36 protein-coding genes and 1 pseudogene are annotated in these 48,189 nt (G+C 64.4%); 27 read left to right on the top strand and 10 right to left on the bottom strand.

Features of this window, described 5'->3' with window-relative positions:
* Positions 1 to 353 precede the first annotated feature (353 nt).
* The 6 genes from FQP90_RS22045 to FQP90_RS22020 all read left to right on the top strand — a co-directional run bounded on the left by FQP90_RS22045 (position 354) and on the right by FQP90_RS22020 (position 8,448).
* Positions 354 to 1,787: a dicarboxylate/amino acid:cation symporter gene (locus tag FQP90_RS22045; RefSeq protein WP_144653206.1), complete on the top strand. Its 1,434-nt coding sequence runs from the start codon at positions 354 to 356 to the stop codon at positions 1,785 to 1,787.
* Between the two features lie 93 nt (positions 1,788 to 1,880).
* Positions 1,881 to 2,330 (top strand): YbjQ family protein, encoded by a 450-nt coding sequence (locus tag FQP90_RS22040; protein WP_144653205.1) that lies wholly within the window; start codon positions 1,881 to 1,883, stop codon positions 2,328 to 2,330.
* 134 nt (positions 2,331 to 2,464) lie between these two features.
* Positions 2,465 to 3,172 (top strand): TetR family transcriptional regulator, encoded by a 708-nt coding sequence (locus tag FQP90_RS22035; RefSeq protein ID WP_144653204.1) that lies wholly within the window; start codon positions 2,465 to 2,467, stop codon positions 3,170 to 3,172.
* 1 nt (position 3,173) lies between these two features.
* Complete coding sequence (locus FQP90_RS22030) at positions 3,174 to 5,699, top strand: MMPL family transporter (RefSeq protein ID WP_144653203.1); 2,526 nt, start codon at positions 3,174 to 3,176, stop codon at positions 5,697 to 5,699.
* 148 nt (positions 5,700 to 5,847) lie between these two features.
* Positions 5,848 to 6,516 (top strand): Maf family protein, encoded by a 669-nt coding sequence (locus FQP90_RS22025; protein ID WP_144653202.1) that lies wholly within the window; start codon positions 5,848 to 5,850, stop codon positions 6,514 to 6,516.
* A gap of 60 nt (positions 6,517 to 6,576) precedes the next feature.
* The gene (locus tag FQP90_RS22020; RefSeq protein ID WP_144653201.1) at positions 6,577 to 8,448 is read left to right on the top strand and encodes an acetyl/propionyl/methylcrotonyl-CoA carboxylase subunit alpha; all 1,872 of its coding nucleotides are present in this window, start codon (positions 6,577 to 6,579) and stop codon (positions 8,446 to 8,448) included.
* A 69-nt stretch (positions 8,449 to 8,517) separates the two neighbouring features.
* Here FQP90_RS22020 and FQP90_RS22015 read toward each other — a convergent pair whose 3' ends face one another.
* Positions 8,518 to 9,927, bottom strand: coding sequence for an MFS transporter (locus tag FQP90_RS22015; protein ID WP_144653200.1), 1,410 nt, complete (start codon positions 9,925 to 9,927; stop codon positions 8,518 to 8,520).
* 294 nt (positions 9,928 to 10,221) lie between these two features.
* Here FQP90_RS22015 and FQP90_RS22010 point away from each other — a divergent pair, with 294 nt between their 5' ends.
* From FQP90_RS22010 to FQP90_RS21995, 4 genes are read left to right on the top strand one after another with little or no spacing between them, the layout of a single operon-like run.
* Positions 10,222 to 11,634 (top strand): MFS transporter, encoded by a 1,413-nt coding sequence (locus FQP90_RS22010; protein ID WP_144653199.1) that lies wholly within the window; start codon positions 10,222 to 10,224, stop codon positions 11,632 to 11,634.
* Complete coding sequence (locus FQP90_RS22005; RefSeq protein WP_144653198.1) at positions 11,635 to 13,836, top strand: molybdopterin oxidoreductase family protein; 2,202 nt, start codon at positions 11,635 to 11,637, stop codon at positions 13,834 to 13,836.
* The gene (locus tag FQP90_RS22000) at positions 13,833 to 15,398 is read left to right on the top strand and encodes an FAD-dependent oxidoreductase (RefSeq protein ID WP_144653197.1); all 1,566 of its coding nucleotides are present in this window, start codon (positions 13,833 to 13,835) and stop codon (positions 15,396 to 15,398) included. The genes FQP90_RS22005 and FQP90_RS22000 overlap by 4 nt, the downstream gene beginning before the upstream one ends.
* A gap of 27 nt (positions 15,399 to 15,425) precedes the next feature.
* A complete protein-coding gene (locus tag FQP90_RS21995; protein ID WP_144653196.1) occupies positions 15,426 to 16,157 on the top strand; it encodes an MBL fold metallo-hydrolase in 732 nt (243 codons plus the stop codon).
* A gap of 96 nt (positions 16,158 to 16,253) precedes the next feature.
* Here the strand turns inward: FQP90_RS21995 and FQP90_RS21990 are convergent, their stop codons facing one another.
* Positions 16,254 to 17,663 (bottom strand): NAD(P)H-quinone dehydrogenase, encoded by a 1,410-nt coding sequence (locus tag FQP90_RS21990; RefSeq protein ID WP_144653195.1) that lies wholly within the window; start codon positions 17,661 to 17,663, stop codon positions 16,254 to 16,256.
* A 116-nt stretch (positions 17,664 to 17,779) separates the two neighbouring features.
* Here FQP90_RS21990 and FQP90_RS21985 point away from each other — a divergent pair, with 116 nt between their 5' ends.
* The gene (locus tag FQP90_RS21985) at positions 17,780 to 18,580 is read left to right on the top strand and encodes a purine-nucleoside phosphorylase (protein ID WP_208760058.1); all 801 of its coding nucleotides are present in this window, start codon (positions 17,780 to 17,782) and stop codon (positions 18,578 to 18,580) included.
* Here the strand turns inward: FQP90_RS21985 and FQP90_RS21980 are convergent, their stop codons facing one another.
* Positions 18,581 to 19,873: an Ig-like domain-containing protein gene (locus tag FQP90_RS21980; RefSeq protein ID WP_144653193.1), complete on the bottom strand. Its 1,293-nt coding sequence runs from the start codon at positions 19,871 to 19,873 to the stop codon at positions 18,581 to 18,583.
* Positions 19,870 to 20,430, bottom strand: coding sequence for a hypothetical protein (locus FQP90_RS21975; protein WP_144653192.1), 561 nt, complete (start codon positions 20,428 to 20,430; stop codon positions 19,870 to 19,872). Before FQP90_RS21975 ends, FQP90_RS21980 begins: the two co-directional genes overlap by 4 nt.
* 625 nt (positions 20,431 to 21,055) lie before the next feature.
* Here FQP90_RS21975 and FQP90_RS21970 point away from each other — a divergent pair.
* The 3 genes from FQP90_RS21970 to FQP90_RS21960 all read left to right on the top strand — a co-directional run bounded on the left by FQP90_RS21970 (position 21,056) and on the right by FQP90_RS21960 (position 26,214).
* A complete protein-coding gene (locus FQP90_RS21970; RefSeq protein WP_144653191.1) occupies positions 21,056 to 22,657 on the top strand; it encodes a glycoside hydrolase family 68 protein in 1,602 nt (533 codons plus the stop codon).
* 92 nt (positions 22,658 to 22,749) lie between these two features.
* On the top strand, positions 22,750 to 24,366 hold the full coding sequence (locus FQP90_RS21965) for a glycoside hydrolase family 32 protein (protein ID WP_144653190.1): 1,617 nt from the start codon (positions 22,750 to 22,752) through the stop codon (positions 24,364 to 24,366).
* Positions 24,367 to 24,468: 102 nt separating this feature from the next.
* Complete coding sequence (locus FQP90_RS21960) at positions 24,469 to 26,214, top strand: phospho-sugar mutase (RefSeq protein ID WP_144653189.1); 1,746 nt, start codon at positions 24,469 to 24,471, stop codon at positions 26,212 to 26,214.
* Between the two features lie 3 nt (positions 26,215 to 26,217).
* On the opposite strand, the gene nirD is transcribed toward FQP90_RS21960, so the two are convergent.
* Positions 26,218 to 26,580, bottom strand: coding sequence for a nitrite reductase small subunit NirD (gene nirD, locus FQP90_RS21955; protein WP_144653188.1), 363 nt, complete (start codon positions 26,578 to 26,580; stop codon positions 26,218 to 26,220).
* A gap of 282 nt (positions 26,581 to 26,862) precedes the next feature.
* Here nirD and nirB point away from each other — a divergent pair, with 282 nt between their 5' ends.
* The 3 genes from nirB to FQP90_RS21940 are packed head-to-tail and all read left to right on the top strand — an operon-like array spanning position 26,863 to position 31,692.
* Complete coding sequence (nirB, locus tag FQP90_RS21950) at positions 26,863 to 29,475, top strand: nitrite reductase large subunit NirB (RefSeq protein ID WP_144653187.1); 2,613 nt, start codon at positions 26,863 to 26,865, stop codon at positions 29,473 to 29,475.
* A 12-nt stretch (positions 29,476 to 29,487) separates the two neighbouring features.
* Positions 29,488 to 30,522, top strand: a complete 1,035-nt coding sequence (cobA, locus tag FQP90_RS21945) for a uroporphyrinogen-III C-methyltransferase (RefSeq protein WP_144653186.1) — start codon at positions 29,488 to 29,490, stop codon at positions 30,520 to 30,522.
* Positions 30,523 to 30,534: 12 nt separating this feature from the next.
* On the top strand, positions 30,535 to 31,692 hold the full coding sequence (locus tag FQP90_RS21940) for a uroporphyrinogen-III synthase (protein WP_144653185.1): 1,158 nt from the start codon (positions 30,535 to 30,537) through the stop codon (positions 31,690 to 31,692).
* A gap of 28 nt (positions 31,693 to 31,720) precedes the next feature.
* Here FQP90_RS21940 and FQP90_RS21935 read toward each other — a convergent pair whose 3' ends face one another.
* Complete coding sequence (locus tag FQP90_RS21935; RefSeq protein ID WP_144653208.1) at positions 31,721 to 33,019, bottom strand: Y-family DNA polymerase; 1,299 nt, start codon at positions 33,017 to 33,019, stop codon at positions 31,721 to 31,723.
* A gap of 179 nt (positions 33,020 to 33,198) precedes the next feature.
* On the bottom strand, positions 33,199 to 34,665 hold the full coding sequence (locus FQP90_RS21930) for a sugar porter family MFS transporter (RefSeq protein ID WP_144653184.1): 1,467 nt from the start codon (positions 34,663 to 34,665) through the stop codon (positions 33,199 to 33,201).
* Positions 34,666 to 34,801: 136 nt separating this feature from the next.
* Between FQP90_RS21930 and FQP90_RS21925 the strand changes: the two genes are divergently transcribed.
* Entirely contained in the window at positions 34,802 to 35,812 is a 1,011-nt protein-coding gene (locus FQP90_RS21925) for a LacI family DNA-binding transcriptional regulator (protein WP_144653183.1), read from the top strand.
* On the opposite strand, the gene FQP90_RS21920 is transcribed toward FQP90_RS21925, so the two are convergent.
* Both FQP90_RS21920 and FQP90_RS21915 read right to left on the bottom strand, forming a co-directional pair.
* Complete coding sequence (locus tag FQP90_RS21920) at positions 35,809 to 36,240, bottom strand: LexA family protein (RefSeq protein ID WP_144653182.1); 432 nt, start codon at positions 36,238 to 36,240, stop codon at positions 35,809 to 35,811. The two genes, FQP90_RS21925 and FQP90_RS21920, sit on opposite strands and share 4 nt — an antisense overlap.
* A 204-nt stretch (positions 36,241 to 36,444) precedes the next feature.
* Complete coding sequence (locus FQP90_RS21915) at positions 36,445 to 37,041, bottom strand: dihydrofolate reductase family protein (RefSeq protein WP_144653181.1); 597 nt, start codon at positions 37,039 to 37,041, stop codon at positions 36,445 to 36,447.
* A gap of 176 nt (positions 37,042 to 37,217) precedes the next feature.
* Between FQP90_RS21915 and FQP90_RS21910 the strand changes: the two genes are divergently transcribed.
* The 9 genes from FQP90_RS21910 to FQP90_RS21870 all read left to right on the top strand — a co-directional run bounded on the left by FQP90_RS21910 (position 37,218) and on the right by FQP90_RS21870 (position 47,826).
* Positions 37,218 to 37,655: a hypothetical protein gene (locus FQP90_RS21910; RefSeq protein ID WP_144653180.1), complete on the top strand. Its 438-nt coding sequence runs from the start codon at positions 37,218 to 37,220 to the stop codon at positions 37,653 to 37,655.
* Positions 37,656 to 37,799: 144 nt separating this feature from the next.
* Positions 37,800 to 40,475: a GMC oxidoreductase gene (locus FQP90_RS21905; RefSeq protein WP_144653179.1), complete on the top strand. Its 2,676-nt coding sequence runs from the start codon at positions 37,800 to 37,802 to the stop codon at positions 40,473 to 40,475.
* The gene (locus FQP90_RS21900) at positions 40,472 to 42,418 is read left to right on the top strand and encodes a hypothetical protein (protein WP_144653178.1); all 1,947 of its coding nucleotides are present in this window, start codon (positions 40,472 to 40,474) and stop codon (positions 42,416 to 42,418) included. Before FQP90_RS21905 ends, FQP90_RS21900 begins: the two co-directional genes overlap by 4 nt.
* Positions 42,415 to 43,488, top strand: coding sequence for an alpha/beta hydrolase (locus FQP90_RS21895; RefSeq protein WP_144653177.1), 1,074 nt, complete (start codon positions 42,415 to 42,417; stop codon positions 43,486 to 43,488). The genes FQP90_RS21900 and FQP90_RS21895 overlap by 4 nt, the downstream gene beginning before the upstream one ends.
* Positions 43,485 to 44,459, top strand: a complete 975-nt coding sequence (locus tag FQP90_RS21890) for an acetoacetate decarboxylase family protein (RefSeq protein WP_144653176.1) — start codon at positions 43,485 to 43,487, stop codon at positions 44,457 to 44,459. The genes FQP90_RS21895 and FQP90_RS21890 overlap by 4 nt, the downstream gene beginning before the upstream one ends.
* Positions 44,456 to 44,938: a DUF1772 domain-containing protein gene (locus tag FQP90_RS21885; RefSeq protein WP_144653175.1), complete on the top strand. Its 483-nt coding sequence runs from the start codon at positions 44,456 to 44,458 to the stop codon at positions 44,936 to 44,938. Before FQP90_RS21890 ends, FQP90_RS21885 begins: the two co-directional genes overlap by 4 nt.
* Positions 44,935 to 45,429: a hypothetical protein gene (locus tag FQP90_RS21880; protein WP_244296934.1), complete on the top strand. Its 495-nt coding sequence runs from the start codon at positions 44,935 to 44,937 to the stop codon at positions 45,427 to 45,429. The genes FQP90_RS21885 and FQP90_RS21880 overlap by 4 nt, the downstream gene beginning before the upstream one ends.
* Complete coding sequence (locus FQP90_RS21875) at positions 45,426 to 46,769, top strand: patatin-like phospholipase family protein (protein WP_144653174.1); 1,344 nt, start codon at positions 45,426 to 45,428, stop codon at positions 46,767 to 46,769. The genes FQP90_RS21880 and FQP90_RS21875 overlap by 4 nt, the downstream gene beginning before the upstream one ends.
* Positions 46,770 to 46,941: 172 nt before the next feature.
* A complete protein-coding gene (locus FQP90_RS21870) occupies positions 46,942 to 47,826 on the top strand; it encodes an FAD-dependent oxidoreductase (RefSeq protein WP_144653173.1) in 885 nt (294 codons plus the stop codon).
* Positions 47,827 to 47,882: 56 nt separating this feature from the next.
* Here the strand turns inward: FQP90_RS21870 and FQP90_RS23705 are convergent.
* Positions 47,883 to 48,189: pseudogene (locus FQP90_RS23705) on the bottom strand (hypothetical protein); the annotation flags it as partial.

Genomic DNA, 48,189 nt, shown 5'->3' with positions numbered 1-48,189 from the left:
CAAACCAAAACCAGCCCAGGCGACCAGACGATGCCTAAACTACCAACACCACCCAATAAATCCAACAAACGGACAAACACCTATGGACAACGCCAAAGCAGTCCTATTACGGCTTCGAATTACTGTTTTGCAGGGGTAAGGCGAAATCGACCACGGTCGCTATCAAAAAAGCAGCTTTTGCCGTGCCCGGCCCAACTCAGCGTGACCCCTCGGCAGTAGCAGGCATACTCAGGCCGCAGATAGCCGCGCTCCTGTGAGAGCAACGTCACAAAGGCTTGGGAATAACTTTTGCGCACGTAACATTTCTCAACGTCCGTTCGCTATGTTATTGACGAGACACCTAACGTATTCCGGTGAGCACCTCAACCAACACTTCCCCAGCAGCTGGCAAGACCGGCTTCCGGCTCCCCAAGTGGGCCGGTTCCTTCGGCGTCCAGATCATCGCAGCCCTCATCATCGGCCTCGTCCTCGGCCTCATCGCCAAGTACACGGGCAGCACCAAAACAGCCCCCAACGGCCTCGGCGCAACTCTCCAGACGGTCGGCTCCAGCTACGTCTCGTTGCTGCAGACCGCCGTCGTTCCTTTGATTTTCACCGCCGTGGTGAGCTCCATCGCGAACCTGCGTCAGGTGTCCAACGCAGCGCGCCTGGCCTGGAACACGCTGCTCTGGTTTGCCATCACGTCACTGGTCTCGGTACTGATCGGCATCGGCCTGGGCGTGCTCCTGCAGCCGGGGGCCGCTACCGGCATCACAGAGGAAGCCAAGTACGCCGGCAAGACCGGTGACTGGTGGGCCTTCCTCATCGGCCTGTTCCCCAAGAACTTCCTCGGCCTCGGCGCCAGCTCCACTGTCACCGAAAGCGCCAACGCTGCCACGACGGTCAGCACCTCCGTCAGCTTCAACGTGCTCCAGATCCTGGTAGTGGCGATCGCCATCGGCGTTGCCGCCCTCAAGGTGGGCAAGCAGGCCGAAGCCTTCCTGACGTTCAACGCTTCCGCGCTTGCCGTCATCCAGAAGGTCCTGTGGTGGATCATCCGCCTAGCACCTCTGGGCACCATTGGCTTGATCGGCAACGCTGTTGCCATCTACGGCTGGGACACCATCGGCGCCCTGGGCAAGTTCACCGCTGCCATTTACATCGGCCTGGCACTGGTGCTCTTCGTCCTGTATCCAATCCTGGTCCGCGTCCACGGCCTCTCTGTGAAGCAGTACTTCTCCGGCGTGTGGCCGGCCGTGCAGCTGGCGTTTGTGTCCCGCTCTTCCATCGGCACGCTGCCGCTCACGCAGCGCGTCACTGAGCGGAACCTGGGTGTCCCCTCCGGCTACGCCTCCTTCGCAGTGCCGCTGGGTGCCACCACCAAGATGGACGGTTGCGCGGCAATCTACCCGGCCATCGCGGCGATCTTCGTAGCCCAGTTCTTCGGCATCAACCTTGACTTCAGCCAGTACCTGCTCATCGTGCTGGTCTCCGTCCTCGGTTCCGCAGCCACGGCCGGTACCACTGGCGCCGTCGTCATGCTGACCCTGACCCTCTCCACGCTGGGACTGCCGCTTGCCGGCGTCGGCCTCCTGCTGGCGATCGACCCGATCCTGGACATGGGCCGCACCGCCGTCAACGTGGCGGGTCAGGCACTGGTCCCGGCCATCGTGGCCAAGCGTCAGGGCATCCTGGACGAGTCGCTGTACAACGCACCCCGCAACGGTGCCGTTTTCGCCGATGAGTATGCCGCCGACAAGGCAGCAGCTGAAGCCGACGAGCGCGAGCTGGCCGACTCGAAGGCTTAGCGGCCACCTGCTGTCATGAGGTGTTGATCCCCCGGGGAGTTCTCCCCGGGGGATTTCCCTGTTTAAGAGGCCAAGACTGGATAGGCTCGGACCATGTTGATCGTCACTTCCAATGAAATCCCGGGCCACCGGATCGATGCCGTCTTCGGCGAAGTCATGGGCCTTACGGTCCGCTCACGGGATATCGGCTCGCAAATGCTTGCCGGCTTCCGTTCCCTCGGCGGCGGCGAGCTGCCCGAAATGACCAAGGCACTGTACGAAAGCCGCCAGGAAGTCATGGCGCGCATGGTCAACGAAGCACAGCAGCGCGGTGCCAATGCCATCGTCGCCATGCGTTTCGACACCTCCGAGATGGGCACCAACTGGACCGAAGTCTGCGCGTACGGCACCGCCGTCTACGTACTTCCCCTGGGTGAAGGTGAGCCCGGGGCTACGGGTCAGTCGGTCTACCTCACCAAGACGGCCGCCCAGCAGACGGCTCAGCCTGCGGCCGCGGCTCAACCCCGGCAGCCCACCCCACCGGCTCCCCCCACACAGTTCTAAATCAAGCCGTCCACTGATCCCGTTCTTGATCGACCACCTCCCGGCAACGCGAGTGAAGCGAACAGGGACGGGATTTCTTTGCCTCGAGCAGACCCAAATTGCGCAGAGTGCAAACTTGCACTTAGTGTAAGTATGTGACCCAAACCAGCAGCCACGATGCCGCTGCGGAGTCGTCCCTGTCCGAGCCCGCCGCACCGTCACGGCGTGAGCTCAATAAGGCGGCCACCCGCAACTCCATCGCCACAGCAGCCCTGGACCTCTTGCGCAGCAACGGGGCAGGCAACTTCACCGTGGAGGACATCGCCGCCAGCGCCGGCGTTTCCCGCCGCACGTTCTTTAACTACTTCCCCAGCCTCGAGGCGGCCCTGGCATCGGTGGCCGACGGGTTCATGGACCACGCGTTGGAGCAGTTCCGCCTCCGCCCGGCTGACGAGTCAATCCTCGAATCCGCACAGGCCGCATTGATGGCCCTGGCCGACCCGATGTCGGTAGCGCCCATGGCCGAGCTCTTCAGCCTCACGCAGGACAACCGCTCGCTCGCCCGCTCCGAACTCGAAGCTTGGGAACACTGCACCGGACAAATCATCGACGCCGCCCGCAGCCGCTTGGGCGAAGGCATCAGTGAGCTCTACCTCCATGCGCTGGCCGGCTCGGTCATCTCCTGCGGCAAAGCTGCCATGACTGTTTGGTTCGCCGAACATGGTCCGGACCTCTCCCCGGCATCCTTGGCCGCACTGCGCCAGCACCTCATCGATGCCATGGGCCTCCTGGGCGCCGGCTTCGCGCCGCCGTCGGACGCTTCAGCCTCCCCTTCCGTTACAACCACCACAGATCGGTTCTGACATGGCCTCGTTCCTTTACCGTCTCGGCAAATTCTCGTATCGGCGCCGCTGGCTGGTCATCTCGATCTGGCTGGCGGTCATGGTGGCCGTGGGCGGCTCCGCCGCAGCGTTCCACGGCACCATGTCCAACAACTTCACCATCCCGGGCACCGAAACCCAGCGGATGGCCGACAAGCTCAAGGAAGCCTTGCCGGATTCCTCGGGCGGCTCCGCCAGCGTGGTGTTCGACGCCGGGGATGCCGGTTTTGACCAGGCCAAGAAGGACGCCGTGACTGCGGCGCTCGAGAAGCTCCAGACGCTCCCGGACGTGCAGGGCACCGTAAACCCCTTCACCACGCAAGAGCAGCTGGACAATTCCGCTGCTGAGATCGCTGCCGGCGAAGCGACGGCCGCCGAGGGCCAGGCCCAGCTTGATGCTTCCCGCGCGCAGTTGGAAGCGGGCGAGGCCCAACTCGCCGGGTTGGAACAGCAACTCGCTGCCTCTGGCCTTACACCCGCCCAGATTGAAGCCCAGTTGGCGCCGCAGCGCGCGGAATTTGCTGCCAACAAGGAAAAGCTCGACGCCGGAGCCAAGGAAGCTGCCGACGGCGCCGCCGCATTGGCTCTGGGCAAGCGACAGCTCGAAGCATCTGAAGGCCTCCGCTTTGTTTCCAGTGACAACAAAGCCGCCGTAGCGCAGGTTCAGTTCAAGACCTCCATCAACGCCGTCGATCCTGCCGTCCGCGAGGAAGTCCAGGAGATCGTCCACGGCGTCTCGTCCGCAGGGGTCACTGCTTATGCCAGCAAGGAAATCACCGAGGACGTCTCGGAGATCTTCGGCATCGCTGAAATCGTCGGCGTCGCAGTTGCTGCCCTGGTCCTGATCCTCATGCTCGGCACGCTCATCGCCGCGGGCCTGCCGCTCCTCATGGCCCTCATCGGTGTTGCCGTTGGCGTCGGCGGAACCTTCGCCCTCACCAGCGTGATCGACATGAGCTCCATCTCCCCCATGCTCGCCCTGATGCTCGGCCTCGCGGTGGGCATCGACTACTCGCTGTTTATCGTCAACCGCCACCGGACGCAGCTCCTGGCGGGCATGGACGCTGAAGAGTCTGCGGCGTTGGCCACGGGCACGTCCGGAAACGCTGTGCTGTTCGCCGGTCTCACCGTCATCATCGCCCTCGCAGCTTTGGTGGTTCCTGGACTGCCCTTCCTCGCCGTGATGGGTGTTGCTGCCGCAGCGACAGTTGCTGTCGCCGTCGTCGTGGCTTTGACCCTGACGCCCGCCGTTCTTGCGCTGATCGGCCGCAGGCTCATCTCAAAGCGCGCCTGGGCCAAGGCCGCCAAGCACAACGCCGAGCCCGGTCACGAAGCCGCCGACCGCGAACTCGAAGAGAAGCGCAGCAGCGGCGGCTGGGGCGGCATGGTGACGCGCCACCCTTGGGTTGCCTTGATCCTCAGCGTGGTCCTGCTCGGCGCCGTTGCACTGCCGGCTTCCCAGCTGCGGCTGGCACTGCCCGACGGCGGCTCCGAGCCGGTGGATTCGCAAGCCTTCAAGGCTTACGACCTCACCCGCAGCAGCTTCGGCGAAGGCGTGACGGGACCGATCATCGTGGTTGGCGAATTCCCCGAAGGCCTCAGCGAGAACGACGCCAAGAATAAGCAGTTCGACGTGGCGGACCAGCTTCGCAGCGTTGAGAACGTCGTCGCAGCCGTGCCCATTGCCCTGAGCGAAGACCGCCGCACCACCGTCTTCCAGGTCATTCCCAAGGAAGGTCCAGCCAGCGCCGGCACCGTGCAGGTGGTATCCGATCTTCGTGCCAAGGGCTCAGCAATTCAGGACGACCTGGACGTGACCATAGGCTTGACCGGTCAAACCGCGGGCAACATTGACGTTTCCAACAAGCTCGGGGCTGCCTTGCCGCCGTACTTGGCAATCGTCGTCGGGCTTTCCCTGCTCCTGTTGCTCCTGGTGTTCCGCTCGATCGTTGTGCCGTTGCTGGCCACGGGTGGATTCCTGCTCTCGCTGGCCGCTGCCTTCGGCGCCGTGGTTGCTGTGTACCAGTGGGGCTGGCTGGGAGGGATCTTCGACGTCGCCAACCCCGGCGCTGTGCTGAGCTTCCTGCCCATCATCCTGATCGGTGTGCTGTTCGGCCTCGCCATGGACTACCAGGTGTTCATCACCTCCGGCATGCGTGAATCCTTCATGCACGGTGAGTCCGCCAAGCATGCCGTCCGCTCCGGATTCAGCCACGCTGCTGCTGTGGTCACCGCGGCCGCGATCATCATGGTCAGCGTGTTCTCCGGCTTCATCTTCAGCCACCTCACCATGGTCCGGCCGCTCGGCTTCGCGATGGCCTTCGGTGTGCTGATCGATGCCTTCGTGGTCCGTATGACCATCGTCCCGGCTGTCATGTACCTCTTGGGCGAGAAAGCCTGGTGGTTGCCGAAATGGCTGGAGCGCATCCTCCCGGATGTGGACGTTGAAGGCGCCAAGCTGAACCGTACCGACCGTTCCAAGGCAGAATCCGAGGAACTGGTCCACTAACCCTCTCTCACAAACCAACGCATTTGCCCGACGCTCTATCACTTGCCTGACGCAAGTGAGCGAGCGTTCGGTTTAAGCACGCGGGATGTGGATGAGCGTCGGGGATTTGGGGGCGGGATGTGAGTGAGCGTCGTATTAGGCTGGGGGCGTGACCCGATTGATCCTTGCCTCCCAGTCCCCTGCCCGCACCAAGCTGCTCACCGAGGCTGGGATCCAGCACGAAGTCCTCGTCTCGGATGTCGATGAGAACGCGGTCCAGGCCAAGTACGGTGTGACGGACCCGCACGATACCGCCCTCCTGCTGGCACGGGCCAAGGCCGAGGCCGTAGCCGCACTCCCCGAGTCCGAAGGCGCCTTGGTCATCGGCTGCGATTCGGTATTTGAGTTCGACGGCGAATCCCACGGCAAGCCCTACACCGCGGAGGTCGCCAGGGAACGGATGCTGCGGATGAGCGGCTCGCAGGGAGTGCTTCATACCGGGCACTGGCTTGTCGATTGCCGGGACACCGCCGCGGACGTTGAAGACGGCGAGGACGCCGATACCCCCGAAGGCACAGGGGCCACGGTGGGTGCCGTTTCGAGTGCCGAAGTCCACTTCGCCGACATGACCTCGAGCGACATTGACGCCTACATCGCCACCGGCGAACCCCTGCACTGCGCCGGGTCCTTCACCATCGACGGCTTGGGTGGGGCTTTCATCCGCAAGGTGGACGGTGACCCGCACGCCGTCGTCGGGCTTTCCATCTCCACCCTCCGCGATTTGCTGGTGCACGCGAACGTGGGCATCACGGAGCTGTGGGACACGGACGTCCAGTAGAAGCGATTTGTAGCAACCCTACAAAGGAACATCCCCTCACACACGGAATCCCCCATCAATATGGGCGGAACCCTCACAATCACGCTAGGCTCCTCAAGGACAGAAGGAGTCAACAACTTGTCAGCTAACCCGGCGCAGCCCATTTCCAGCCCTCTTACCAAGGTCTTGATTGCCAACCGCGGCGAAATCGCGGTCCGCATCATCCGAGCTGCCCGGGACGAGGGCATTGCCTCCGTCGCCGTCTACGCAGATCCTGACCGCGACGCCCTGCATGTCCGCCTCGCTGACGAAGCTTATGCACTGGGTGGCAACACCGCAGCCGAGTCGTACCTGGTGATGGACAAGATCATCGAGGTCGCCAAGCAGTCCGGCGCCGACGCGATCCACCCCGGCTACGGTTTCCTGGCGGAGAACGCCGAGTTCGCTGCCAAGGTCATCGACGCCGGCATCACCTGGATTGGCCCCTCCCCTGAGGCGATCTCGGCCTTGGGCGACAAGGTCCAGGCCCGCCACATCGCCGAAAAGGTTGGCGCCCCCTTGGTCCCCGGCACGGCTGACCCGGTGGAATCGGCCGACGAGATCCTGAAGTTTGCCGAGGAATTCGGTCTGCCCATCGCCATCAAGGCCGCCTTCGGTGGCGGCGGACGCGGCATCAAGGTTGCCCGCACCATGGACGAAATCCCGGAACTGTACGAATCGGCAGTCCGCGAAGCCACCGCAGCTTTTGGCCGTGGCGAATGCTTCATTGAGCGCTTCCTCGATGCCCCCCGCCACGTCGAAACCCAGTGCTTGGCCGACGCTTACGGCAATGTGGTGGTGGTCTCCACCCGCGACTGCTCGCTGCAGCGCCGCAACCAGAAGCTGGTTGAGGAAGCCCCCGCTCCGTACCTGAGCGAAGAGCAGAACAAGCGACTTTACGAGTCCTCCAAGGCCATCCTGAAGGAAGCCAACTACCTGGGCGCCGGAACCTGCGAATTCCTGGTGGGCCAGGACGGCACCATCTCCTTCCTTGAGGTCAACACCCGCCTCCAGGTGGAGCATTGCGTCTCCGAGGAAGTCACGGGAATCGACCTCGTCCGCGAACAGTTCCGCATCGCCCGCGGTGAAGCACTCGGCTACGACGACCCCGAGGTCCGCGGCCACTCCTTCGAGTTCCGCATCACCGGCGAAGATCCGGGCCGCAACTTCATGCCCGCCCCCGGCACCATCACCACCCTGAAGAACCCTACGGGTCCCGGCATCCGGATCGATTCCGGCGTCGAGCAGGGTGACGTCATCAGCGGCAACTTCGACTCCATGCTGTCCAAGCTGATCGTTACCGGCGCTTCCCGCCAGCAGGCCCTTCAGCGTTCACGCCGGGCGCTGGAGGAGATGGTGGTAGAGGGCATCCCCACGGTCATCCCGTTCGACCTCGCAGTGGTCACCGACCCCGATTTCGCTCCAACTGAAGGACCGTTCAAGGTTCACACACGCTGGATCGAGACCGAGTTCGTCAACAGCATTCCCGCTTGGTCGGCCAGCGGTGCCGGTGCTGAAGCGCCCGACGCCGGTGAGCGGCAGCGCGTCGTCGTCGAGGTTGGTGGCAAGCGCCTTGAGGTCGTTCTGCCGTCAGGCCTGGGCGGCACCGTGGCCGCGGTGTCCAGCGGTTCGGGCGCCAAGGGCGGCAAGTCCAAGAAGCGCTCACGTTCGGCCGGCGCCACCGCGGCCGCAGCCGGCGGCAATGCATTGACCTCTCCCATGCAGGGCACCATCGTCAAGGTGGCGGCTGCAGAGGGCGACGTCGTGGCAGAAGGCGACCTGATCGTGGTGCTGGAAGCCATGAAGATGGAACAGCCGCTCACCGCCCACAAGGCCGGCACCGTGCGTGGCCTCGCCGCCACCGCTGGTGAGACGGTCGCCGCCGGCGCTGTCATCGCCACCATTGAGGACTAACACCAAGAACCCCTTGACGACGCCGGCCCCGCACCGTTTGGTGCGGGGCCGGCGTCGTAAGTGAGCTAATCAGGCGACGTTGTTCTCGTAATCCATGTCCTTGGTTTCCCGGGTCAGCCACAGGGCAATGAACGTGACCACGGCGGCGGCGGCCATGTACGCACCGACGAGCCAGGTGCTGCCGTTCGCCGCCGACCAGAGGGCGATGGCGACGAAGGACGCCGGGGCCGCACCGATCATGGAGGACAGGTTGTAGGCCACCGCGGAACCGGTGTAGCGGACGTTGGCCGGGAACAGTTCGGGCAGGATGGCCGCCATGGGTCCGAAGGTCAGGCCCATGAGTGTGAAGCCAACGATCAGGCCCACCATCGCAGCTGCCTGGCCCGGACCGAACATGGTGAACCAGAGCGCGCCGAACACGAAGATGCCGGCCGTGACGCCCAGCAGGAACTTGCGGCGGCCCCACTTCTCAGCCAGCGGTCCGGAGACCACGGTGAAGATACCGAAGAACACAACACCGATGATGAGCATCCAGAGGAAGTCTGATCGGGTGATTCCCAGGCCAGGAACAAACGCGGCGATCTGGTCTGCCGTCATGGGCTTGCCGGCCTTTTCGGCAGCAGCCTGGGCGCCTTCCAGCGTGGGCTTGGTGCCGTAGGACAGGGTGAACGTGGTCATGATGTAGAAGAGCACGTAGGTGGCGAACATGATGAAGGTACCGGCAACAACGGGGCGCCAGTGGCTCTTGAGGGTAGCGGCGAGGGGCAGCTTCTGCACCTTCTCCTGCTCGATCACCTTGGTGAAGGACACACTCTCCACCAGCTTCAGGCGAACATAGAGTCCCACGATGACCAGAACCGCGCTGAGGATGAACGGTACGCGCCAGCCCCACGAGAGGAACTCTTCGGCGCTGAGGGACACGTTCATCCAAATGAAGATCACGTTGGCGATGATGAAGCCGATGGGTGCGCCCAACTGCGGGAACGTACCGTAGATGGCGCGCTTGCCCTCGGGCGCGTTTTCGGTGGCGAGCAGGGCTGCGCCGGACCATTCACCACCCAGGGCCAGGCCCTGGAAGAAGCGCAGAATCACCAGCATGATCGGGGCGAGGATCGCCCATCCCGCCATGGAGGCCGTGGGCAGGAGGCCGATGAGGAAGGTTGCGATACCCATGGTCAGCAGGGAGGCAACCAGGGTGCCCTTGCGGCCGATCTTGTCACCAAAGTGACCGAAGACCACGGCACCGATCGGGCGTGCGAAGAAGGCGACACCAAAGATGGCGAACGCACTGAGCAGAGCATTGATGTCAGTGGCGTCGGGGAAGAAGAGCTTGGGGAAGACGAGTACCGACGCGGTGGCATAGGCATAGAAGTCGTAGAACTCGATCGTCGTGCCGATCAGGCTTGCGAAGATCACCTTGCCCCGTGAGTTCACTGGCTTAGTGGACTCACCTTCCTTGGATGGTGCAGTGGAAGACATGTGTTTGCAGCTTTCTTTTACGCCGGCCGATGCCCCAGGAGCGGACCCGGCGAGGGATTATTCGAGAGTTCAATAATAGTTCCCGCTGTCCATTGACTGGACAACTAAGTCCAACATGCGGACACACAAGAAAATCTCACCTTGTGGTCCGCGCCACATTACCTCACCATCGCCTCACGCGCTGGTGACCCCGCCGATAGGGAAATGTCACAGCACGTTTACAAACGGCGCCCGTCCACGAAATGCGCGAAACCTACCTTGGAAGAACAACGTCCCCCACCAAGGAGGCACTCCGTGACTGTTGACCGCTCCGCAGATGAACTGGCCCCTGCCCAGTCCACTGCCACCGCCGCCCCCGTCCTTGACCACCGCCCCGGCCGCTGGATTGCCAACTGGGATGCCGAAGACAAGGGCCAGTGGGAAGCCGAAGGCCGGTCCATCGCCAAGCGAAACCTCTACTGGTCGATCTTCGCCGAATTCCTCGGCTTCGTCGTCTGGCAGCTGTGGTCCATTGTGGTGGTCCAGCTCCCCGCAGCAGGCTTTACCTTCGACACCAACCAGATCTTCTGGCTCATCTCCATCCCCAGCCTTGTAGGCGCAACGCTCCGCATTCCCTATACATTCATGGTTCCCAAGTTCGGTGGCCGGAACTGGACCATCGTCTCGGCGTTGCTCCTGCTGATCCCCACCACAGGCCTGGCCATCTGTGTCTCCAACCCGGAGACACCCTTCGGCATCATGCTCCTCATGGCCGGTCTGGCCGGCTTCGGTGGCGGCAACTTCGCCAGCTCGATGGCCAACATCACCTTCTTCTACCCCGCACGCGAAAAGGGTTGGGCGCTGGGCCTGAACGCTGCCGGCGGCAACCTCGGTGCCGCCGTCGCACAGCTTGTTGTCCCCATCGCCATCACCCTGCTGGCCGCCGGAACCGTCAACCTGCCCATGGCGGGAATCATCTGGATTCCGCTGATCATCATCGCCGCCTTCGGCGCCTTCAAGTACATGAACAACCTCACCAGCGCCAAGGGTGACGTGGCCGGCTCCCTGGCCGCCCTCAAGGAACCGCATCTGTGGATCATGGCGTTCCTGTACATCGGAACTTTCGGCTCCTTCATCGGCTTCGCAGGTGTCTTCCCCAAACTGATCAAGGACTACTTCCCGGACTTCTCGTCCATCCATGTTGGCGCGGTAGCGCTCTCATTGGCCTTCCTCGGCCCGCTGGTCGGCTCCCTGGCCCGTCCCTACGGTGGCCGCATGGCCGACCGCATGGGCGGGGCACGCATGACCATCGCCTCGTTCGCTTCCATGGCCGTCATCACGCTGACCATGATCTGGACACTGCCCCTGAAGAACTTCTGGCTCTTCCTCACCTTGTTCCTGCTGCTCTTCCTGGCCAGCGGCTTCGGGAACGGCGCCACGTACCGCATGATCCCGGTGATCTTCGCAACCTCCAGCCGGGCGGCACGCTCAGGCGCCCCCAGCGCCACCACGGCTCGGCTTGCCTCGTCCTCCCTGGGCCTGATCTCCGCGATCGGCGCCTACGGCGGCTTCGTCATCCCGCAGGTACTCAACGCTTCCAACTCGGCCAGCGGCTCCTACACCCCGGCGTTCTACGGCTTCGTCGGAGCCTATGTCCTGATGCTCGCCGTCTGCTGGGCCTGCTACATCCGCCCTGCCCGGAAGCGCAACACGATCGGACACATCTAGATGCCCAACGGCGCCGATACCCACTGCCCCTACTGCGCGCTCCAGTGCGCCATGACGCTGACCCCGGCTGCCTCTGCAGCCGGGACAGCGGCAGCGCCCACCGCAGAACCGGCCACCCCCGCCGTCCCGCTCGAGGTTTCAGGGCGCGACTTCCCCACCAACCGGGGCGGGCTGTGCCGCAAAGGCTGGACATCGGCGTCGTTGTTGCGCCACAACGGCCGCGTCACTGAGCCGATGCTCAAAGGCTCCGACGGCGTCCATCAGCCCATCTCCTGGGACCAGGCCCTCATGCTGATCACCGCAGCCGTTAAAGACACCCAGCAGCAGTATGGGAACGACGCTGTTGGAGTCTTCGGCAGCGGCGGCCTCACCAACGAGAAGGCTTACCTGCTGGGCAAATTCGCCCGGTTGGCACTCCGGACCTCACGCATCGACTACAACGGCCGGTTCTGCATGTCATCCGCAGCAGCCGCCGGCAACCGCGCCTTCGGTGTGGACCGCGGGCTCCCCTTCCCGGTCTCCGACCTCGACACCGCGTCCGTGATCCTCATGCTCGGTTCAAACGTGGCCGAGACCATGCCGCCCTTCGTCCAGCACCTCCAGGGCGCGCGCGACGCCGGCGGGCTGATAGTGGTGGACCCGCGCCGCTCGGCTACTGCAGCATTCACGGGCGACGGCGGCGGCCTCCACTTGCAGCCGACGCCCGGCACCGATTTGGCCCTCCTGTTGGGCATTTCACACGTCGTGGTCCACGAAGGCCTGGCAGACTCTGAGTACATCGCCGCCAACACCAGTGGATACGCGGCCGTGGTGCGCAGCCTCAACGCCTTCTGGCCGGAGCGCGTCCAGTCCATCACCGGCGTGCCCGCCACCCTCATCCGTGAGACGGCCCGACGTTTGGCCCAAGGTGCCCGTGACGGCGGCAGCTACATCCTCAGCGGCCGTGGCGTGGAGCAGCACGTGGACGGCACCGACACCGCCACCGCAGCCATCAATCTGAGCCTCATCCTCGGGCTACCGGGCTCGGCCCGCAGCGGCTACGGCACCCTCACCGGCCAAGGTAACGGCCAGGGTGGCCGTGAGCATGGCCAGAAGGCGGACCAGCTCCCGGGCTACCGCAAGATCACCGACCCCGCGGCGCGCGCCCACGTCGCCGGTGTGTGGGGCGTCGACGAGTCACTCATCCCCGGGCCCGGCCTGCCCGCCGTCGAACTTCTCACGTCGCTGGGACAGCCCGACGGCGTCCGCTGCCTTTTCGTGCACGGCGCCAACGTGGTGGTGTCGGCTCCGGACACAAACGCAGTGACCCGGGGTCTCCGCAGCCTGGACTTCCTGGTGGTGTGCGACTTCTTCATGTCCGAGACCGCCGCCGAGGCTGACCTGGTCCTACCCGTCACCCAGTGGGCCGAGGAAGAGGGCACGCTGACCAACCTCGAGGGCCGGGTGATCCGTCGCCGGCGCGCGCTGACGCCACCCCCGGGTGTCCGCAGCGAGCTGTGGCTCATGGCCCGGCTTGCCGGGATGCTTGACGCTCCTTCAACGTTCAGCGATGACCCCGAGACCGTGTTTGAAGAGCTTCGATTGGCCTCTGCCGGCGGTCTGGCCGATTACTCGGGCATCGACTACGCCCTGCTGGACCGCGGCGAAGCTGCCTATTGGCCCTACCCCGTGGGCAGTACGGGCACTCCACGGCTCTTCGGCGATGGGTTCGCCCACGCCGATGGCCGCGCGGTGATGGTTCCGGTCACTCCGTCCAGGCGGGCCGTACGTTCATTCGCCGATGACTCCCTTGCACTTGCCACCGGCCGCCTCCTGGAGCATTACCAGTCCGGCGCCCAGACCCGTCGTGTCAGCGAGCTCCTGGCGTCCCAGCCGCAAGCCCGACTGCTCATCCACCCCGGGACGGCGGCAGCGCGGGGCCTGGCCGACGGCGACTACGCCACCGTCACCAACGAGCGGGGCGAGGTCCTCTGCCGCGCCGAACTCAGCAATACCGTCCGCCCGGACACTGTTTTCCTGCCGTTCCACTTCCCTGGGCAGGAAAACGCCAACCGCCTCACGGAGGCGGCCACAGATCCTATTTCCGGTATGCCGGAGTTCAAGACCAGCCGGGTTTGGGTCCGGAAGGCGGCCGCTACGCAGGACGCTTCTTCCGTTCCCGGACGGTTCGGGATGCCATTGCACGTCAAGGAGGCTTCATGAGCGAGCGCATTGTTGTTGTTGGATTCGGGCCAGTGGCTGCCCGGCTCGTGGACGAACTGCTCCCCGCTGTCCGGACGGGTCTGGTCCAGTTGCTCGTAGTAGGTCAGGAAGCCGAAGCCGCGTACAACCGCGTGATGGTGGCTGAACTGGCCGTCGGCCGTACCACCGCCGACGCTTTGGCGATGGCAGACGCTTCCGATTTGGAGTCCGACGGCGTGCAGGTGCGGCTGGGCGTCAAGGTCAAAAGGATCGACCGCGCCCGCCAACACGTAGTCCTCTCCGATGGCACCACCGAACACTACGACCGCTTGGTGTTCGCCACGGGGTCCCGGCCCGTAATTCCCAACCTCACCGGACTGAACCCGGATCCTTCCGGTCCCGTACTTCCGGCCGGGGTCACTGCGCTGCGTGATCTGAAGGACGCGGCCGTCCTCCGTGCGGCCGTGGCTGGCGGCAAGCGCGTGGTGGTGCTGGGTGGCGGCGTTCTTGGCCTTGAGACTGCGCTCGCGGCCGCGGAGGAAGGCGCCCAAGCAACCGTGGTCCACAACGGCCCCTTCCCCCTGGGTCGCAGCATCGACCGCGGAAGCGGGTCCGTGCTGACCAACAGTTTGCGGGCAGGCGGTGTCCGGATGGCAGGCAACGCGCGTTCCACCGGCGTGGAAACGGCTGGTCCCGGCGGCAGCTTCTCCGCGTTGCTGCTGGATGACGGCTCCGCGATCGACGGCGACCTGCTGGTGTTGTCCTGTGGTGTCCGCCCGCGGATCGAACTGGCCGAGGGCTGCGGACTTCCTGTGGCGTCCGGCATCCTGGTGGACCACCATCTCCGGACCTATCACGAGCCCCACATGTTCGCGATCGGCGACTGCGCCGAGGTCCGCTGCCCCGATGCTGCGTGCGTGGACTGCAGGACGGCCGGCGGCCCCTCAGGGTTGGTGGGGCCCGGGTGGCGGCAGGCTGAGTGGCTGGCCGAATACTTGACGGTGTTGGCGCGGGACGGTCAATCCGTTGCCGACGCCCTGGAGCCCCTTCCCAAGGAAAAGCCCGGAGTGGTGGTCCTGAAGGCCCGCGGCATCAACCTTGCAGTGGCTGGCGACAACCACGCTGACATGTGGGACGAAGAATTGTTGGAAGCAGGCGCTACGTCCGGGCGTGCCCGCCGACAGATTTCACAGTGGGCCGACCCCGAGCATGGCCGCTACGTCAAGATGACCACCCGCGGCGGAGTCCTGGAGGGCTTGGTGGCAGTGGGCATGCCCCGGACTGCTGCGGAGCTCGTAGTCCTCTTCGAGCGCTCCTCTGAGCTGCCGGCGGACCGCTCCTTGCTGCTCCGACTCGACGGGCCCGACCAGCTCGATGCCGGTGGCGCCACGAGCAACGATCCCCAGCGGACCGTGTGCCGTTGCGCCGGCGTGAATGCGGCCAGCATTGAGGATTCCGTGCTGGCGGGCTGCAGCACGGTTGGCGAGGTCTCCAAGGCCACTCGCGCCGGTACAGGCTGCGGAGGATGCCGTGAAGACATCAAAGGGATCATCGAAAAACATTTCCAAGCGGCTGCCGCCTGAAGCCGCGTAACTCCCTAGAATGCTCTGGTGAACGTTTCCGAGCAAGCACCTGGTGTGTTCTTTGTCGAAGGGCCTGCCTCCAACTGGCTCATTGTCCGTGACGACTCCGGCTTCATCCTGATCGACGGCGGATATCCGGCGGACCGCGGCCTGGTGCTGCAGTCGATCCGGGGGCTCGGCCTGGAGCCTGCCGATGCGGAGGGCATGCTCATCACGCACGGGCACGTGGACCACACAGGATCCGCGGCCTACTTCTCACGGACCTTTGGCACGCCCATCCTGTGCTCCCTCGAAGAACTCCCTCATGTCCAAGGCAGGGAGAAACACCAAGTCACCTTCGGTCAGGTCCTGGTCCGGGCCTGGCGTCCCAAGGTATTCCGCTGGATGCTGCACGTCATCAAAGCCAAGGCCCTTCAGGCGGAACCGGCCACACGCGCTGAGGCCTGGACGGCGGAGAAGCTCCAGAGCCTGCCCGGCAAGCCCGAAGCGATCTTGCTTCCCGGGCACACCCCCGGCAACGTAGCTTTGCTGCTGCCCAGTGCCCAGGCGATCGCCGTGGGTGACTCTTTCGTCAGCGGGCACCCGATCAGCCCGACATCGGGGCCTCAGATGCTGCACAGGATGTACCACTCGGACCCAGTGGCGGCGTTGGCCTCTGCCCGGCTCCTGGAGAGCGTCCAAGCCAAGGTAATCCTGCCAGGCCACGGCCCCGCGCTGCACCTGCCCCTGGCCGAAGCGGTGAACCAGCTGCACTCCTAGGAACGCAATGAGCCCGTTTCGATGGCTCGCTGCGGATCATGCCGGTCGAACGGCATGGCGCGCAGCGAAGCCCCGAAACGGGCGTCTGCGCTGGAACTACATGTGCACGTGCAAGCGGCGTGCCGCTTCGGAAATGGAGCCGGTCAGCGACGGGTAGACAGTGAACGCGCTGGCAACGTCGTCCACGTGGAGCTTCTGGGTCACAGCCACGGAGATCGGGAAGATCAGTTCCGAAGCGTTCGGACCAACCACCACGCCACCGATGACGGTGCCGGATCCCTTGCGGGCGATGATCTTGACGAAGCCGTCCTTGGTGTTGCGCATCTTGGCTCGGGCATTGCTGAGCAGGGACAGCATCACGACGTCGCCCTGGTACTTCCCGGAGGCGAGATCGGCCTCGGAAACGCCTACGGAGGCGATCTCCGGGGACGTGAAGATGTTGGACGCCACCTGGTTGAGCTTGAGCGGCTTCACGCCGTCGCCCATGAAGTGCGCAATCGCGATGCGACCCTGCATGGCTGCGACGGACGCGAGGGCGAAGACACCCGTGCAGTCGCCGGCAGCATAGATGTTGGGAGCCGTGGTACGGGAAACACCGTCAACCTTGATGTGGCCGGACTCCGTCAGCGTCACTCCGGCTTCCTCGAGGCCGATGCCCGCGGTGTTGGGAATGGAACCGACACACACCAAACAGTGCGACCCAGTCACCACCGATCCGTCACCCAGGGTGACCTTCACGCCGTCGTCCGTTCGCTCCACCGCGTTGGCGCGGGACTTGGACAAGACTCGAACGCCGCGACGCTCAAAAACGCCTTCCAGCAGTTTGGCTGCATCCGTGTCCTCGCCGGGGAGGACTTGGTCGCGGCTGGAGATCAGCGTGACGTTGGAGCCCAGTCCGTTGTAGGCGGACGCGAATTCGGCGCCGGTCACACCGGAACCCACCACGATCAGGTCTTCGGGGAGTTCGTCCAGGTTGTAGATCTGGGCCCAGTTCAGGATGCGTTCGCCATCGGGCTTGGCCGTGGGGAGTTCGCGGGGGTGGGCACCAACAGCCAGCAAGATGGCGTCCGCGTCGATGGTGCGGGTGCCGTCGATGGTCAGGACCTCGATGGTGTTGTTGTCCAACAGTTTGCCGGAACCAATGACGATCTCCACACCCAAACGCTCGAGGCCCGCACGGATGTCCTCGGACTGTCCGTGCGCCAGGTTCAGGACGCGATCGTTGATGTGTTTGAGGTCGGCCCGCGGCTTTGAGGCCGTGCCGTCGCCGTCGAACTTCACGCCCAGCTCGTCCGCCTCACCCACGCGGGTCATGAGGTCGGCGGTGGCGATCAGGGTCTTGGAAGGCACGACGTCGGTCAGCACGGCTGAGCCACCGAGGCCTGCGCGCTCGACGATGGTGACGTGGGCGCCGAGTGAGGCGGCCACCATGGCAGCTTCGTAACCACCGGGACCACCTCCAAGGATCGCGATACGGGGGGCACTGAAGTCAACTTGGGTGGTCACAATCCTCAATTCTCGCTCATTGCACCGGCGGCTGCCAGTCAGCCCACCCTCACCTGTGCCCCTACCTGATTTGGGCAGGTGCACGGTAGCTTGTACCAGTGAGTAACACTGAGCTGATGAACACAGACCCCTTCGAAGCCGCACAGGCCGCCGCAGACTTCATTGCCGCGGAGACCGGCGTCGAGTCCCACGACGTAGCCCTGGTGCTCGGATCCGGCTGGGCCGAAGCCGCCGATCTGATCGGCGAAACCACGGCCACCCTGAACGCTTCGGAAGTCCCCGGGTTCCACAAACCAGCAGTGGTGGGCCACGTAGGCACTATCCGCTCCGTCCTCACCAAAGAGGGCAAGCGCGCCCTCGTCCTGGGAGCAAGGACCCACTACTACGAAGGTCGCGGCGTCCGCTCCGTCGTCCACGGCGTACGCACCGCAGCAGCTGCCGGGTGCAAAACCCTGGTGCTCACCAACGGGTGTGGGGGCCTCAACGAGAATTGGACCCCGGGTACTCCGGTACTTATCAGCGACCACATCAATCTGACCGCTACGTCACCGCTTGAGGGCGCCACCTTCGTGGACCTCACGGACCTGTACTCGTCGCGCATCCGCCAGTTGGCCCGTGAGGTCGATTCCTCGCTGCAGGAAGGCGTGTACGCCCAGTTCACCGGCCCGCACTACGAGACGCCAGCTGAGGTGCAGTACGCCAAGCGGATCGGCGCAGACCTGGTGGGCATGTCTACGGCCTTGGAAGCCATCGCGGGCCGCCACGCGGGCATGGAAGTTTTCGGTATCTCCTTGGTCACCAACCTCGCCGCCGGCATCAGCCCGGTTCCGTTGAGCCACGCTGAAGTCCTGGAAGCCGGTCACGCTGCGGGCAAGCGCATCTCCAAGCTCCTGGCGGAGATCATCGCAAAGCTCTAGCTACTCCAAGGGCCCGGGCGTGGGTGCGTTCTGCCCAACGTTGACGGTGACGCCGTTGCTGGACACCCCGTCAACGCTGGCGGTAATGGTCACGGTTCCCTGCACGGCACCACCGCGGACCAGCCCGTCATTGACCGTGGCGATGATCGCGCGGCTCGACGCCCACGTGACCACCGGGTCGCCGGGGCGGCCATCGGTGTAGGTCACGGTGGCCTTCAGCTGGACTGTACCGCCCGGCTGAAGGACGAATGGACCGGCCGGACCCACGACGACGGTTCGCACCGCATGCTCCACGCTCACCTTCGATTCCGCCCGCCACTGCGTGCCGTCATCGGTGACATGGACCGCCGAGATGAGGACCTGTCCGAGGCCTTGGGCTGTCACTAATCCGGCGGCGGAAATTGTGGCCCGTTTCGGATCGCCGCTGGACCACTCCACGTCGGTGAGGTTTGCCGTGGAGCCGTCCGAGTATCCGGCCACTGCCCGGAACTGCAGCGCCTGGCCCTGCTTGAGGGTGATCTCGGCGGGGTCGATGCTGAGCCCGGTGATCCGCGCCGGCGGTTTGGCCGTGACGGTGATGGACGATGCTCCTTGCAGGCCCGCCTCGGAGGCCGTGATCGTGGCGGTCCCGATGGCCGCAGCGGTGACCAGGCCGTCTCCGTCCACCCGGGCCACAGCCGGCCGGTCGGAAGCCCACACAGCCGTCTGGTTGAGTTTCCCGAGCGAACCGTCACCGTAACTGCCTTCGGCGGTCAATTGCACTTTGCCGCCAAGTTCCACGGTTGATTGATCCGGGGTGACGCGGAGGGCCGTCAGCGGAGCAGTCCCGGGTGCGGTGACCGTGAGCGCCAAACGCCCGGAGACGCCGTCGAACGTTGCCGTCACTCCGGTGACGCCGGCACTCAGCGCCGTCGCCTCCCCTGTCCCCGCGACCTCCGCCACGGACGGGTCTTCGGACGCCCACGCGACGCCGTCCACCAGGGCGCGCCGGGATCCGTCGCTGTACATACCCTCAGCGGATAACCGGACAGTCGCCTCCGGGCGGAGCGACGCAGCCGGGGCCGTCACGCCGATGGATTCCAGGGTGACCGGTCCTTGTGTCAGGAAAGCCCGGGCGGCCACCAGGGCGGCGGTCAACACCAGCGCAGCGACGATCGCCACCAGCCACGTACGCAGCACGCGGTTGCGGACCCGGTCCGTGCCCGCCTCCAAGGCGCGTTCCATGTCCGCCGGATGCGTCCGGATATGGGCGGCGGCCTCGGCCAGCAGGACTTCGCGGAGTTCCGTTTTCATTTCTTGCCGCCTTCCAAGGCAAGGTGCTTGGTCTTGGCTTCTGCGGCCGCCAAGGACTTCGCCACATCAGCCACCGGGTGTTCCGTGATACCCGCGATCTCGGCGACGGTCAGCTTGGCGAAGTCATGGAGTACGACGGCGACCCGCTGGTCATGCGTCAATCCCGCCAGGAGGCTGCGGTCCGGTTTGGGCGGCTTCTTGCCGCTCCGAAGCCAGATTTGGTGCTTCCGGAGCAGGTCGACGTAGAGGCACAGCGTGTAAACACGCAGTTGCGGAGTGACTGGCCCCTTCCACGCACCTGACGCCTGGGACCAGGCTGCCTCGAGCATCCGACGCGCTTCCTCGGGATCCCCGCAGAGCAGGTGTGCACAGTATTCAAGGTCGCCCTTTTGCTGCTCGAACACGCTCCGAAGTTCGGCTTGGCGGTCCCTGAGGGCCGGACCCAGTTTGACGCTCGGGGTCAGGCCAAGCTCCACTTCCCGCACAATGGGCATGAACACGGCAACGGCCAGTGCCAGGAAGCCGACTCCCATCACGACCCCTGCCTGGACGATCACTGGAAAACCCCAGGGAAACGCCGGTGCCAGCCAACCGAAAGCTATGGCTCCGAGAGCCAGGACCCCGATGAGAAACCGCAGAGGAGTAACAGAGGAGCGCCAACGCCGCTTCGGTAACTCACACATAGTGCACCAGCTCACAAATGGGTGTAGCACACACAGTTTACGTCCATCGATTGGACGTTTGAAGCACCCAATCCAGAGGGGTTGCTACGGGTTTGGTTGCGCACCGTCAAGTCACAGGGAGCCAAGGTAAACGCACAGTAAATTCTCAGAATAAATCTGATTTTCTGCGCAACATTTGATTCCGGCACCTTGGATATGTCACGCGCGCCCGTTGGCAATGTAAACGCTTGCGCATCTACCCGGCGGTAGCCTCCAAGGCCTGTGAAATGCCCTTTGATTTGCGGCCTAACACGTGTCTAGCGTGGAAGCGTTCCGGTAAGTCGACGTACCGGAACAAAGCGGTGGGTGCCTTACGGGGCCTCGCCGACACCTCGAAACGATGGCGTCCCTCGAAGACGCCACCAGCGGATCGAGCGGACGCCGGAGCAAAGAACCCCATCCGGGGATCAGGGCATGCGCCCCACTCCACGAAGTCCAACACTCCGCGAGAAGAGCAAGCATGAACACGCACTCAAACCCCCAACGGCCACGCCGCCGTCTGCGACGGGCAGTAGCCGTCGCAGCGGCAGCCAGCGTGGCGGGCAGCATCCTGCTGGTCACGCCCGCTGCCCAGGCGAACCTGCCGGCCGACCCGCCGTCGAGCACCATGCCGGCGCCCACACCCGGTTTCCCGCTCCCGAGCCTGCACACCCAGCAGGCCTATGACCCCGCCGCAAACTTCACGTCCAAATGGACGCGAGCGGACGCCAAACAGATCATGGCGCAGAGCAACCCCAACGTCGCCCCCGGCCAGAACTCCATGAGTCCCAACGTCACCATGCCGGAAATCCCCAAGGACTTCCCTGCCATGAACGACGACGTCTGGGTCTGGGACACCTGGTCCCTGACGGACGAGAATGCCAACCAGATCAGCTACAAGGGCTGGGACGTGATCTTCGCGCTGGTCGCCGACCGCCACGCTGGCTACGGCTTCGACCAGCGCCACTGGAACGCCCGGATCGGTTACTTCTTCCGGAAGACCAACGCCGATCCCGCCAAGGACAAATGGAACTACGGCGGACACCTGTTCCTGGACAACACCTCCATCGGCAACACGGAATGGTCCGGCTCCACGCGCCTCATGCAGGGCAACAAAATCAACGTGTTCTACACGGCCACCACGTTCTACGACGTCGCCGAACGCAACGCCGGCGGCGGTGGAATCGCCCCGGATGCGGCCATCGCCAAGGCCCTCGGCAATATCCATGCCAACCAGAACGGCGTGACCTTCGACGGCTTCCAGCACACCAAGCTGCTGGAACCGGACGGAAAGCTGTACCAGAACAAGGCCCAGAACCCGGGCTTCGCGTTCCGTGACCCCTACACGTTCGCCGACCCCGCGCACCCGGGCAAAACTTTCATGGTCTTCGAAGGCAACACCGGCGGCACCCGCGGCTCCTACAAGTGCAAGCAGGAAGACCTTGGCTACCGCCCGGGAGATCCGAACGCCGAGACCGTGGACCAGGTCAACAGCACCACCGGTGCCTGGTACCAGACCGCCAACGTGGGCCTGGCCGTGGCCGACAACAAGGACCTCACCAAGTGGAGCTTCCTGCCGCCCATCCTGTCCGCCAACTGCGTCAACGACCAGACCGAGCGTCCGCAGATCTACATCCAGAACGAGAACGGCAAGAACAAGTACTACCTGTTCACCATCAGCCACCAGTTCACCTACGCGGACGGCATGCGCGGCCCTGACGGCGTGTACGGCTTCGTCGGCAACGGCGTCCGTTCCGACTACCAGCCGGTCAACAACAGCGGACTGGCCTTGGGCTCCCCCACGGACCTGAACATGCCGGCCAACGCGCCGGAGGGTCCGGACCCGAGGCAGAACGGCCGCCAGTTCCAGGCCTACTCGCACTACGTACAGCCCGGCGGACTGGTCCAATCGTTCATCGACAACGTGGACGGCGTCCGCGGCGGCTCCCTGTCCCCCACCGTGAAAATGAACTTCAAAGGTGGCGTGACCCAGGTTGACCGCAGTTTCGGCCAGAACGGCCTCGGCCCGTTCGGCTACCTGCCCACCAACGTCCGTGTTGGCGGCGAAGGCCACTACAAGTAGGCCGAAACACCCTGGCCGTGAGGCCGCGGCAGGGGTGTTGGCTCCAGAGCAGCCAGCACCCCTGCCACCCCGACCCCTTCAGGATTCTTCCCATGACTTACCCCAACCCCCACCTGTCCCGCCGCCAACTTCTGGCCGCAAGTGCCGCCGTCGTGGTCGCCTTTTCCGCCGCTTCCTGCACAGCCAGCCCGACGCCGGCCCCCACACCGGCGGGTCCGGCACCCAGCGCGACGGATCCTTGGCGGCCCGTGGCACACCTGACGGCAGACAAGAACTGGCTCAACGACCCCAACGGGTTGGTCCATCACGACGGGACCTACCACGCGTTCTACCAGTACAACCCGCGCGGAAACTCGTGGGGCAACATGTCCTGGGGCCACTCCACCAGCACAGACCTGGTGCACTGGGAACAGCAGCCAGTCGCCCTGGAAGCAAGCCCCGAGGAAGAGATCTTCTCCGGCTGCATCGTGATGGACCAGAACAACGCCTCAGGACTCGGTTCAGCGGAGAACCCGCCCATGGTTGCCCTGTACACCAGCGCCTACGGCAGGAACGGCGCGCTCTCTGAAGGCGCCCAGGCCCAGTCGGTGGCGTTCAGCCTGGACAATGGAACCACGTGGCAGAAGTACCAGGGCAACCCCGTCCTGAACCTGGCACCCACCAACAACAACTTCCGCGACCCCAAGATCACCTGGTACGAGCCCGGCCGGTACTGGGTGATGACCACGGTGGTGGCCGACGCCCAGGTGGTCAAACTCTTCAAGTCCACCGACCTGCTGCACTGGGACTACCTGAGTGACTTCTCCGGAGTGGGGGCCCAAGGAGGGCTCTGGGAAGTACCGGAACTGGTGCTCATGGATGTGGAGGACTCCACCGCGAAGAAGTGGGTGATGCTGCTGAGCATCAACCCCGGAGGGATCGCGGGCGGCTCCGGAATGCAGTATTTTGTGGGCGAATTCGACGGGACCCGCTTCACGGCCGAGAACGCAGCGGCTCCCGATGCGCCCCTCAGCGAGTCCCAATGGCTGGATCATGGCGCCGACTACTACGCGGCGAACTCCATCTCCGGAGCGCCCGGGGACAAGCCCGTGCTGCTCGGATGGATGGGCAACTGGGACTACGCCGAACACGTTCCCACCACACCGTGGCGCGGCTCCATGGCAATCCCCCGCGAGCTCACTCTGGTCCGCGGGGAGCGCCGCTTTGAAGTGCGATCAGCCATTTCGGCTGCGGCACGGCAGACCTTGGAGCGCGGTGACGTGAAGAGCAAAAACCTCACCGTCGGCTCTTCCGATCAGGACCTCGGTGAGGACTTTACGGGGCGCGCGCAGCTGATCGAGTTGGAAATGGACCTGACGTCATCCCGTGAAGCCGGCGTTATCCTCCGCCAATCCGCCGATGCCAACACCGGCCTGCGCATCTCCTATGACAAGGAAACACGCACCGTGAAGGTTGATCGTTCGCGAGCCGGAACCACCAACTTTTCCGAGAAGTTCAGCCCATACCACGCCGTGTCGCTGCCCCCATCCGGTTCCGATGGCTCGGTCCGTCTGGAAATCCTCCTGGATTCCTCCTCCGTGGAAGTCTTCGCCCAGGACGGGGCGGCGGTCATCTCGGACACGTTCTTCCCGGACTGGGACGCCACGGGATCTTCGGTGTTCAGTGTGGACGGCGACACGGAGTTCACAGTGCGGATGCGCGCCCTTTAGGGCTGCCGAGGGGCGGGATCCCACCCTGTAAGACAACGTTCAGGGTGGGGAGCTCGCCCCTCGTTGCCCCTCACTCCTCCATTTGAGGATAGTTTTGTCCCTATGACATCCAGCGATGCCGCCTTTGAACAGCTGATCACCGACGCCCGCCTGTGGGCCTCCCAAGACCCGGACCCGGTGACGTCGGCCGCTCTGGTTGAGCTCGCCGACCTCGCCAGCGGCGGTGACGCCGGTGCAGCGCAGGAGTTGGGCGACAGCTTCAGCGGCACACTGCAGTTCGGCACGGCGGGGCTCCGAGCAGCCCTGGGACCCGGCCCCAACCGAATGAACCGCGTGGTGGTCCGCCGGGCAGCGGCAGGACTGGCGGCCTTCCTCACCGAAGCCGTAGCCGCAGCTGCGCCGGGGACCCGGCCACGCGCCGTCGTCGGCTTTGATGCCCGGTACAACTCGGACATTTTCGCTGAGGAGACCGCGGCCATCTTCACCGCAGCCGGCATCGAAACGTTCCTCATGCCTGCTGCGCTCCCCACACCGTTGCTCGCCTACGCGGTCAGGAACCTCGATTGCGACGGCGGCGTGATGGTCACAGCCAGCCACAACCCGCCGCAGGACAACGGTTACAAGGTCTACCTGGGGCGGCACGCCGTGTCCGAGAGCGGCCGCGGTTCGCAGATCGTGGCACCCTACGACGCCGAGATCGCGGCCAAGATCGGGGCCGTGGGCGCGTTAACGTCGATTGAGTTGGCTGACAGCGGCTGGACCGTGCTGCCGATGTCCATCGCTTCCGACTATGAATCCGCCATGGCAGGGCTGGTGGATCGGGAGCACTTCCCCGCGCGGGACCTCAAGATCGTCCTGACCCCCATGCACGGCGTGGGCGGAGAAACAGCAGTTTCCGTTCTGAACGCTGCCGGTTTCACGGACGTGACGCTCGTGGCCGAACAGGCTGAGCCGGACCCGGACTTCCCTACCGTTGCGTTCCCCAACCCGGAGGAGCCCGGCGCGCTGGACCTGGCACTCGCCGCTGCCGCGGACTCGGGTGCGGACATAGTTTTGGCCAATGATCCCGACGCCGATAGGGCTGCGGTTGCTGCGTTGGACCCCGCCACGGGCGCGTGGCGCATGCTGCGGGGCGACGAAGTGGGGGCGCTTTTGGGCGCCCACATCGTGGCACGCCTGGCTGCCGGCGCCGAGGACGAGCCGCAGACCGGCGTTTTCGCCAATTCGATTGTTTCGTCGCGGCTGCTCTCGCGAATCGCTGCTGCGGCAAGCTACGCCCACGAGGAAACGCTGACAGGCTTCAAATGGATTTCACGCGTTCCCGGCCTCACCTATGGCTACGAGGAAGCGTTGGGCTACTGCGTGGCGCCGGACCTGGTCCGCGACAAGGACGGCATCTCAGCGGCCGTGCTGATCGCCGAGTTGGCGGCGGCCGCCAAGGCTGACGGCAAGACCATTTTCGACACACTGGATGATCTGTACCTGGTCCACGGGCTGCACGCCAGCGACCAGCTCAGCATTCGGGTGGCTGACCTGGGTCTTCTCGATGCCATGATGAACCGCTTGCGGGTCAACCCGCCCGAGGCGTTCGGCGGGTCCGCAGTCGAGGTCTTCACGGACCTGGCGGAAGGAAGCGAAGCCCTGCCGCCCACCGACGGCTTGCTGTACCTCACGCGGGACCAGAGCCGGGTGATCATCCGGCCCAGCGGCACGGAGCCCAAGCTGAAGTGTTACCTGGAAGTCATCCAAGCCGTGGAATCCGCGGCTGAACTGCCGGCCGCACGCCAAGCGGCGCGGACATCCCTGGACGATGTCCTCAAGGATGTCCGCGAAGCATTGGGCTTGTAGCTCTTAGAGCTCAACCTCGATGAAGCCGTCCACCAAACGGGTGGCATAGGCCGCAAGCTTGAGCCCGGGGTTGGTGAAGCACTCACCGGTCTCGAGGTCGTAGACCTCTTTGTGCAGCGGCGAGGCGATGGTCGGCCGGCTGCCGCGGGACCCGATGATCCCCCTGGCCATGACGTTGGCGAGTGTTGCCGGGTCCTGTTGGGCAACGGCGAACACTTCGGTGGGCGCGGTGCGGAACAGCGCAACCTGGCGGCCGGCGATCAGTGCCGCCTCGCCCCAGGCCAGTTCAAGCTCGTCCACCGGGCACACCCGGTGCCATGTGGCGGTGGCGGTCAGGTCCTCGGCACGGTCCAGAATTACGGTCATTTCAGCCCCTCTCACTGTGTCCGGGCGCTGGCATCTTCCACCGTCACTCCCCCGGACCGGGCCACGCTTGCGGCCACCCCTCCACGCTAGGACGGCGGTGTTTCATGGGGGGTGCGCGTTTGTGTCCAACGGGTAAAAGAGACCTCACGCCCCCGGAAATGCGTTCGTGATGCAGAAGTTAAGATCACGAAACAAAAGGGAAACTGAAGCGAAACTGCCCGTCCCTAGTCTGGAAGCACAAGTTGCGGAGATCCGTCTGCAGCATCTGCGAAAGGCCCACCAGTGACCGGACACACTTCAAGTACAGAGAACCCGCGCCGCATCGTCGTCGTAGGCGGCGGCCCCGCTGCCCACCGTTTCGCCGATGCCATGGTCAATCGGGGACTTGAAGGTTGGCAGGTTACGGTGCTGACCGAAGAGGCCCACCTCCCCTACGACCGCGTAGCGCTCAGCAAGGCACTCACCCAGACGGATGTGGACCTCACCTTGGGCGACGTGTCCATGTGGGATCACGAAGCCCTGACCCTTAAGACCGGCGAGCGCGCCGTCAAGATCGACGCCGAGTCCAAGAGCGTCCTCACGGCCGCCGGCAACAAGTATGAATATGACCACCTGGTAGTGGCCTCGGGCTCGGATGCAGCCCGCCTCCCCATCCCCGGCTCGGAACACACCCACGTTTATCGCACCCTTGAGGACGTCTGGGCCATCAACAAGGCAATCGCCGAGCTCCGCGGGAAACTGGGCCGCAAGGTCAACGCCGTCACCATCGGCGGTGGCCTGCTGGGGCTTGAGTCCGCGGCCGGCACCGAGCAGCTGGGTGCCACCCCGATCGTCATCAACGGCGCACCCTGGCTCATGAACACGCAGCTGGATGAGGGCGCCGGCCAGGCGCTTGGCCGCCTGATTGAAGCCAAGGGTTTCGAAGTCCACGGTGGCGTCTTCCCGTCCGAAGTAGTGACGGACGACGACGGTAATGTCACCGGCGTCTTGATGGCTGACGGCCGCACCGTTGACGCCGACCTCGTGATCGTGGCCATCGGCGTCAAGCCCCGTGATGACCTGTTCCGCGCGGCTGAAGGCGAAGAGCAACTTTTCAGTCTGGGCCAGCGTGGCGGTGTAGTCATCAACGATTTCTGCGCCACCGAGGTGGAGGGCATCTGGGCCATCGGCGAAGTGGCCAACTTTGAGGGCATGTGCCTGGGCCTTGTTGCACCGGCGAATACGATGGCCGAGATCGTTGCCGACCGCTTGCACGGTGGAGAGGCCACGTTCCCTGGCTTCGACACGGCCACCAAGCTCAAGTTGTCCGGCGTCGACGTGGCCAGCTTCGGTGACGCGTTCGCCAGGACCGAGCACTCCCTTGAAATCGTGTACGCCGACCCCGCCCGTGGCGTCTACCAGAAGATCGTCACCACGGACGATGCCAAGACCCTCCTGGGCGGAATTTTCGTGGGCGATGCCTCGCCTTACATGAGCCTCCGTCCGCTCCTGGGCCGCGAGCTGGCCGCCGAACCGGGCGCGTACCTGAGCGCAGCCGGTGGTGGCGAGGCACCGGAGACCGAACTCCCGGATGATGCGATCCTGTGCTCCTGCAACAACGTGGCGGCCGGCTCCATCCGCGACGCCATCAACGGTTGCGGTGCCTGCGAGGGCAATGCACCGGTGCAGGAACTGGGCGAGCTCAAGGGCTGCACTCGTGCGGGCACCCAGTGTGGATCCTGTGTTCCGATGCTGAAGAAGCTCCTCGAAGGCGAACTCACCAAGTCCGGCATCGAGGTCTCCAAAGCTCTCTGCGAACACATCAGTCTCTCCCGTCAGGAACTCTTCGATGCCATCCGCGTCCTGGAGCTCACGTCCTTCGAAGACATTATGGCCAAGTACGGCACCGGCGCCGGTTGCGACATCTGCAAGCCGACCATCGCTTCCATCTTGGCCAGCCAGCATTCCGCCTACGTCCTGGACGCCGGGCGTGGTTCCCTGCAGGACACCAACGACCGCGCCCTGGCGAACATGCAGAAGGACGGCACATACTCCGTGGTTCCCCGCATCGCCGGCGGCGAGATTACGCCCAAGGGGCTCGGTGTCATTGCTGCGGTGGCTGAGAAGTACAACCTGTACACCAAGATCACTGGCGGCCAGCGCATCGATATGTTCGGTGCCCGACTCGAGCAACTGCCGGACATCTGGAAGGAACTGGTGGACGCCGGCTTCGAATCGGGCCAGGCGTACGGCAAGAGCCTCCGTACCGTGAAGTCCTGTGTTGGATCCACGTGGTGCCGCTTCGGTGTGCAGGATTCCGTGGCCATGGCCATCGCCCTGGAGCTGCGATACCGCGGCCTCCGCAGCCCGCACAAGCTGAAGATGGGCGTTTCGGGTTGCGCCCGTGAATGTGCCGAGGCCCGCGGCAAGGACGTCGGCGTGATTGCGACGGCAGATGGTTGGAACCTCTACGTGGGCGGTAACGGCGGCGCCACCCCGGCGCACGCCAAGCTCCTCGCCAAGGACCTGGACGACGAAACGCTGCTGAAGTACATCGACCGCTACCTGATGTACTACATCCGGACCGCCGACCGCCTGCAGCGCACCGCACGCTGGCAGGAAGAACTCGACGGCGACATCAAGCACGTCGAGGACGTGGTGGTCCATGATTCCCTGGGCATCGCCGAAGAGCTTGAGGCCGCCATGGCCAAGCACATCGACACCTATGAGGACGAGTGGGCCGAGACCCTGAAGGACCCGGAACGCCTCCGCCGTTTCCGTTCCTTCGTCAACGCCCCCAACCAGAAGGACGAGTCCATCTCCTTCGTTCCGGAGCGCGGCCAGATCCGCCCTGCCACGAACGAAGAAAAGGGCGGCGTACTCATCGCCTCCACCATCCCGGTCCGCAGCGAATAACAAGGGGTCCCCATGCAGCTCACCATTGATCTCACCGGCCGCGATGTCCTGGTCACAGGATCCGAAAAGGCCGCACGCCAAGCGGTACGCCGTTACCAGACCGCCGGCGCCAACGTCTACCGGCTGAGTGCCCCTGCCGGCATGCCTGGTGACGGCCAGCTTCCCGAGCGCCCGTTCCTGGTTGCGATAGTGGACGACGGCGACGCCGGTTGGGTTCCGTTGGTGGAACGCTGCCGCGACGCCGGGATACCGGTAGCATTCGAGCCCGCGCCGGGAACAGAAGGCCATGTCACCCTGGTGGGTGGCGGCCCCGGCGCCCTGGACCTGCTCACGGTCGGTGCCGTGGATGCCCTGCGGGACGCCGATGTGGTGTTTTACGATCGTTTGGCCCCGTACCAGGAGCTGGCCGATCTGACATCCGCGGAACTGGTGGATGTTGGAAAGCAACCAGGCCTGCATAAGGTAACGCAACGGGACATCGAGAAGCTCATGGTGGAAGCTGCGCTGCTGGGCAAGAACGTGGTCCGACTCAAGGGCGGCGATCCCTATGTTTTCGGCCGCGGTGGCGAAGAAGTAGCCGCCTGCGTTGCTGCCGGGCTTCCTGTGCGCGTCATTTCCGGTGTCACCAGTGCCATCTCGGTTCCGGCCGCTGCGGGCATTCCGGTGACGCACCGCGAGGTGAGCCACATGTTCACCGTGGTGTCCGGGCACGCGCCCTTGACGGAGAAGGAACACACCCACCTCGCCGGCCTTGGCGGGACGATTGTGGTCCTCATGGGCATCGGCACTCTTCCCCAACTGGCGGCGGGCTTGCGGCGGGCAGGAATGAACTCCGAGATGCCGATGGCAGTCGTCGAACGAGGCTACCGTCCCGGACAGCGCACCACCATCGCTGACCTCGGTAGCATTGAAACGGCAGCATCCAGCTGCAGCAACCCGGCCGTCCTGGTTATCGGCGAGGTGGTCAGGGTGGCTGAAGCCAACCGGAATCATGCCGAAGCATCCGCTGAACTGAGCCGACTCGCGGCTTCGCTCCTTGAAGCCTGAGGGTATAAACACATGACTGTTGCACGCGCCATCGAAGTCCAGGACGCTACTGCCGCCCCGGAAGTCACCGAAGCTGCCGAGGCCCCGCTGGACGGATTCCGCATCGGCGTCACCTCGCACCGCCGTTCCCGTGACCTCATTGAGGCCCTGGAGCGTCGCGGTGCGAGCGTGTTGCACGCCCCTGCACTGAAGATTGCCCCGGTGCAGGAGGACATGGTCCTCATTGAGGACACCCGCACCATCATTGCTGCCACACCGGATATCTGCATCGCGACCACCGCTTACGGTATGCGGCGCTGGTGTGAGGCTGCCGATTCCTTCGGTATCGGCGAGCAACTCCTGGAGACCTTGTCCGCCTGCCGCATGTTTGTTCGCGGCCCCAAAGCCCGAGGCGCCGTGCGTGCGGCCGGACTTGCCGACGTCGGAATCAGCAGCGATGAAACCACAGCCACACTCGTGGACATGCTCCTGGCAGAGGGGGTGCGCGGCAAGACAGTGGCCGTTCAGCTGCATGGCTACACGGACGTTCGGCAGCTGGAACGGCTCCGCATGTCCGGGGCCACCGTGCTGACCGTGACGCCCTATCGCTGGGTGAAGCCGGATGGCGAGGACAAGCTGCCGCGCCTGATTGAGGCCGTGGTCAGCGAGAACCTGGATGTACTGACTTTCACCAGCGCTCCGGCCGTGGACGCAATGTGGAGCACCGCACATGAAATGGGTCTCTACCGGCAGCTCATCGAGGCCCTCAAGGGGCCGGTCACGGTCGCCGCCGTAGGGCCGGTCACCGCACAGCCACTGGTCGACGCTGGTCTGACGCCGCTCATCCCCGACCGCTACCGCATGGGTGCGCTGATTCGCCTGGTGACCGAACACCTTTCGCTGAACCACGTGCGCCGATTGGAGACCAAGAGCGCCACCATCGAATTGCGTGGGCGCTGCTTGCGGATTAATGGCGAAGTGGTGGAGTTGGCTCCTGCTCCCCTGCTGTTGCTGCGAGCGCTGCTCGGCGCTGGAGGGGCGGTGCTGTCCCGTGAGGCGCTCTCCGAGCTGTTGGACCTGCGCGGTTCCGTGCATGCCCTGGATATGACAGTGAGTAGGCTGCGGTCCGCGCTCCCGGACGGCAAACTCGTGGAAACCGTGGTGAAGCGCGGCTACCGGCTGCGGGCTTAGGTTTTCTGCAACACTGGTCTCCAACACGCTACGCCGCCTTCACCAAGGGAAGTTCGTCCCAGTTGGTGGTGTAGCGGGGGCTGAGCATGTCGCGTTTCATGGACCAGTCCGGTCCGCCCTTGATTCCGGCATGCCCCAGTCCGATGGAGCCACGGCCGTACCGCTTGCTGACGCTCTCCAGCAGGGTGCCAATGCCCCGTTCCTCGTGCCGGTTCTCGAAGATTTCCAAGGGTTTCTGGTTGCCGCTGGGACGGAGGTCGGTGACCATAATCCCGGCTTTGGCGTAGCGCACACCTTCCTGGATTCTGGGTACCAGCGCGTGCGCGGCCCGGGTCAGCAACACCGGATCCGAGGTGGGCATGGGCAATATGACGTTCACTGTGGGGAAGGATTTATCGTTCGGGTTGTAGACGGACGTCGCTGCAAAGGCTGTCAGCAGTTTTGCCTGGAGATCATGCTTGGCCAACCTGGCACTTGCCATCTGCCCGTAGACGCTGAGTACCTGCCGCAGCTGGGCCGCCGTCGTAATCGGTGTGGAAAAGGAGCGGGAGAAGATCAATTGGTCCCGTCCGATCCGTTCCTCTTCCATGGGGATGCAAGGCGTGCCCTGCAGCTCCAGGACGGTGCGCATCATGACAATGGAGAACTTGTCCCGGAGGGCGACGGGATCCGCCCGAACCAGGTCCAGGATCGAGAAGATTCCCATTGCGTTCAGCCGCTTGGTGAGCCTGGTGGCCACGCCCCAGATCTCGATGACGGACAGCCGGGCCATGAGGGCTTCCCGCTGGGCTTCAGGAACCGAGTCCCAGCGGCACACGCCGTTGAAGGCGGGATTGTGCTTGGCCCATCTATTGGCCAGCTTGGCGAGGGTTTTGGTGCGTGCGATCCCGACGCATACCGGAACTCCCACGTGCCTGAAACAGGCAGCTTTGATGGTCCGTCCCAACTCCAGCAAATCCTCCGGCTGGCCCTGGACCCCCAGGAAGGCTTCGTCGATGGAGTAGACCTCCTGCCACGCCGAATAGCGCCGCAACAACTCCATGACCCGTGAGCTGATGTCTCCGTAAAGCTCGTAGTTGCTTGAGAGGGCAATGAGCCCCCATTCCTTGGCCCGTGGAGCCAGTTTGAACCAAGGTTCTCCCAACCCGATTCCAAGCCGCTTTGCCTCGGGCGACCTCGTGACAGCGCAGCCGTCGTTGTTGGAGAGGACGATCAGGGGCTTGCCTTCCAAGGCAGGATTGAAGGCCCGCTCCGCGGAGGCATAAAAGCAGTTGATATCCACGTGGGCGATCTCCTGCATCCGGTGCATGAGGGCTGGCTTGGACATCATTCTCCTTGGTGCGGCGCTAGCATGCGTGGCCTCATAATCGCGGGAGGACACGCGAGCTATTCGAAGATATATTCGAATAATTCAACTGTACTGCCACCCACCGACACGAAAACATCCCGCCCTTCAGACTGTGGAAAAGTCCGGAGGACGGGATGTCCGTGCAAGGTCCAGCGCGGCTAGGAACCGACGCTGGCGTCTTTCTTATGCACCAGGTAAATGGCTCCGGTGGTGACGTCCTCTTCAAGTGCCTCCAAGGTGCGCCCGCGGGTTTCAGGAACCTGCGTATAGATGAAGATGAGGGCCAGGATGCCCACCACGCCGAAAAGGAAGAACGTGCCTGTAATGCCTACTCCAGCCACCAGCGTGGGGAAGAACAGGCCCAGCAGCGCATTGGCAATCCAGAGACAGAACACGGACAGGCCGATGGCGAACCCGCGGACGTGCAGCGGGAAGATCTCTGACAACATGACCCAGACGGCGATGTTCAAGAACGTTTGCATGGACCCGACGAACGCCACCACCAGGAAGAGGATCACGAACGGACGGGCAGCGTTTCCAACAGGAAGCACAATCGAGGCGATACCGATCAGGAAGTGGCAGACGGTGGTCAGAGTGAAACCCAGCAGCAGGGTGGTACGTCGATTGACGCGCTGCATGAGTGTCAGGGCAATCACGCCACCAACCACCGCAATCACGCCGGGTGCGATGTTGGCAATGAGGGCGGCATTTGAGTCGAAGCCGGCTTCCACCAGCACCGACTGGCCGTAGTACATGATCGAGTTGATGCCTGTCAGCTGCTGTGCCACACCCAAGCCAATGCCTACCAGGATGATGCGCAGGATCCACTTGTCCTTAAGGGCACCCCAGGATGTCGCCTTGGAAGCTCGCTCCTCGTCGGCAAGGTGCTTTACATCGGCCATCTCAGCCTCGGCGCGCTCAACGGAGCGAATGGTCTTCAGGACCACCAACGCTTCTTCCCAGCGCCCCTTCGAAATGAGCCAGCGCGGCGATTCAGGCATCCGCAGCATACCGAAGAACAGGGCAATGGCGGGCAGCGCTGCGACCGCGAGCATAATCCGCCAGACGCCACCGAACTCTCCCCAGAGATTGCCGATGATGGCGTTGACCACGAACGCCGCGAGCTGGCCGATGACGATCATAAGCTCGTTGCGACCCGCCAGGGAACCGCGGATTTCGTAGGGCGCCAACTCGGCAAGGAAGACGGGAACCACCGTGGAGGCTCCGCCAACAGCCAGGCCGAGAATGACCCGCCCGAGAACCATGACTTCAAAGCTCGGCGCGAAGACGCAGGCAAGGGTTCCGGCAAGGAACAACACGGCCAGCAGGATGATGGTCTTCCGGCGGCCCCAGGAATCCGAAAGCCGACCGCCGCCCACCGCTCCGGCAGCGGCACCGAAGAGCAAGGAGCTGGTAACGATGCCCTCCGTTATCGGCGTGAGGCCAAGGTCGGCCGTCATTGGCCGCAGGGCGCCGTTGATGACACCAGTGTCGTAGCCGAACAGCAGGCCACCGAAGGTTGCAACCAGGGCGACGAGGCCCAGGCGCTTCCGGTGGGGACCGTTGGTCAGCGGAGGAAGAGCGACGCCATGGGCGCCTTCCCGCTGCGTTTGCGTAGCAGACATCAGGACTCCTTTGTCAGTGTGGTGCGAGTCATAATTACCCGCTCTGAATTTAGACTAACGCGCGAAAGGCTTAAATGTAAGGTCAAACTAACAAATGGCAAATTTTGCCCGTCTCCGCCATGGGAGGATGGAGGGCATGGCCCCCGACCGCCGACTCCGCCCCGCCACACAAAGTGATGTCGCCCGCGAGGTGGGCGTCTCCAGAACCCTCGTGTCTTTCGCCTTCCGCGGAGCACCCGGGGTCAGCGGCGAAACCAAGGAAGCAATCTTCGAGGCCGCCAGGCGTCTGGGATACCGGCCGAACGCAGTAGCCGCCGACCTGGCACGCAAGCACCGCTCCGCCGTCGGGCTGTACTTGATGGACATCCGTAACGAGGTCTACGCCGACATTCTCAGCGGCGTCCGCATGGCACTGCCCCAGGATGGCAACCGCCTGATCCTCAGCGTTTCCCGGTCGGTGGACGGCGTCGATGGAGGCGCACTGGAGTCCCTGATCGAGGCTCGAGTGGGCATCATCATCGCCGCGACCCTCCTGGACCCGGACGAGCGCGTGCTTGAGCTGGCACAGATCGTGCCGCTGGTGAGCGTCACCCGGCCGGTGGCGGGCGTGGACAGCGTCTACTCGGACGATGTCGCCGGGGCGAGAGCCGCCACCGAGCACCTGCTCAGCCTGGGGCACCGGCGGGTGGCGCACCTGGCCGGGCCGATTTACGACGGACACATAGCCCGCAGGCAGAGTTACGAAAAGACCATGCGCGACGCCGGACTGAAGCCCCAAACGCTGGCTGCCGACGACTTCACGCAGGAGGCGGGGCAGCGGGCCGCGACCCTTCTCCTGACGCAGGCCGAGCGTCCAACGGCAATTTTCACGCACAACGACCAACTGGCACTGGGCGCCCGGGAGGCCGCCTACGGCCTCGGCCTGGCCATCCCGGGCGACCTGTCCCTGGTGGGCTATGACAATTCCAGGACCGCAAAACTGCACGGCATCGACCTCACATCCGTGGACCTCCATGCCATCGCCCTGGGCCAAGCAGCGGGAACAATAGCGTTGGAGCGGCTCAATGATCCCGAAGCACCTGTCGCAGACAAAAGGCTCACACCGGAATTGGTAGTCCGCGACTCGACAGCGCCGCCGGCACCCTAGATGTGATGGAGGCACGTGGTGGCAACGCCCCAGATGGTCAGCTCGGACAAGGCTGGCACCCGAATGTCCGGATACTTTGGATTCTCCGCCTGAAGGATGACCCCTGAGGGTGTGACGCGGAGCCTTTTGATGGTCAGCTCGCCATCAAGGACGGCCACGACGACGGATCCATCCTTGGGCTCCAGCGCCCGGTTGACGATCAACTCGTCGCCGTCGCTGATACCCGCGCCTTCCATCGATTGCCCCGTCACCCTCACCACGAAAGTGCTGGTCACATCCTTGATCAAGTGCTCATTGAGGTCGATCCTGCCGTCAAAATAATCCTGGGCGGGCGACGGGTACCCCGCCGACACCGGAATGGGAGCCAGCAGTACCGACATCAAGGAAAAGCCCGCATCTATCACGCGGGGGCCGACTATCACGCCCACAACACACCTTTATTCGAATATATGTTCGATACTTGAGTGTACAGCGAATGACGGACATTGTTGCCGCGACGTGTACCTGGGTTTCGAAGAGGTGTTCATGCCTTTCCGAACAGCGAGGCCTGCGATGGCCAGCACCTGTGCTATCAAACGCCGCAGCACCCCGTGACCGGAAGGCTATGGAGTGGCTCTGCTGCGCGGCTCCGCTCAGCGAAGGACGCGGTACCGCACGTGGGTGACCAGCCCGGTGCCACTCACTTCCACAGGCTCAAGCGTCACGTCCCCCACGCCGTCCAGCAGCCGCTCACCGCCACCGAGAATCATGGGTGAGATGTGAAGCCGCAGCTCGTCGATCAGCCCCGCCGCGAGAAATTGGCGCGCCGTCTGCGCTCCACCTGCGATGGCAACATCTTTGCCGCCGGCGGAATCCCGTGCGCGGTCCAGTGCAGCTTCGACTCCGTCCGTGACGAAATGGAAAGTTGTGCCGCCCTGCATCTCCAGCGGCTCACGTTCGTGATGAGTGAGGACGTAAACCGGTGCGTGATAGGGCGGTTCTTCTCCCCACCATCCACGCCAATCGGCATCCCAAGGGCCGGGGCCAGGGCCCGCGAACATGTTCCGGCCCATGATGAACGCACCTGCGGCGAGGATCCCTTCGATCTCTGCGGCGTTGGTTTCCCGTTCCTCGAACTGCCAGCGGTGCAAGCTTTCGCCGCGCTCGCCCAGCGGCTGCTCGAGGGACTGGTTGGGACCGGCAACGAACCCGTCCAGGGAAACCGTCAGATCGCAGGTGACTTGGCTCATGCGCCCATCCTGCCACCGTCGTCCCTGGCCGCATAGGAACCATTGCTTGGGAAGGTTCAATCGCCGAAGGTTCAATCGCCGGGGTCGAGCACCACATCCGCAACGCTTCGGCCCTATGCGCGGGATAGGACGAGTCCTACGCTGAACCTGTTCACATCCGCGAAGAGAGGGCGGCCATGGCACGGGATCCAAAACCCACGTTGGAGCAACTGAACATCCTCATCGGCGAGTGGGAAACGTCCATCCCGGGATTGGAAGCCCCCGGCCGGACCACCTTCGAATGGCTGGAAAACGGAGGCTTCCTCATCCAGCGTTCCACTGTCCAACGGCCGGAGTACCCCAACGCGGTGAGCATCATCGGCGCCACCGGCTCGGACGGTGCTTTCCAGCAGCATTATTTCGATTCCCGCGGCGTCGCACGGATCTACGACATGACGCTCAAGGACAACGAGTGGACCCTGTTCCGGGACGGACCGGACTGGCCCCAGCGCTTCGTTGGCCGTTTCAGCGCCGACGGCAACACCATCAACGCCCGGCTGGAACGGGGAACCTACCCTGGCGGCCCCTTGGAACACGACTTTGACATGGTGTACACCCGGATCAGCGCGCCCTGAGACTGCGGGTGCTTACCCCACCTCATTTACAGATCCCCTGCCCGGTGGGAACATAAGGCCCATAGTCCGCGGAGGCATCGCCCGGCCAAGCCCGGTACCCTCTGCAGCAGCTATGTTGTCAGCTCTCCTCTGAGAGGAACGGCCATGGGTCGTCTGGGGACCGGGAACAGTGGGGATGCAGGTTTTGAACCCGCTTCTGATCCGCCACGCCGCAGCTCGACCGGCATCGAAAAGGTTGATGCTGTGGTGGTGGGTTCCGGCTTCGGCGGTTCGGTAGCGGCCCTTCGCCTGGCAGAGGCCGGCCAGTCCGTGGTCCTGATGGAGCGCGGCAAGCCGTACCCGCCCGGCAGTTTCGCGCGTACCCCGTCGGAGATGGGCAGAAACTTTTGGGACCCGGACCGCGGTTTGTACGGGCTCTTCGACGCATGGACCTTCCGCGGCACCGAAGGCCTCGTTTCCAGCGGCCTCGGCGGCGGCTCGCTGATCTACGCCAACGTGCTGCTGCGCAAGGACGAGAAGTGGTTCGTCAACGAGTCACCCATTCCCGGCGGTGGCTACGAGAACTGGCCGTTCACCCGCGCGGACCTGGACCCCTACTACGACGCCGCCGAGGCCATGCTCCAACCGGTTCCGTACCCGTACAAGGACACGGCCAAGACCATGGCCATGGAGAAATCCGCCGCCAACCTTGGGCTCTCCATCACCCGGCCGCCCATCGCCGTGACGTTCTCGGCCACGCCAAACACAGAACCGCGTACCAACCAGGCGCTCCCGTTGCCCAGTTACGGCAGCATCCATGGCCCCACCACGGTCAGGACCACGTGCACGCTCAGCGGCGAATGCGACATCGGCTGCAACGCAGGCGCCAAAAACACCCTGGACCATAACTACGTGTCCGCGGCGGCGTTCAAGGGTGCGGATGTCCGAACCTTCCACGATGTCCGCGGCCTCCGGCCACTGGACGGCGGAGGCTACGAAGTCCGCTACGTGGTCCACCATCCTGACCTGCAAGGCGAGCTCCTCACCGAACGCATCATCCATTGCCGCAGGCTCATCCTCGGTGCGGGCACGTTCGGCACCAACTTCCTCCTGCTCCGCAACCGTGGTTCCCTTCCCGCGCTCAGCGACGCCCTGGGAACCCGCTTCAGCGGCAACGGCGACCTCCTGACGTTCATCATGGGCGCCAAGACTCCCCCGGCCAACGGCTCGCGGCCGGGCGTGCGCACCCTCGCCGGGAGTAAGGGGCCGGTGATCACCACTGCCATCAGGGTTCCGGATTCGAACGACGACGACGGCGATGGTCGAGGCTACTACGTAGAGGACGCCGGGTATCCGGCCTTCATGAACTGGCTCATCGAAACGGCCCAGCTGGGAACCACCATCAAGCGCACTGCCAAGGTGGCAGGGCAGCTTTTCAAGGACAGGCTGTTCGACGCCGGCCGGTCCAACGTCTCCGCCGACCTCGCCGCTGCCTTGGGCGACGGCCGCTTGTCTTCCAGTTCCGTCCCATTGCTCGGGATGGGCCGGGACATTCCCGACGGCGTCATGACCCTACGCGACGGCAGGCTCGCCATCGCCTGGACCATGGCCACGTCCAAGGAGTACTTCGGCCGCGTCCGCGAAACGATGGAGTCGATCTCCAAGGACCTGGACGGCGACTTCATCGACAATCCGCTGTGGTGGGCAAAGCGTGTCATCACGGTCCATCCCATCGGCGGCGCGCCCTCCGGGCGACATCCTGGCGAGGCGGTCTGCGATTCCTACGGCGAGGTCTTCGGCTATCCCGGCCTGTTCGTGGTCGACGGCGCCGCGATGCCCGGGCCGGTTGGCGCCAACCCGTCCCTGACCATTGCAGCGTTTGCGGAGCGCACCTGCGCGCACATTCTGGAGGAGGCCCACCACGCCAGCCCCGAGGGAATCAGCACCAGGGGAATCAGTCCCCGCGATGCGGTGACAGTTGAGCAGGAGGCTGCTGGCGCCGTCGTCGACGTCGGTGCATCAGCTCCGCGCGCCCTGGCGCCGGACGCGACCAAAGGTAAGGGCGCGCAGGAGGAGCAGCCTGCGAGCGCCGTGGTTGATGCACCGACGCAGCGCGGCCGAGGTCTGGGGATGCCGGCCATAGCAACGAAGGACCCCACCTCGGTTCGCTTCACCGAGCAGATGCACGGTTGGTTCAGTCCTGGCGTCACCGACCCGGAGAAAGGGCGCAGCCTGGGCCGGGACCGGTCGCGGAAGGTCATGTTCGAGCTGACCATCACTGCGGAGGACATCGACGCTTTTGCCGCGGATCCGAGCCACCCTGCCACGGCGGAAGGCTACGTGCTGGCGGATTACTTCGGAGGACGGATGCCGGTGGAACGGGGATGGTTCAACCTGTTCGTCACGGATACCTCCAGCGACGGCAGGCCGGCAAGGCGCATGCTGTACCGCTTGTGGCTGCGGGACCCGGGCGGGACGCCGTTCACGTTCACGGGCCACAAGCTCATCCACAACGAGGCCGGCTTTGACCTGTGGCCGGACACCACCACACTGTACGCGACCATCCTGCGGGGACACGTGCCGCCCCCGGAAAAGGCCCTTGCAACGGCCGATTCAACGCCCGATTCAGCGCAGACACAACAGCAGGACGGGGTAGTCGGCGCCGGGATCCTCCACATCCGGCCGCTCGACTTCGCCAAGCAGCTAACCACGTTCCGCGCAGAAGGACCCGCCCCTGCAGCGGGTCTGGTGACCTTCGGCAGACTGTTCGGGGGCGAGCTGTGGCAGGTTTACGGACGGGCCCTCAAGCGCGTCCCGTTCCCGCTCAAGCCGAAGCGATGAAAACCCGGGAGCTCGCGGAACACCACGCTGTCCTGGGTTTCACTCCCCAGGCGGCGGTCCGCTGGCTCTCACCGAGGTCGTTGGCCAGGACGGCGTTGAAGGTGATGGCAGCCACCGTGTTCGCCGATTTTGGTGACAAGCGTGAGCTGGAGGGCAGCTTCCCTTCGGATCCCCTGAGTCTGGACAAGCTGCCTGTCCCGGGCCAACCGGCGCAACCGGTGGTGAGCAGCCGCGGTCTTCCACGTCCCGGAGAACTGGAGGGGCACGCCCCTGTAACTCCCACCGAGTTGTGGCTCGATTTCACGGCTGACCTCGGCGACGGCTTTGACGCCACCTACACTATGGCCTCGTTGCTGGCTGAGGAGTCGCTCACCGTTGAAGGACACAGACTCCCCCGTGGCAAGGTACTGGTCCTCGGAGGCGACGAGGTCTACCCGGTAGCCTCTCCGGCTGCGTACGAGGATCGGATGGCGGGTCCGTACCGGATGGCGTTGCCGGCGCGTTCGCTGCGCCCCGACGAACAACCCATCATGCTGGCCCTCCCCGGCAACCACGACTGGTACGACGGACTGACCTCGTTCATCCGGATGTTCACGCGGCAACGGAGCATCGGGGGGTGGCGGACCATCCAGACGCGCAGCTACTTCGCCGTACGGCTGACGGGCCAGTCGCCGGGGAACGGCCGGACAGGCACGCCCGGCTGGTGGCTGGTAGGCCTCGACAGCCAACTGGGCCAATACATCGACGAGCCACAACTGGACTACTTCTACCGGAACGTCACCTTGCTGCTACAGCCCGGCGACGCGATCATCCTCTGCGTCGCCGCTCCCTTCTGGGTCAAGGGCAGCAAGGAATTCAGCCAGGTCAACTTCTTCGAGCAGGACTACCTCCGCCGTCGCTTCGACCCCCACACGCAGCTGTTCGAAGACACCGGCGCCACCGTCCGACTCTGGCTCACCGGCGACCTCCACCACTACTCCCGGTACTCGCAGCCAAGCCAGCCAGGCCAGCAACCGCAGGCAGCACCCAGTCCGGGCAGCACCCAGCTGATCACCTGCGGACTGGGCGGCGCCTACCTGTCGGAAACGCACTGGCTCCCGAAAGACATCACCCTTCCCGCCCACGCCGCAGCTCCGGGGGCTACCTCGAGCAACCACAAAAAGCCCACCGACACAGCCCGGCACATCACCCGCATGCCCACCACGTTCCCCGGCCAAAGTGACTCCCGGCTGCTCGGCCCCCAGCTGGCCAACCCCTTCTCGCAGTATTGGTTGCCTGTGCGCAACCCTGGGATAGGGGTATCGCTCGGCGTCGTGCACGTCATCGCGGCCCTCACTCTGTGGACGGTCTCCAGTGCCTTCCGCGGGGAGCCGTTCGTGGACAGCCTGCGCAGCGTGCGGACAGGGAATACCCTCTTGCTCCTGGGCGCCCTGCTCCTCGCCATGCCCGTTCTGCTCGCCCTGCTGGCGATCATCACCCGGGTTCTCGGGCTGGCCACGGCAGGACTCGTCGTGTTCATGCGCGGCCTGCTCTACCAACTGTCCGCGCTCGCGGTGAGTGCCGCCGTCGTGATTCTGGTTCCCTGGCCGGACGGCTGGCCCGGCGTCGTGGTCCTGCTCCTGGCGCTTGCGCTGGTGTATCTGGGCGGGTGGGCGCTTGGCAGTGAGGCTTTTGCCCTGTTCATCCTGGCTACGCCCACGGGCGAGGTGTCGTCGTGGAAAATGTCCGGGCAAGCCATCGAGGACCACAAGGGCTTCCTCCGCATGCACCTCGGCTCCGACGGCGACCTCACGGTGTACCCGCTGATGGTGGACACGGTCTGCCGCGACTGGCGGCTGGCGAAGAACGACGACGGCGCGCGGCTGGTTCCGGAAGCCGGCCTGCCCGCCATGCGGCTGCTTGAAGAACCCATCACCATCGCACGGAAAGGCACCACACCATGATCATCACCCGTGCCGAGCACCGGACCGAGGTCATCCCGATCCGTGCCCGGGACAACACACCACTGAGCCTGGTCCACGTCACGTCACCCCTGGAGCCCACCAAAGGACCGGTGATACTGGTCCATGGCTCCGGCGTCAGGGCTGAGCTGTTCCGGCCCCCCGTCCGGACCACGATCGTCGATGTCCTCCTGGAGGACGGGTGGGACGTGTGGATGCTGAACTGGCGCGCCTCCATCGACCTCGATCCCCTGTCCTGGACGCTCGCGGACGCCGCCGTGTACGACCATCCCGCCGCCGTCGAACACGTCCTGAACGCTACGGACGCGGAGACCATGAAAGCCGTGATCCACTGCCAGGGATCCACGTCGTTCACCATGTCCGCCGTCGCCGGACTGCTTCCCCAAGTGGACACCATCGTGTCCAACGCGGTGTCCCTGCACCCGGTGGTGCCCGCGTTCTCACGCCTCAAAATCGACTACCTGACACCCGTGGTGAAAGCCTTCACCCCCTACCTGTCGCCCTCGTGGGGCTACAAGTCGCAGGGCTACTTCACCCGTGCCATCCGAGGGCTGGTGAAAGCCACCCACCACGAGTGCGACAACACCGTCTGCAAAATGGTCAGTTTCACCTATGGCAGCGGTCGGCCGGCCCTGTGGTCCCACGAAAACCTCGACGACGCCACTCACCAATGGCTCAGCGGCGAGTTCGCGGAGGTGCCGGTGACGTTCTTCGAGGAGATGGGCCGCAGCATCAAAGCCGGACACATGGTGGCCGCCGGCGACCATCCGGAACTACCGGACAACTTTGTAGCCGATGCTCCGCAGACCGATGCCCGGTTCGCCTTTATCGCCGGCCTCGACAACCGGTGTTTCCTTCCCGAAAGCCAGCAACGAACCTACGAGTTCTTCCAGCAACACCGCCCCGGCAAAGACTCGCTGCACCTCATTCCCGGTTACGGCCACCTGGACGTCTTCTTTGGCGACCACGCGTGGCAGGACACCTTCCCGGTCATTGTGCAGGAGCTCAACGGAACCCAAAAAACCGCCACCGACCAGGAGCTGCACTCATGAAAACCCTCACCGAGCTGGTCACCCCCCTACTCAAGCTCATCCCCTCGCCGGTTCCGCGGAGACAGGAACGGCTCCGCGGGCAGCATGCGCTGGCGGACGGGATCAAGTACGTAATGCCCGTCAATTCCGACGATTCCCCTGTACTGATGGCCGCTTTCCCCATCAACAAACGCGCCGCTGCGGCGGCATTGCCCGGATCCGAGATGCGGCCGTTCAGCTTGGGCGGCAAGGGACTGCTGGTGGTCACGGTGGTCAACTACAAATCCACGGACATTGGCAAGTACATCGAATACTCCCTGGCCATCGCCATCACCCACGGCAGCAGGCCAGCCCCACCCATCCTGCCGCTGATATTCCAGAAGACCTTCAAACTCGGCCAGTTCGTGGTGGACCTGCCCGTCAGTTCGGAAATCTCCGTCAAAGGCGGCAAGGGCATCTGGGGCATGCCCAAACACCAAGCCAACCTCGACTTCGTGGTTACGGACTCCACAGTGTCCGCGCAATACGACAAGGACGGTGAGCTGGGCTGCTACATCGAAATCGAACGGCCGGAACCCCTCGCGCTCCCCCTCAAGCTCGCCGCGTCCAACTACTGCGTCTTCCGGAACATGCTCTGGAAATCGGACATTTACTTCGAAGCCACCGGGGACATCGCCCTCGGAGCACAGGCGAAGGCTCGCCTCATCCTGGGTGACGCACCCGGCGTCGAACCTTTGAAGAAACTGCAGGTCGAAGACAAACCGGTGTTCACTGCCTGGCTGCCACAGGCGCACGGCGTGCTGGACGACCACTACGAGGCCTGGTTCCTCACGGCTCCGTCGGAAGCCGAGGCCGGGGCCCTCAGGGGCGGGGACATGCTGGACAGCGTCGTCAGTCTGGGGCAGGGGCAGGAATGGCTCGCCCCACCGGACCGTAGCCGCGTGCCGGGGGCCGCCACAGCCACTGGCCACGCTTCCGGGGGTGCCCAATGAACTGGCTGCTCCTGATCAACGCCCTCTATTTCCTGTTCGGTGCCACCATGTACGTGGGCACCATGTGGGTCCTCAAGTTCTTCCTCTACCCCACTTGGGAATCCTTGGCGCGCGACAACGTGGACATGCACTTCGGCATCCCCACCCGGGCGGCCACCAAATTCTTCACCATCGTGGTGCCCATCATGTTTATCTCCGGCGGCATTCTGGTGTGGTCCGAATGGGGCACCGTCCGAGTCATCCCCGCCATCATCTGCCTGGTGGGAATCATCGTGCTCACCTGGGTGGGCCAAGGCATCATCATCCCCATCAACGTCCGGATCCGTGGCGGTGACTTCGCCGACGACACCGAACTCCGTTCCCTGCTGAAGCGATGGATGATGCTCAACGACATCCGCTTCTACGTCTCCACCCTGACCTGGGCAGCCATGGTGTGGCTACTGGTGGACCGCGGGCGCCTCTTGGAGTCCTTCGCATGACCGCCCAGCAGCCAGCCCAACCGGGTCATCCAGCACGCTCACGGAAAACACACCCTCCCGGAACCGTGGCGTGGGCCCTCGCCGACCCCCTCCGGGCCGTCCTCGCCGTTATCGCCATCATCACCGTCCTCACCGGTGCCGTACAGGTCCCTTTCGGCGGCCCGATCCTCCAGCTCCTCGGCGCCGAACCAACCCCCGAAACCCGCCAACTCTTCGGCACTGTGGGCATGTTCATGGTGGTGGTAGGCGGACTGCTCCTCCACACCCTCCTCAACGCCGTGCCCTCCCCCGAAGTAGTGCTGTGGTCCGGGGTACAGAAAACAGGGGCGTTCGGGGCAGTAGGGATAGGGGTCCTCAACGGCGTCTTCTCACCCCTGGCGTTGCTGGTCGCCTTCTTTGACCTCGCGACGGCGGTGCTCCTGTTCATCTACTGGCGTCGGATCAGCTCGGAGCCAGTCAGCACCGGGCTGGCCACAGGAAACACGCCGTGAAACGGTCCCTGGTCCTGGCCGGCGGTGGAATGCGCGTGGCGTGGCAGGCCGGTGTGATGAAAGCGCTCGCCGAGGAAGGCCTGGAATTTCACCACGTCGATGGCACGTCTGGCGGCATCCTCACGGCCGGGATGCTGCTTTCCGGGGTATCACCGGAGGAGATGTGCACGCGCTGGTCAGGCGTGAACGTCAAGGACTTCGGATCGGCCCTGCCCCTTGGCGACTACGTCAAGGGCCCGTGGGCACTCCCCGCGGTGGGCGATGCCGACGGCATCCTCGCCAAAGTCTTTCCCACCTTGGGAATTGACGACGCCACCATCCGTGCGCACGCGGCGGAACCTGACGCCGTCGAAGGCTCCTTCAACGTGGTGGAGTTCATCGGCAAGCAGTGCCACGCCATAGACGCCACCGGCATCGACGCTGAGTTGATGGCCGCTGGTATGTCGTTGCCTATTTTCCTCACGCCACTGCGCCGCCACGGAAAGATCTGGACGGACGCCGTCTGGGTACGCGACGCCAACGTTGCCGAAGCCCTGCGCCGCGGTGCCGATGAAGTGTGGCTGATCTGGTGCATCGGCAATTCCCCTTACTGGGGGGACGGACCGCTTGAGCAGTACGTGCACATGATCGAGATGAGTGCCATGGGTGCGTTGTTGGCGGACTTCGAGGCAGCCGCCGCTGCTGGGCGTGAGTTTGTGTTGCACGTGGTCCGGCCCGAGCATCCGCTTCCTTTGGATCCGGAGTTCTACCTGGGAAGGATCGACGCCGACACGCTGATTGGCATGGGCTACCGCGATGCCCGCGCGTATCTGGAATCAATGACTCCGGCCGGGGTCGCCAAGGATTCCGGCTGCACCGCCATGACAGAGCCCGCTCCCGGAGTTCGTTTCACCGACGTCCTGACCGGCGTCGTGGACGGTGAACCCCTGCGGTTCCGGGCCGCCGTCGTGATGCCTTCCGTACCCGGTCCTGAACTGCCGCAGGTCACCGGCTACCTTGAACACCCGCGCTTCGGCCGGGTGTTCCTGGCGAACGGCCAGGTGGAGGCCAACGGTGACGACGTCGCGTACCGTGCCAGGATCAAGCTCGACGGCGGGTGGCAGGACCTGACGGTGACGCGCACCTTGCGGGACGACCCCGGTCCGGATGCCTGGGCGGACTCAAGGATTGCACTGCTGAAGGCCGGTGATTTGTCTGCGGAACTCACTATGAGCCTGGCGGACGCCGCCGGACTCTTGGCTTCCATTGAGCCGGTGGGCGCCCACGGTTTCGTGGACAGGGCAGCGGCGGTGGCGGGCTTCGCTGGAAACGGGTTCCGCGAACTCCTGCGCCGTTACTGAATCCCCGGCCGGCTGTTGGTCCACCACAGTGTGACGCACGTTATTACCGGCGGGTAAACACCACGCTACGAAACAGCCAAAGATGGCAACAGCGGGGAAACACCCGCGAAAAACCGGCCCCCTACGCTAATGATCAACAGCACCAAACAGGTCATCAGCGAAAGGGCCCACCATGTCCGCCACCCCGTCCGCAGCTTCCTTCCACATCGTCATCGCAGGCGCAGGTCCCGCGGCTCAGGCTTTGGTTCGGCGGCTGGCTGGCACGTCCGGCTCGCGGCAACGGCCCTTCGATGGAAACATCACCGTGCTCAGCAACCGGGACGACTGCCCGGAGGCGCTCCTGGAACTTGCAGAACTCCCCCAGGTCTCCGTCCGCTTCGGCCAGGCAGCCAGCTTCATCGATGCCGACACCAAAATCGTCACCACCGTTGACGGCATGGAGTTCTCCTACGATCAGTTGGTCATCGCAACGGGTTCGGCTCCCGTCCTGCCCCCGGTAGCCGGCGCTGAATCCAGCCTGAGCTACTCCACCATCGACGACGCCGCGAACATCGGTGAAGCAGTCAAGGACGTCACCCGGCTGGTGGGCCGGCGGCCGCTGGGAATCCTCGTGGGCAACGGACCCGCGGCCGGCCAGGCAGAAGCCGTACTCCGCGCCCGTGGAGTACGCCCCGTCCGAACCACCCTCCGCCCCGCCGCAGTGATTCCTTTCGCTGCCACCGCCGGGATGCCCGCTTCCTCGCTGCCCGCCACCGGCATCCTGTTCGAGGATGGCAGCAGCATGAACGGCGACCTCGTGGTCATCGCCGAGGAACGCGCCGCGCGCAACGACCTTGCTGAGAGCGCCGGACTCTTGACAGCTCCCGATGGCGGCATCGCCGTCGGGCGCGACCTTGCCACTTCCGTTCCTGGGATCTGGGCCATTGGCGATGCCGCCTCCTGCGACGGACTCCGGTTGGGCCTGCTCCTCTCCGCGGAGTCCTCCGCAATGCTGTGTGCTTCGGGCATGCTGCTGGGGGCGACGAACAGGGACCAGCAGGTACCCATGGCGGCTTAGCTGCAGCTTGGCAGTGAGTCAGCAGGAACCCGTGCGCGACGAGTGTATTTGAGCGCCTAAGCACGGTGGCGCAGCCGTCGTCGTGCGTCTCGGGACGGTGTCGAACCTCGTGATGGTGTCGAGCCTCGTGATGGTGTCGCCTTGACGCCGCCAGCGGCGCCAGCGGTCGCCGTTGATGGTTCTCCTGACCGTAGGTGCCCCGGCAGGGGTGGTGCTTTTGACCGGTAGCTGTGGCCGGTGGGTGTGGTGATTTCGAGGGTGTGGGTGCCCGGTGTGTCTGCTGGGATGGTTTTGCTTCTCCAGCCGGGGGTTTCTTTGGTGTGGTTGCAGGCTTCGCAGAGCCCGGCGCCGTTGCTCAGGGTG

It is taken from the genome of Paenarthrobacter nitroguajacolicus (genome assembly GCF_007786235.1).
GTDB classification, from domain to species: domain Bacteria; phylum Actinomycetota; class Actinomycetes; order Actinomycetales; family Micrococcaceae; genus Arthrobacter; species Arthrobacter nitroguajacolicus_A.
This window is presented reverse-complemented; position numbering and strand designations above follow the sequence as displayed.

Bases quoted from the DNA above. Each gene is read 5' to 3' on its own strand.
- nirD (WP_144653188.1), bottom strand. From the start codon at position 26,580: ATGACCGTAATTCTGGACCGTGCCGAGGACCTGACCGCCACCGCCACA.
- FQP90_RS22040 (WP_144653205.1), top strand. From the start codon at position 1,881: ATGTTGATCGTCACTTCCAATGAAATCCCGGGCCACCGGATCGATGCC.
- FQP90_RS21965 (WP_144653190.1), top strand. From the start codon at position 22,750: ATGACTTACCCCAACCCCCACCTGTCCCGCCGCCAACTTCTGGCCGCA.
- FQP90_RS21880 (WP_244296934.1), top strand. From the start codon at position 44,935: ATGACCGCCCAGCAGCCAGCCCAACCGGGTCATCCAGCACGCTCACGG.
- FQP90_RS21930 (WP_144653184.1), bottom strand. From the start codon at position 34,665: ATGTCTGCTACGCAAACGCAGCGGGAAGGCGCCCATGGCGTCGCTCTT.
- FQP90_RS22030 (WP_144653203.1), top strand. From the start codon at position 3,174: ATGGCCTCGTTCCTTTACCGTCTCGGCAAATTCTCGTATCGGCGCCGC.
- FQP90_RS21925 (WP_144653183.1), top strand. From the start codon at position 34,802: ATGGCCCCCGACCGCCGACTCCGCCCCGCCACACAAAGTGATGTCGCC.
- FQP90_RS21905 (WP_144653179.1), top strand. From the start codon at position 37,800: ATGGGTCGTCTGGGGACCGGGAACAGTGGGGATGCAGGTTTTGAACCC.
- FQP90_RS22000 (WP_144653197.1), top strand. From the start codon at position 13,833: ATGAGCGAGCGCATTGTTGTTGTTGGATTCGGGCCAGTGGCTGCCCGG.
- FQP90_RS21870 (WP_144653173.1), top strand. From the start codon at position 46,942: ATGTCCGCCACCCCGTCCGCAGCTTCCTTCCACATCGTCATCGCAGGC.
- FQP90_RS21985 (WP_208760058.1), top strand. From the start codon at position 17,780: ATGAACACAGACCCCTTCGAAGCCGCACAGGCCGCCGCAGACTTCATT.
- FQP90_RS21960 (WP_144653189.1), top strand. From the start codon at position 24,469: ATGACATCCAGCGATGCCGCCTTTGAACAGCTGATCACCGACGCCCGC.
- FQP90_RS21980 (WP_144653193.1), bottom strand. From the start codon at position 19,873: ATGAAAACGGAACTCCGCGAAGTCCTGCTGGCCGAGGCCGCCGCCCAT.
- FQP90_RS21900 (WP_144653178.1), top strand. From the start codon at position 40,472: ATGAAAACCCGGGAGCTCGCGGAACACCACGCTGTCCTGGGTTTCACT.
- FQP90_RS21935 (WP_144653208.1), bottom strand. From the start codon at position 33,019: ATGTCCAAGCCAGCCCTCATGCACCGGATGCAGGAGATCGCCCACGTG.
- FQP90_RS22020 (WP_144653201.1), top strand. From the start codon at position 6,577: ATGGGCGGAACCCTCACAATCACGCTAGGCTCCTCAAGGACAGAAGGA.
- FQP90_RS21915 (WP_144653181.1), bottom strand. From the start codon at position 37,041: ATGAGCCAAGTCACCTGCGATCTGACGGTTTCCCTGGACGGGTTCGTT.
- FQP90_RS21895 (WP_144653177.1), top strand. From the start codon at position 42,415: ATGATCATCACCCGTGCCGAGCACCGGACCGAGGTCATCCCGATCCGT.
- FQP90_RS21940 (WP_144653185.1), top strand. From the start codon at position 30,535: ATGACTGTTGCACGCGCCATCGAAGTCCAGGACGCTACTGCCGCCCCG.
- FQP90_RS21885 (WP_144653175.1), top strand. From the start codon at position 44,456: ATGAACTGGCTGCTCCTGATCAACGCCCTCTATTTCCTGTTCGGTGCC.
- FQP90_RS22015 (WP_144653200.1), bottom strand. From the start codon at position 9,927: ATGTCTTCCACTGCACCATCCAAGGAAGGTGAGTCCACTAAGCCAGTG.
- FQP90_RS21910 (WP_144653180.1), top strand. From the start codon at position 37,218: ATGGCACGGGATCCAAAACCCACGTTGGAGCAACTGAACATCCTCATC.
- cobA (WP_144653186.1), top strand. From the start codon at position 29,488: ATGCAGCTCACCATTGATCTCACCGGCCGCGATGTCCTGGTCACAGGA.
- FQP90_RS22005 (WP_144653198.1), top strand. From the start codon at position 11,635: ATGCCCAACGGCGCCGATACCCACTGCCCCTACTGCGCGCTCCAGTGC.
- FQP90_RS21970 (WP_144653191.1), top strand. From the start codon at position 21,056: ATGAACACGCACTCAAACCCCCAACGGCCACGCCGCCGTCTGCGACGG.
- FQP90_RS21890 (WP_144653176.1), top strand. From the start codon at position 43,485: ATGAAAACCCTCACCGAGCTGGTCACCCCCCTACTCAAGCTCATCCCC.